The organism is Rhodobacter capsulatus, assembly GCF_005144475.1.
GTDB lineage: Bacteria > Pseudomonadota > Alphaproteobacteria > Rhodobacterales > Rhodobacteraceae > Rhodobacter > Rhodobacter capsulatus_C.
Genome location: NZ_SWJZ01000010.1, coordinates 1 through 55,743 on the forward strand (window position 1 = coordinate 1; position 55,743 = coordinate 55,743).

At 65.0% G+C, this 55,743-nt stretch carries 49 protein-coding genes, 2 pseudogenes and 1 other annotated feature; of the genes and pseudogenes, 28 read left to right on the forward strand and 23 right to left on the reverse strand.

What is annotated here, in order from left to right; genetic code table 11:
- Positions 1–469: 469 nt before the first annotated feature.
- The 7 genes from rpoN to fdxD all read right to left on the reverse strand — a co-directional run bounded on the left by rpoN (position 470) and on the right by fdxD (position 7,634).
- A complete protein-coding gene (gene rpoN, locus FBT96_RS03195; protein ID WP_136904923.1) occupies positions 470–1,756 on the reverse strand; it encodes an RNA polymerase factor sigma-54 in 1,287 nt (428 codons plus the stop codon).
- Between the two features lie 147 nt (positions 1,757–1,903).
- Complete coding sequence (locus FBT96_RS03200; RefSeq protein ID WP_136904924.1) at positions 1,904–2,338, reverse strand: NifU family protein; 435 nt, start codon at positions 2,336–2,338, stop codon at positions 1,904–1,906.
- A gap of 10 nt (positions 2,339–2,348) precedes the next feature.
- Positions 2,349–2,669 carry a HesB/IscA family protein gene (locus tag FBT96_RS03205; RefSeq protein ID WP_136904925.1) on the reverse strand — a complete coding sequence of 107 codons (321 nt, stop codon included), beginning with the start codon at positions 2,667–2,669 and terminating at the stop codon, positions 2,349–2,351.
- A 226-nt stretch (positions 2,670–2,895) separates the two neighbouring features.
- Positions 2,896–4,434 carry a nitrogenase molybdenum-iron protein subunit beta gene (gene nifK, locus FBT96_RS03210; protein ID WP_136904926.1) on the reverse strand — a complete coding sequence of 513 codons (1,539 nt, stop codon included), beginning with the start codon at positions 4,432–4,434 and terminating at the stop codon, positions 2,896–2,898.
- A gap of 90 nt (positions 4,435–4,524) precedes the next feature.
- Positions 4,525–6,030, reverse strand: coding sequence for a nitrogenase molybdenum-iron protein alpha chain (nifD, locus tag FBT96_RS03215; RefSeq protein ID WP_055209653.1), 1,506 nt, complete (start codon positions 6,028–6,030; stop codon positions 4,525–4,527).
- 65 nt (positions 6,031–6,095) lie between these two features.
- Positions 6,096–6,983, reverse strand: a complete 888-nt coding sequence (gene nifH, locus FBT96_RS03220) for a nitrogenase iron protein (protein ID WP_055209654.1) — start codon at positions 6,981–6,983, stop codon at positions 6,096–6,098.
- Positions 6,984–7,262: 279 nt separating this feature from the next.
- Positions 7,263–7,634, reverse strand: a complete 372-nt coding sequence (gene fdxD / locus FBT96_RS03225) for a ferredoxin FdxD (protein WP_136904927.1) — start codon at positions 7,632–7,634, stop codon at positions 7,263–7,265.
- A gap of 140 nt (positions 7,635–7,774) precedes the next feature.
- On the opposite strand from fdxD, the gene FBT96_RS03230 reads away from it, so the two are divergent.
- Both FBT96_RS03230 and cowN read left to right on the forward strand, forming a co-directional pair.
- On the forward strand, positions 7,775–8,398 hold the full coding sequence (locus FBT96_RS03230) for a Crp/Fnr family transcriptional regulator (RefSeq protein ID WP_136904928.1): 624 nt from the start codon (positions 7,775–7,777) through the stop codon (positions 8,396–8,398).
- 58 nt (positions 8,399–8,456) lie between these two features.
- Positions 8,457–8,735, forward strand: coding sequence for a N(2)-fixation sustaining protein CowN (cowN, locus tag FBT96_RS03235; protein WP_136904929.1), 279 nt, complete (start codon positions 8,457–8,459; stop codon positions 8,733–8,735).
- A 52-nt stretch (positions 8,736–8,787) separates the two neighbouring features.
- Here cowN and FBT96_RS03240 read toward each other — a convergent pair whose 3' ends face one another.
- The 4 genes from FBT96_RS03240 to FBT96_RS03255 form a co-directional block, all read right to left on the reverse strand.
- Positions 8,788–11,040, reverse strand: coding sequence for a nitric oxide reductase activation protein NorD (locus FBT96_RS03240; RefSeq protein ID WP_136904930.1), 2,253 nt, complete (start codon positions 11,038–11,040; stop codon positions 8,788–8,790).
- An 8-nt stretch (positions 11,041–11,048) separates the two neighbouring features.
- Positions 11,049–11,852, reverse strand: coding sequence for a CbbQ/NirQ/NorQ/GpvN family protein (locus tag FBT96_RS03245; protein WP_136904931.1), 804 nt, complete (start codon positions 11,850–11,852; stop codon positions 11,049–11,051).
- A 106-nt stretch (positions 11,853–11,958) separates the two neighbouring features.
- Positions 11,959–12,315 (reverse strand): ribulose bisphosphate carboxylase small subunit, encoded by a 357-nt coding sequence (locus FBT96_RS03250; RefSeq protein ID WP_136904932.1) that lies wholly within the window; start codon positions 12,313–12,315, stop codon positions 11,959–11,961.
- A 23-nt stretch (positions 12,316–12,338) separates the two neighbouring features.
- Entirely contained in the window at positions 12,339–13,760 is a 1,422-nt protein-coding gene (locus FBT96_RS03255) for a form I ribulose bisphosphate carboxylase large subunit (RefSeq protein ID WP_055209661.1), read from the reverse strand.
- 111 nt (positions 13,761–13,871) lie between these two features.
- On the opposite strand from FBT96_RS03255, the gene FBT96_RS03260 reads away from it, so the two are divergent.
- Together FBT96_RS03260 and FBT96_RS03265 are read left to right on the forward strand one after the other, a co-directional pair.
- On the forward strand, positions 13,872–14,768 hold the full coding sequence (locus tag FBT96_RS03260) for a LysR family transcriptional regulator (RefSeq protein WP_136904933.1): 897 nt from the start codon (positions 13,872–13,874) through the stop codon (positions 14,766–14,768).
- 192 nt (positions 14,769–14,960) lie between these two features.
- A complete protein-coding gene (locus FBT96_RS03265; RefSeq protein ID WP_136904934.1) occupies positions 14,961–15,515 on the forward strand; it encodes a DUF2087 domain-containing protein in 555 nt (184 codons plus the stop codon).
- Here FBT96_RS03265 and FBT96_RS03270 read toward each other — a convergent pair.
- Both FBT96_RS03270 and FBT96_RS03275 read right to left on the reverse strand, forming a co-directional pair.
- Positions 15,512–15,832, reverse strand: a complete 321-nt coding sequence (locus tag FBT96_RS03270) for a DnaJ family domain-containing protein (protein WP_136904935.1) — start codon at positions 15,830–15,832, stop codon at positions 15,512–15,514. The genes FBT96_RS03265 and FBT96_RS03270 overlap by 4 nt on opposite strands.
- On the reverse strand, positions 15,829–16,446 hold the full coding sequence (locus FBT96_RS03275; RefSeq protein WP_136904936.1) for a TetR/AcrR family transcriptional regulator: 618 nt from the start codon (positions 16,444–16,446) through the stop codon (positions 15,829–15,831). The genes FBT96_RS03270 and FBT96_RS03275 overlap by 4 nt, the downstream gene beginning before the upstream one ends.
- Positions 16,447–16,656: 210 nt before the next feature.
- On the opposite strand from FBT96_RS03275, the gene FBT96_RS03280 reads away from it, so the two are divergent.
- The 15 genes and pseudogenes from FBT96_RS03280 (at position 16,657) to FBT96_RS03355 (ending at position 32,624) form a co-directional block, all read left to right on the forward strand.
- Positions 16,657–18,273: a sigma 54-interacting transcriptional regulator gene (locus FBT96_RS03280; protein WP_136904937.1), complete on the forward strand. Its 1,617-nt coding sequence runs from the start codon at positions 16,657–16,659 to the stop codon at positions 18,271–18,273.
- A gap of 276 nt (positions 18,274–18,549) precedes the next feature.
- Entirely contained in the window at positions 18,550–19,377 is an 828-nt protein-coding gene (gene nifH, locus FBT96_RS03285) for a nitrogenase iron protein (protein WP_136904938.1), read from the forward strand.
- A 64-nt stretch (positions 19,378–19,441) separates the two neighbouring features.
- Positions 19,442–21,025: a nitrogenase iron-iron protein, alpha chain gene (anfD, locus tag FBT96_RS03290; protein ID WP_136904939.1), complete on the forward strand. Its 1,584-nt coding sequence runs from the start codon at positions 19,442–19,444 to the stop codon at positions 21,023–21,025.
- Positions 21,026–21,032: 7 nt separating this feature from the next.
- A complete protein-coding gene (anfG, locus tag FBT96_RS03295) occupies positions 21,033–21,380 on the forward strand; it encodes a Fe-only nitrogenase subunit delta (protein ID WP_136904940.1) in 348 nt (115 codons plus the stop codon).
- A gap of 13 nt (positions 21,381–21,393) precedes the next feature.
- Complete coding sequence (anfK, locus tag FBT96_RS03300; protein ID WP_136904941.1) at positions 21,394–22,776, forward strand: Fe-only nitrogenase subunit beta; 1,383 nt, start codon at positions 21,394–21,396, stop codon at positions 22,774–22,776.
- Between the two features lie 69 nt (positions 22,777–22,845).
- The gene (gene anfO, locus FBT96_RS03305) at positions 22,846–23,526 is read left to right on the forward strand and encodes a Fe-only nitrogenase accessory protein AnfO (protein ID WP_136904942.1); all 681 of its coding nucleotides are present in this window, start codon (positions 22,846–22,848) and stop codon (positions 23,524–23,526) included.
- Entirely contained in the window at positions 23,523–24,044 is a 522-nt protein-coding gene (locus tag FBT96_RS03310) for a gamma-glutamylcyclotransferase family protein (RefSeq protein WP_136904943.1), read from the forward strand. Before anfO ends, FBT96_RS03310 begins: the two co-directional genes overlap by 4 nt.
- Positions 24,045–24,055: 11 nt before the next feature.
- Entirely contained in the window at positions 24,056–24,718 is a 663-nt protein-coding gene (locus FBT96_RS03315) for a pyridoxamine 5'-phosphate oxidase family protein (protein ID WP_136904944.1), read from the forward strand.
- Positions 24,719–25,142: 424 nt separating this feature from the next.
- Positions 25,143–25,339: pseudogene (locus FBT96_RS21570) on the forward strand (IS3 family transposase); the annotation flags it as partial.
- A 404-nt stretch (positions 25,340–25,743) separates the two neighbouring features.
- Complete coding sequence (gene fabI / locus FBT96_RS03330) at positions 25,744–26,508, forward strand: enoyl-ACP reductase FabI (RefSeq protein ID WP_136904945.1); 765 nt, start codon at positions 25,744–25,746, stop codon at positions 26,506–26,508.
- Positions 26,509–26,518: 10 nt separating this feature from the next.
- The gene (locus tag FBT96_RS03335) at positions 26,519–29,230 is read left to right on the forward strand and encodes a DUF3141 domain-containing protein (RefSeq protein ID WP_249306250.1); all 2,712 of its coding nucleotides are present in this window, start codon (positions 26,519–26,521) and stop codon (positions 29,228–29,230) included.
- The gene (locus FBT96_RS03340; protein WP_136904946.1) at positions 29,227–30,411 is read left to right on the forward strand and encodes an acetate/propionate family kinase; all 1,185 of its coding nucleotides are present in this window, start codon (positions 29,227–29,229) and stop codon (positions 30,409–30,411) included. The genes FBT96_RS03335 and FBT96_RS03340 overlap by 4 nt, the downstream gene beginning before the upstream one ends.
- Positions 30,408–31,061 carry a CoA transferase subunit A gene (locus tag FBT96_RS03345; protein WP_136904947.1) on the forward strand — a complete coding sequence of 218 codons (654 nt, stop codon included), beginning with the start codon at positions 30,408–30,410 and terminating at the stop codon, positions 31,059–31,061. Before FBT96_RS03340 ends, FBT96_RS03345 begins: the two co-directional genes overlap by 4 nt.
- A gap of 11 nt (positions 31,062–31,072) precedes the next feature.
- Positions 31,073–31,726 carry a 3-oxoacid CoA-transferase subunit B gene (locus tag FBT96_RS03350; RefSeq protein ID WP_136904948.1) on the forward strand — a complete coding sequence of 218 codons (654 nt, stop codon included), beginning with the start codon at positions 31,073–31,075 and terminating at the stop codon, positions 31,724–31,726.
- Positions 31,727–31,790: 64 nt separating this feature from the next.
- Entirely contained in the window at positions 31,791–32,624 is an 834-nt protein-coding gene (locus FBT96_RS03355; protein WP_249306253.1) for an alpha/beta fold hydrolase, read from the forward strand.
- Here FBT96_RS03355 and FBT96_RS03360 read toward each other — a convergent pair whose 3' ends face one another.
- Both FBT96_RS03360 and phnX read right to left on the reverse strand, forming a co-directional pair.
- Complete coding sequence (locus FBT96_RS03360) at positions 32,625–33,785, reverse strand: 2-aminoethylphosphonate--pyruvate transaminase (protein ID WP_136904950.1); 1,161 nt, start codon at positions 33,783–33,785, stop codon at positions 32,625–32,627.
- Positions 33,782–34,573 carry a phosphonoacetaldehyde hydrolase gene (gene phnX / locus FBT96_RS03365; protein ID WP_136904951.1) on the reverse strand — a complete coding sequence of 264 codons (792 nt, stop codon included), beginning with the start codon at positions 34,571–34,573 and terminating at the stop codon, positions 33,782–33,784. Before phnX ends, FBT96_RS03360 begins: the two co-directional genes overlap by 4 nt.
- A 194-nt stretch (positions 34,574–34,767) precedes the next feature.
- Here phnX and FBT96_RS03370 point away from each other — a divergent pair, with 194 nt between their 5' ends.
- From FBT96_RS03370 to FBT96_RS03405, 6 genes are all read left to right on the forward strand, one after another.
- Positions 34,768–35,160, forward strand: a complete 393-nt coding sequence (locus FBT96_RS03370) for a hypothetical protein (protein WP_136904952.1) — start codon at positions 34,768–34,770, stop codon at positions 35,158–35,160.
- A 269-nt stretch (positions 35,161–35,429) separates the two neighbouring features.
- Positions 35,430–35,609, forward strand: coding sequence for a hypothetical protein (locus tag FBT96_RS03375; RefSeq protein ID WP_136904953.1), 180 nt, complete (start codon positions 35,430–35,432; stop codon positions 35,607–35,609).
- Between the two features lie 155 nt (positions 35,610–35,764).
- On the forward strand, positions 35,765–36,862 hold the full coding sequence (locus FBT96_RS03380; RefSeq protein ID WP_249306255.1) for an extracellular solute-binding protein: 1,098 nt from the start codon (positions 35,765–35,767) through the stop codon (positions 36,860–36,862).
- A 66-nt stretch (positions 36,863–36,928) separates the two neighbouring features.
- Positions 36,929–39,094, forward strand: a complete 2,166-nt coding sequence (locus FBT96_RS03395; RefSeq protein WP_394347652.1) for an ATP-binding cassette domain-containing protein — start codon at positions 36,929–36,931, stop codon at positions 39,092–39,094.
- Between the two features lie 2 nt (positions 39,095–39,096).
- Positions 39,097–40,017 carry a CehA/McbA family metallohydrolase gene (locus tag FBT96_RS03400; RefSeq protein WP_394347653.1) on the forward strand — a complete coding sequence of 307 codons (921 nt, stop codon included), beginning with the start codon at positions 39,097–39,099 and terminating at the stop codon, positions 40,015–40,017.
- 75 nt (positions 40,018–40,092) lie between these two features.
- Positions 40,093–41,907 (forward strand): GGDEF domain-containing protein, encoded by a 1,815-nt coding sequence (locus FBT96_RS03405; protein WP_136904956.1) that lies wholly within the window; start codon positions 40,093–40,095, stop codon positions 41,905–41,907.
- Between the two features lie 110 nt (positions 41,908–42,017).
- Here FBT96_RS03405 and FBT96_RS03410 read toward each other — a convergent pair.
- Positions 42,018–43,303, reverse strand: a pseudogene (locus FBT96_RS03410) (IS3 family transposase).
- Positions 42,851–42,967: a sequence feature (AL1L pseudoknot), on the reverse strand. It overlaps the preceding pseudogene by 117 nt.
- On the opposite strand from FBT96_RS03410, the gene FBT96_RS21175 reads away from it, so the two are divergent.
- Together FBT96_RS21175 and FBT96_RS03415 are read left to right on the forward strand one after the other, a co-directional pair.
- Positions 43,278–43,586 carry a TniQ family protein gene (locus FBT96_RS21175; protein ID WP_249306257.1) on the forward strand — a complete coding sequence of 103 codons (309 nt, stop codon included), beginning with the start codon at positions 43,278–43,280 and terminating at the stop codon, positions 43,584–43,586. The pseudogene FBT96_RS03410 and the gene FBT96_RS21175 sit on opposite strands and share 26 nt — an antisense overlap.
- A 15-nt stretch (positions 43,587–43,601) precedes the next feature.
- Positions 43,602–45,017, forward strand: a complete 1,416-nt coding sequence (locus FBT96_RS03415) for a hypothetical protein (RefSeq protein ID WP_249306260.1) — start codon at positions 43,602–43,604, stop codon at positions 45,015–45,017.
- 399 nt (positions 45,018–45,416) lie between these two features.
- On the opposite strand, the gene FBT96_RS03420 is transcribed toward FBT96_RS03415, so the two are convergent.
- The 7 genes from FBT96_RS03420 to FBT96_RS03440 form a co-directional block, all read right to left on the reverse strand.
- A complete protein-coding gene (locus tag FBT96_RS03420) occupies positions 45,417–47,267 on the reverse strand; it encodes a TniQ family protein (RefSeq protein WP_169583154.1) in 1,851 nt (616 codons plus the stop codon).
- Positions 47,264–48,226, reverse strand: coding sequence for an ATP-binding protein (locus FBT96_RS03425; RefSeq protein WP_169583156.1), 963 nt, complete (start codon positions 48,224–48,226; stop codon positions 47,264–47,266). The genes FBT96_RS03420 and FBT96_RS03425 overlap by 4 nt, the downstream gene beginning before the upstream one ends.
- 87 nt (positions 48,227–48,313) lie before the next feature.
- Entirely contained in the window at positions 48,314–50,491 is a 2,178-nt protein-coding gene (locus FBT96_RS03430) for a Mu transposase C-terminal domain-containing protein (RefSeq protein ID WP_169583158.1), read from the reverse strand.
- A complete protein-coding gene (locus FBT96_RS20550; protein ID WP_169583159.1) occupies positions 50,488–51,165 on the reverse strand; it encodes a hypothetical protein in 678 nt (225 codons plus the stop codon). Before FBT96_RS20550 ends, FBT96_RS03430 begins: the two co-directional genes overlap by 4 nt.
- Before the next feature lie 329 nt (positions 51,166–51,494).
- On the reverse strand, positions 51,495–51,632 hold the full coding sequence (locus FBT96_RS20555; RefSeq protein ID WP_169583161.1) for a hypothetical protein: 138 nt from the start codon (positions 51,630–51,632) through the stop codon (positions 51,495–51,497).
- A gap of 739 nt (positions 51,633–52,371) precedes the next feature.
- A complete protein-coding gene (locus FBT96_RS03435) occupies positions 52,372–52,881 on the reverse strand; it encodes a DUF6634 family protein (protein WP_136904960.1) in 510 nt (169 codons plus the stop codon).
- Between the two features lie 45 nt (positions 52,882–52,926).
- On the reverse strand, positions 52,927–53,943 hold the full coding sequence (locus tag FBT96_RS03440) for an AAA family ATPase (protein WP_136904961.1): 1,017 nt from the start codon (positions 53,941–53,943) through the stop codon (positions 52,927–52,929).
- A gap of 637 nt (positions 53,944–54,580) precedes the next feature.
- Here FBT96_RS03440 and FBT96_RS03445 point away from each other — a divergent pair.
- Positions 54,581–55,195 (forward strand): plasmid pRiA4b ORF-3 family protein, encoded by a 615-nt coding sequence (locus FBT96_RS03445; RefSeq protein ID WP_249306263.1) that lies wholly within the window; start codon positions 54,581–54,583, stop codon positions 55,193–55,195.
- Positions 55,196–55,743 lie beyond the last annotated feature (548 nt).

Genomic DNA, 55,743 nt, shown 5'->3' on the forward strand with positions numbered 1-55,743 from the left:
AAGGAGGACAGCACGTTGAAGATCTGCGGCACCTCCGCCACCGGATCGGGCGCCGCCGCAAAGGTCTTCGCGATCTCGTAAAGCGCGTCCAGCGCCAGGCGGTCGGCCGTGGCCCGCGCCGAGCGATGTCTTGCCTGCGGTTGGGGGACGAGCCGGTCCCGGATGTCGATCATCACTGTTCTCCCTCGCTGGCCCGGCGCCGGGATGGATCAAACGACGATCACCCCCTCCCATGGGGTGCCGCAGTCTGCGCTGCGTGGATCGTTCGATCGCGGTTGGGGGCCGTGGCGGACATGTCGAGACTTGGTCAAGCTTGCGCCCGGATGCACGGCGCAAACAGTCCCAAGTGCCAATATGTCGCGACCTGAGGGTGATTGACGGATCGTTAAGCGCAACTTTGAAGCGATTCCGGCGTGAGCGCCGAAAAAAGTGGCGCTTCCGGTTTGGCCGTTCCCGGGGTTTCGCAGACTCAGCGCGCGGCGGCGGCGCGGCGGCGTTCGTAGGACGAGGCAAGCCCCAGCGTCGAGCGGTATTTCGCCACCGTGCGCCGCGCGATCCGCAGCCCGGCGCGTTCGGCCAGCGTCACGATCGCGTCGTCCGACAACGGGTTCTGCGGATCTTCGCCGCCCACCGTGCGCTGCACGAAATCAAGCGCGGAATCGCGCGACACCGCCTCGCCGCCGCCCTGGGTCGAGACCGCGCGGGAAAAGAACGCCCGCAGCGGCAGCGCCCGGGTCTGGGTCTGGATCATCCGCCCCGAGACCGCGCGCGAGATCGTCGAGGCATGCAGGCCCAGTTCCGAGGCCACATCCTCCAGCGTCAGCGGCACCAGATGCGCGGGCCCCTTGTCGAGGAAAGCCGATTGCCGGGCGACCAGCACGGCGGCGGTGCGCAACAGCGTATCGCCGCGCCGTTCCAGCGCCTGCGCCAGCGCCCGGGCCTCGGCCAGCGCCTTGCGCCGTTCCGCGCGGGCCTTCACATCGGCACTGCCATCGGCGAAACGATCCTCGCGCACGGTGATCGTGGGGGAGGTGGCGCGGTTGAGTTCCACAGTCCAGCCCTCGGCGCCCCGCAGGGCGATCAGGTCGGGCGGAAAGACCGGCGTCGGCTGATGGTCGAAAGCAAGCCCCGGCTTCGGGTTCAAGTGCCGGATCTGCTTGATGATTTCCGGAATGTCGCCGATGTCGCAATCGCACAGCTCGGCCAGATCGGACAGCCGGTTTTCCGCGATCAGCGGAATGTTGCGGATCAGCGTTTCGACTTCCCAGGTCAGGATGTCAGCCTCGCGCGCCTGCAGGATCAGACAATCCGAGAGGTCGCGGGCGAACAGGCCGGTGGGCTCGAAGCCCTGCAGCACGGAAAGCACCGCCTCGGCGCGGGCGGGGGTGACGCCCGCGGCCAGCGCGATGCTGTCGACGCTCTGGCCCAGCCAGCCGCTCGGTTCCAGGGCCTCGGCAAAGCGCAGCGCCAGCAGCCGGTCGGTGTTTTCGCCGAAGGCCATCTCGATCTGATCGACGACATGGGCCATCAGGCTCGGCTTGTGCGCGGCCACCGCGGCGACGGCATCGAAATCCTCGCCGCCGCGGGCGATGAAGGCGGGCGGGGCACGGTAGGTCAGGAACGGGTTCGACGTGGCCTGTTCGGTCAGATGCTCGGACAAATCCTGCGACGACATGCCAAGGATGGCGAGGGAATGGAGCATCTGCCCCGCCATCTGCATCGTCTGTCTTTGGGAAAGCGTCTGCGCGAGTTCCATGGGGACAACCTATCTCAAACTCGGGTCATTGCGTGGGGCGGCAGGGCGCCGCAGGGGTGAAAAAGGGTCGGTGCCGAAATCCGCGCCGCACCACCCCGGGTTGTGCCGGGTTTTTCGGCGCAGCGAAGGGGGCGGGCGCGGGGCATCTCAGGTCCGGATCTCGGGGACGACCCGGACCGGGCGGCCAAGCGTTTCGATCAGATGGGTCTGCACCGTCGAGAGCGTGCGCGCCGACATCATGCAGCCCGCGCAGCTGCCGGAAAGCCGCACCCGCACGGCAGCGCCCGCGATGCCGACAAGCTCGATGTCGCCGCCGTCGCGCTGGAACATCGGGCGCATCTCGGCGATCAGCTCGGCGACCACCTCGGCCTCTTCCTCGGGCGAGAACAGCGGCCGGGCCGGGGCTTTCGGGGCGGCGATCTCGCCGATCTTCACGAAATTGGCCAGAAAGGCCGCGGTGTCGGGGGCCTTGCCGCCCGCGGCCTGCCGCGCGGCAAGGGCGGCGGCGGCGGGGGGGGCGGCGGGGCGTTGCGGTGCCGTGGCGGTTGCGAGGGCGCGGGTTTCGTCGAGCAGGTCTTTCATCGCATCCCCCTCAGCAGAACGACGGGCCGCAGCCGCCGGGGCGGTTGGTGGCCGTGGTTTCGAAGACGAAGCTTGCGCCGGTGCCCGAGGTGACGAAATCGACCTTCGTGCCCGCGATATGGGGGCGGGTCTCGGGGTCGATCAGCACGGTCACGTCGTCGATGATCAGGGTTTCGTCGTCGGGCGCGGCCCGGCGTTCCACCAGCATGCCGTATCGCAGTCCGTCGCGGCCTCCGGCCTGCGCCAGCAACCGCAGACCGGCCACCGGCTGCCCTGCATTGGCAATGGCGGACCGGATCGCTGCCTTGGCGGGGGGGGTGATCTCGATCATGACGCTCTCCTGACAGGTTGAAGCTTCATGAATGACCCAGCAAGAAGCGTGCCAGGTGTTTCGGCCTTGCCGTGCAAGCTTCGGGCCGACATTGGGGGATTTGCGACAGACATTGTTGTAAATGCGGAAAATCGGGCCGGGCGGCTGTGTCCCTTGCCGGACGCCGGGCCGAAACGAAAAAAGCCGGCAGTCGAAACTGCCGGCCCAGGTCGAGAGAAAGCGTTGCTCAGCGGGTCAGATCGAAGCTGATGTCGGTCTTGCCCCAGTCCCCGGCGCGGGCGTCGGCCTTGACGAAGATCGCGTCGAGGATCTTCACCAGAACCGTCAGGCCGCCCTGATAGCCCCAGGTCGGGAAGCGGTGGTGGTGGTGCCGGTCGAAGATCGGGAAGGTCAGACGGATCAGCGGGATGCCGGTGTCACGTTCCAGATACTTGCCATAGGACGAGCCGATCAGGAAATCGGTCGGTTCGGTCATCAGGAAGCTGCGCATGTGCCACAGATCCTTGCCGGCCCAGACCTGACCCTGCTTGCCGAAGGGCGAAGCGGCCAGAACGGCTTTCATCTGCTCGGCCCATTTCTTCGAACCGTTGGTGGCCAGGCAATGCACCGGCTCGCCGCCCATCTCCATGATGAACTTCGCCATGCCCAGCACGAAGTCCGGATCGCCGAAGATCGAGAAGGTCTTGCCGTGCAGATAGGCCTGGCTGTCGGCGATGGCATCGACCAGACGGCCGCGTTCCAGCTTGATGCTGTCGGGGATCGCCTTGCCGGTCAGCTCCGACACTTTCATCAGGAAGCTGTCGGTGGCCGAAACGCCCATCGGATAGTTGAAGACGGCGGTGTCCTGCCCGGTGGTGGCGACATATTCCATCGTCTTCGGCGAGCACCATTCCTGCATCGACAGCGTGGCTTTCGCATTCACCGCGGCTTTCGCGTCTTCCAGCTTGGTGCCGCCCGCATACATCCGGTAATGCCCGTCCGAGGGGGTGTCATAGACTTCCGACACATCGCTCAGGAAGGTGAAATCGACGCCCATCGTGTCGAGCAGGCGCTTGATTTCACGGTTGTTCGCCACGGCGTAACCGTCGAAGCCCGGGATGATGTTCAGGCTGTCGTTCGCCACGCGGGTCGCATCGGCCCAGAACATCGACAGGATGCCTTTCTGGGTGTTGTCGTAGCCGTCCACATGGCTGCCGACGAAGGCCGGGGTATGGGCGAAGGGCACCGGGAAATCCATGGGCACGCTTTCGGCCTCTTTCGCCTTCAGGATGAAGGAGTTGAGGTCGTCGCCGATGACTTCGGCCATGCAGGTGGTCGAGACGGCGATCATCTTCGGCTTGTAAAGCGCATAGGCGTTGGCCAGGCCCTCGACCATGTTGGTCAGACCGCCGAACACCGCCGCATCTTCGGTCATCGAGGACGAAACCGCCGCCGAGGGTTCCTTGAAGTGGCGCGACAGATGCGAGCGGTAGTAAGCCACGCAGCCTTGCGAGCCGTGCACGAAGGGCAGGGTGCCTTCATAGCCCTGCGCGGCAAAGACGGCGCCGACCGGCTGGCAGGCTTTCGCCGGGTTGATGGTCAGGGCTTCGCGGGCGAGGTTCTTTTCGCGGTATTCCCAGGACGCCGTCCAGTCGCCGATCTGGGCGAGGGTTTCGGCGGAATGGCCGCATTCGAAGGTCGCCTTCTTGTTGGCGAGCATCTCTTTGTATTCAGGCTCGAAGAACAGTTTCGAGTGGTCGAGCACCTTGTCAGCCGACTGGGGCATGGGTCAATTCCTTGTCAAAGGCCGTCCGCATTCCGGGACGCACCGACGGGGGGAAGGGAGGGTGGGGGCGGCGCACCGCCCCCCTTTGGCTCACTCGGCGGCGATCGGGGCTTTGTCCCAGGGCGCGTCGAACAGGCCCCAGACGGGGTTGTTGATCGCCATGTCCATATCGCGCGCGAAGATCGCGAAGCCGTCGTAGCCGTGATAGGGGCCCGAATAGTCCCACGAGTGCATCTGACGGAACGGAATGCCCATCTTCTGCACCGGATACTTCTCCTTGATGCCCGAGCCGACGAGGTCGGGGCGGATCTTCTCGATGAACTTCTCCAGCTCGTAGCCGGTGACGTCATCATAGATCAGCGTGCCTTCCTTGACGTAATGGCCGGTGCGCTTGTAGTCGTCGTTATGGGCGAATTCATAGCCCGTCCCGGCAATCACCATGCCCAGATCGTCATAGGCGGTGACGACGTGGCGCGGACGCAGGCCGCCCACATAGAGCATCACCGACTTGCCTTCGAGCCGCGGCTTGTATTTCGCGAGGATCCCGTCGACCAGCGGCCGATATTTGGCGATGACCTTTTCGACATTGGCCTGAATGGTCTCGTCGAACTTGGCGCCAATGGCGCGCAGGCTGGCTTCGATCTGCGTCGGGCCGAAGAAGTTGTATTCCATCCAGCCGATCGAATACTTCTCTTCCATGTAGCGGCAGATGTAGTTCATCGAGCGGTAGCAGTGGATCAGGTTCAGCTTCGCCTTCGGCGCCCGTTCCATCTCGGCCAGCGTCGCGTCGCCCGACCAGCAGCCGATCACGTTCAGACCGATTTCTTCCAGCAGGATGCGCGAGGCCCAGGCGTCGCCGCCGATGTTGTAGTCGCCGATGATGTTGACATCATAGGGGCCGGGCTCGAAAGCCTTGGTGTTTTCGCTTTCCGGCTGCTCGAAGATCCAGTCGCGCACGGCGTCGTTGGCGATGTGGTGGCCAAGCGACTGCGACACGCCGCGGAAACCCTCGCAACGCACCGGAACGATGGTCTTGTTGATTTCCTTGTTCTTCTTCTTCGACACCGCCTCGATGTCGTCGCCGATGAGGCCGATCGGGCATTCCGACTGGATGGTGATGCCATTGGCCAGCGGGAACAGCGTGTTGATCTCGTCGATCGTCTTTTCCAGCTTCTTGTCGCCGCCGAAGACGATGTCCTTTTCCTGGAAATCGGTGGTGAACTGCATCGTCACGAAGCTGTCCACGCCGGTCTTCCCGGTGTAGTAGTTGCGGCGCTGGCTCCACGAGTAATGCCCGCAGCCGACCGGACCATGGCTGATGTGGACCATGTCCTTGATCGGACCCCAGACCACGCCTTTCGACCCGGCATAGGCGCAGCCGCGGATCGTCATCACGCCCGGGACCGATTTGATGTTCGATTTGACGGTGTCGCATTTCGACGCGATGCCGGTGACGGCGTCGGCGTCTTCGCTGGTCGCACCGGCCACCGACAGGTGTTTGGCGCGTTTCTTCTGAGCTTTCGCCGGATAGGCTTCGAGAACTTCCGCAATCAGGTTCTCAAGGTCTTCCGGGCCGCCCGCGTGATCTTTGGCCATTCTTTTGGCTCCCTCACTTCAGGTTTCGAAAAGGTGGGCAGGGCGCCCACCTGAACTGTCAGGCCTCAGGCCTTGATCGCGGCTTCCATCTCGGCGATCTGCTTTTCGCGATCTTCTTCCGATTGCATGATGCCGAAATCCATCAGCATCTCTTCCAGCTCTTCCATCGTGATCGGGGTCGGGATCACGCCCTTGCCCGAGTTGTTGTGGATTTTTTCCGCCAGTTGGCGGTATTCTTGCGCCTGCGAGCTTTCCGGCGCGTATTGGATCACCGTTTCACGACGCAGTTCGGCGTGTTGCACGATGTTGTTGCGCGGCACGAAGTGGATCATCTTGCAGCCCAGCTTCGCGGCCAGCGCTTCGGCCAGTTCCAGCTCGCGGTCGGTCTGACGTTCGTTGCAGATCAGCCCGCCCAGACGCACACCGCCCGAGTTCGCGTATTTCAGGATGCCCTTGGCGATGTTGTTGGCGGCGTAAAGCGCCATCATCTCGCCCGACATGACGATGTAGATTTCCTGCGCCTTGTTTTCGCGGATCGGCATGGCGAAGCCGCCGCAGACCACGTCGCCCAGAACGTCGTAGGACACATAGTCCACATCGTCATAGGCGCCGTTTTCCTCAAGGAAGTTGATCGCGGTGATGACGCCACGGCCGGCGCAGCCAACCCCCGGCTCCGGACCGCCGGCTTCGGTGCATTTGATGCCCTTGTAGCCGATCTTCACGACGTCTTCGACTTCCAGATCCTCGACCGAACCGGCTTCGGCGGCCAGATGCAGCACGGTGTCCTGCAGCTTGGTGTTCAGGATCAGACGGGTGCTGTCAGCCTTGGGGTCGCAGCCGACGATGAGGATCTTCTGACCCATCTCGACCAGCGCGGCGAGGGTGTTCTGCGAGGTGGTCGACTTGCCGATACCACCTTTGCCGTAGAAGGCGATCTGACGGAGTTTGCCCATGTGTGGCTCCCTTGGGGGTTGGTGCTTCACGAATATCGAGACGGTTCGTAACCGGGCTCACAGCTTCTACAGCAGCCTTCGTGCCAACCGGGATTTTCCGAAATAATCATTCAAAGTCATTGTCTTGTCGGTTTTGTTCGAAAGGGAACACGGCCTACAAATTGTAGGGCCTCCGGCGCGGGCGGCGGTTTTGTCGGTGCCGCTTGTCGGGCCGCCCGTCGGGACGCCATGAAAAAACCCCGCCAGAGCGGCGGGGTTTTCCGGTCGTTCGCGGCGATTTCAGACCGAGCCGCCGGGCGTGCCGGTGAAATGCACCATCACGTCTTCATCGCGCGGGATGAACTGGCAGGCCAGACGGAAGCGCGGCGGCAGGTCGCTGACTTCGGCCGCCTCGATCTCCTCGGCGGTGATCATCTGCAGCTCTTTCAGCCGCGCCTTCTCCTTTTCGGTCAGGGTCATCGCCATCGCGGGCTTGTTGTCGAGATGGGTGACCTCGATCAGGCACGAGGCGCAATCGCCGTCACCGCATTCGAACGGGATCGGGATCGCATGTTCCTTGGCCAGCGACAGGATCGTCGCGGTGTTGCCCGCCACCGCATAGATGGTCTTGTCTTTCTTCATGATGGGCGAAGTGAAGGTGATGTTCGGCATCGCAGTCCTCTTGGTTGTTGTTGAGGGAACGTCCCGAAGGCCGCGCAGCAAGGGCCATGCCAGCGCCCCGAAACCGGGGCTTGCCGGGGGCCGGGGCCGGACCTAGGCTTGGCCCGGTTCCTCCCTTGCGCCAAAGCCCGATGCCCCCGCCCGCCCCCTCCTCCGACTGGATCTCCCGCCTTGAGGGCGGTCTGCGCCGCCGCTACGCCGCGGGTGAGACGATCGCGCGGCCCGATGCGCCCTCGGACCGGCTGATCCTGATCGAAACCGGCGCGGTGCGGCTCTGCCTGACCGGCGCCGGGCGCGAGGTGACGCTGGCGCAGCTGCGCGCGGGCGGGCTGTTCGTCACCCATACGCGGGTCTGGGTGGTGGCGACCGAGCCCGCGCAGGTGCGCAGCTGGCCGGTGGCCGAGATGCTCGATCTGGTGACGCGGCACCCGGATCTTGGCGTGGCGGCCTTTCGCGAAGTGGGCCAGATCCTGCGCGGTGCGCTGGATCTGATCGAGGATCTGGCCTTCCGCCCGGTCGAGGCGCGGCTGGCCCGCCATCTTCTGGCCGAGCGGCAGGCGCAGGGCGCCGACACGATCCGGCTGATCGGCCCGACCGAGGCTTTGGCCACCGCGCTGGGCACGACGCGGCAGACGCTCTCGACGCTGATCAACCGGCTGATCCGCGCGGGCGTGCTGTCGCGGCCGGGACGGCAGCAGCTTTGCCTGCACGATCCGGGCCAGCTGGCGCGTCTGGCCGAAGTGTCATCCGGCTGACAGAAATTCCGGGCCGCCGCGCCTAAGAAACAAGCCGGACCAGCCGAGGAACCCCGCCATGAACGACCAGACCCCCGACCGTTACGTGACCTTCACGGGCATCGCCTGCGATACCAATGCCGACCGTCTGTGCGAGATGCTGGCGACGCGGATGGCGGGCAACGACTCGCGCTGGGTGGCCTATTTCGAGAAGAAACTGGCCGAAAACGCGCGGATGGGCCATGACCGGCTGCGGTTCATCGGCGCGCAGGTCAATGCGCTGATGAGCTTCTTCGAAGAGGAAGACGACGCCGAGGCCTTGGCGCTGCTCTGGCACATCGAGCATCACTGCCTCTGACCGGACCGGGGATCTTCTTCTTTTCAGGATGGCCCGCCGGACCGCGGCGGCCTCAGCGGGCCAGCCCGGCGTAAAGCCGGGGCAGACGCTCGGGCAGGCGCTCGACGCGGTCAAGGATCTGATAGCCGCGCGGCCCGAAGATCTGCGCCACATAGGCATCCGCCGCGGGATCGAGGCTGAGACAGAAGGGCTGCACGCCTTGCCGCGCCAGCGCGGCCACCGCGGCGCGGGCGTCGTGGCGCAGATGCGCGGGCGCGCGTTCGTCGATATCGGCAGGCGCCCCGTCGGTCAGCACCAAAAGCAGCTTGCGCGCCGCGCGTTGCTGGCCCAGATGCCAGCCCGCATGCCGGATCGCCGCGCCCATCCGGGTGGAAAGCTGCCCCTCCATTCCCGCCAGCCGGGCCTTGGGGCCAGGCCCCCAGTCTTCGGAGAAGTCCTTGAAACGCTGGTAAAACACATTGTGCCGCCCGTCCGAGCAAAAGCCGTGCAGCGCGAAAGGATCGCCGACGCGGTGCACCGCCTCGGCCAGCAGCACGGTGGCGGCGCGGGTGAGATCCAAAAGCCGCGTGCCCCCGGGCCCCGCCGGATCATTGGTCGAGGCGGACAGATCGAGCAACAGCAGCACCGCCACATCGCGCTGGTTGCGGCGCTGGCGCATCATCACCCGCGGGTCGGGCTGGCGGCCCAGCCGCAGATCGACCGCCGCACTGATCGCGGCGTTCAGATCCAGCTCGTCGCCGTCTTCGAGCCGCCGCAACCGTTGCACGCCCTGCGGCTGCAGCGCCTCCAGCACCCGGCGCATCCGCGCCAGAACCGGGCGGTGGTCCTGCAAGATCGCCTCGGCCAGGGTCGGATCGCCGGGGCGGGGGCGCTTGTCATGCACCGTCGTCCAGTCGGGCCGGTCAAGCCCGGTGCGGTGGTCGAATTCCGGATAACGGCGCGGCGGCGCCACGGGCGGGCGGCCCTCGCGGGCGTTGACGCTGTGCCCGGCATCATCGAACAGCTCTGTCGCGCAAACCAGGATTTCCTGCGCGTCGTCGCCCGCGGTTTCGACCTCGACCTCGTTCACCAGCTCGGAGACCGAGACATACCGGCGGATCTGCGCGGGGGGCGCGGCGGCCATCGACCAGTCGCTTTCGTCGCCTTCCCAAAGCGCGCGGTTGTCATCGCGATAGGGCAGGGCGGGCGCGGGCAGGCGCGGATCGAGCCGCCCGGCCAGCGCAAGACCGATGCGCAGCGCGGCCATCTCGTCTGCAAGATCGGCACCGGCCAGCGCGGCCCGGGCCCAAAGCGCGTTCGGGTCGGTTTCCGGCGCCTCGGGCGAAAGCAGCGCCCGGGCGATCCGATCCAGCGGCCCGGTGCCGGTGTGAAACCGCGCCCAAAGCGGGCCGAGTCCGGGAAAGCGGGCGATCGTCAGCGCCTCGGCCCGTGCATCCTCGATCAGCCCGATACAGGCGCGCTGATGCAGGGACAGCCCCTCCATCGGCAGCGGTCCCCGCCGCGCCGCCAGATGGGCTGCGGCATGGGCGGCGGCGGCGCGGTAAAGGTCAAGCCCCGTCGCGCCGTCCATATCGTCCCAGGCGTCGGGCAGATGGATCACCCCGGCCTCCAGACAGGGCCGCAGGCCGTCGCGCGATTCAAAATCGCCCGAGGTCGGACGCATCGGGAAATCCCGCCCCCAAAGCGCGCGCAGATAGGCGCCGATGCGGCGGTGGATGTCGACAAAGAGCACGCCCTTGCGTTCGCGCTGCAGCACCGCCTGCGCCTCGGCGCTTTCGAGCGCGAAATAGCGCGCCTGTTCGGGGTAATTCGTGCGGTGCATCTCGGCGCCCCACAGCGCCCAGCGGCGCAGACCGCCCAGCGTCAGCACGCCCAGAAGCCTGTCAAGCTGATCGAGCATCGGCCGCAGACCCCGCGGCGCCTGCGCCAGCAGCAGGTCGAGAAACCCCAGATAGGCGCGGAAAAGATCGGCGTCGCCCAGTCGCCGCGCGGCCAGCGGCGCCGTCGCCAGCACCCGCGCGATCACCGCGCCCGAGGTGCGCGCCGCCATCGCCAGACAGGCGCGCATAAGGTCTGGCAGCACATCCTCGCCCAGATCGCGCGCGACGGGCAGGGCGGCCTCGGCCCAGGCCTGCACCGCCTCGTCGCCCTTGCCGCTGCGCGAAAGCGCCGCCGCCCCCGCGTGCCAGACCGCGCGACCCTGCGCCGAAAGCTGCCGCGCGGCCTCGGGGGCAAGGCGCGTCAGGGTCTCCTGCGCCGCGTCTGGCAGGGTCTCCGGGGCGGGCAGGGTCTCGGGGGCGGACATGGCGGGCCTCAGAAATAGGTGGTGACGGCGGCGTCGAGCGCGTCGCGCATGTCGGGATCGTCGGTGATCGGGCGCACCAGCGCCATCCGGCAGGCGGCCAGCGGCGCCACGCCCTCGGCGATCAGCCCGCCCGCATGCACCAGCATCCGCGTTGAAATCCCCTCGTCGAGCCCATGCCCCTTGAGGTTGCGCGCCCGTTCCGCGATCGCCACCAGCTTTTGCGCCAGCGCCGGGTCGATGCCGGTTTCATGCGCGACGATCTCGACCTCGACGCCATGGTCGGGCCAGGTGAAATCGAGCGCGCCGAAGCGTTGCTTCGTCGATTGCTTGAGATCCTTCATCAGCGCCTGATAGCCGGGGTTGTAGCTGATCACGAGCTGGAAATCGGGATGGGCACGCAGCAATTCGCCTTTCTTTTCAAGCGGAAGAACGCGGCGATTGTCGGTCAGCGGGTGGATGGCGACGGTGGTGTCCTGCCGCGCCTCGACCACCTCGTCCAGGTAGCAGATGGCGCCGTGCCGCGCGGCAAAGGTCAAAGGCCCGTCCTGCCAGCGCGTGCCCGTGGCATCGAGCAGGAACCGCCCCACCAGATCCGAGGCGGTCATGTCCTCGTTGCAGGCGACGGTGACCAAGGGCTTGCCCAGCCGCCAGGCCATGTGCTCGACGAAGCGGGTCTTGCCGCAGCCGGTCGGGCCCTTGAGCATGACCGGCATCCGCGCCGCATGGGCGGCCTCGAACAGCGCGATTTCATCGGCGACCGGGCGATACCAGGGTTCGGCCGGAATGCGGAAAGGCTGGGTAGGATCGGTCATGGCAGCCTCGTGGATTGGGAAAGGGGCCCGCCGCAAAGAAGGTCGCGGCGGGCCATGCGCCCGCCGCCGGGAGGGGAGGGGCGGCGGGCAGGGTCTCAAGGGTCCGTCAGACGGCGGTGCCGCGATAGACGATCATGTTGGCGCCCTGGCTTTGGGTGAAATTGTCGTAGCCGATCAGCCGGACGTGATGGCCGGGGTTCGCCTCGTGACAGGCTTTCAGCTCGGCCAGGATCGCATCGACATCGGTTTCGCCGAACATCGGCAGTTTCCACATGTACCAATAGATCTGCGTGGCGAAGTCGGGTTCGGTGTGCTCGATCCCCGGGTTCCAGCCGTTCTTCACGATCCAGTCGACCTGACGGCGGATTTCGGCCTCGCCCATCGGCGGCAGATAGGAAAAGGTGCCCATCTTGCGGCTTTCCGGGCGCGAGAGGCGGGAGGGGTAGTCCTGAACGGTGCTCATCTGGTGTCCTTTCGGGCCGGGTCTCAGCGGTGCTGCACGTCGAGCTTGTCGACGGTGTCGAATTCGAACTTGATCTCTTTCCAGGTTTCCATCGCCATGCGCAGCTCGGGGCTCGACTGCGCGGCCTTGGTCAGGATCTCCTTGCCTTCCTTTTCGAGATGGCGGCCCTCGTTGCGGGCCTGCACGCAGGCCTCCAGCGCGACGCGGTTCGCACAGGCGCCCGCCGCATTGCCCCAGGGGTGGCCGAGCGTGCCGCCGCCGAATTGCAGCACCGAGTCATTGCCGAAGATCGAGACCAGCGCCGGCATGTGCCAGACATGGATGCCGCCCGAGGCGACCGGGAACACCCCCGGCTGCGGCCCCCAATCCTGATCGAAAAAGATCCCGCGCGACCGGTCGGCCTTGATGAAGCGATCCCGCAGCAGGTTGATCCAGCCGATCGTCGCCTCGCGGTCGCCTTCCAGCTTGCCGACGACAGTGCCCGAATGCAGATGATCGCCCCCCATCAGCCGCAGGATCTTGGCCAGCACCCGGAAGTTGATGCCGTGATTGGGGTTGCGGTCCATCACCGCATGCATGGCGCGGTGAACATGCAGCAGCATCCCGTTCTTGCGGCACCAGCGCGACAGGCTCGTATGCGCGGCCCAGCCGACCGTCAGATAATCCGACATGATGATCGGCGTGCCGATTTCCTTGGCGAATTCGGCGCGTTCGTAGATCTCCTCCATCGTCCCGGCGGTGACGTTCATGTAATGGCCCTTGCGCTCGCCGGTTTCGGCCTCGGCCTTGCGGATCGCTTCCTGACAGAACAGGAAGCGGTCGCGCCAGCGCAGGAAGGGCTGGCTGTTGACGTTCTCGTCGTCCTTGGTGAAATCGAGCCCGCCGCGCAGGCATTCATAGACCGCCCGGCCGTAGTTCTTGGCGGCAAGGCCGAGCTTCGGCTTGATCGTGCAGCCCAGAAGCGGGCGGCCGTATTTGTCGAGCAGGTCGCGCTCGACCTTCATCCCGTGCGGTGCGCCGGGACAGGTCATCACGAACCAGAGCGGAAACCGCACGTCTTCCAGCCGCAGCGCCCGCACCGCCTTGAAACCGAAGACGTTTCCAACGAGCGAGGTGAAGACGTTGACGACCGAACCTTCCTCGAACAGGTCCATCGGATAGGCGATGAAGGCATAAAACGCCTCGTCGCTGCCGGGGACATCCTCGATCGCATAGGCGCGGCCCTTGTAGTAATCGAGATCGGTCAGAAGGTCGGTCCAGACCGTGGTCCAGGTCGCGGTCGAGCTTTCGGCGGCGACCGCGGCGGCGGCTTCCTCGCGGCTCACGCCCGGCTGCGGCACGACCTTGAACACGGCCAGGATGTCGCTGTCCTTCACCTGATATTGCGGTTCCCAATAGATCGAGCGGTAGTCTTTGACACCGGCGTCATAGGTCTTGGCTGCCATGGTTCCCTCGTGTGGCTGGCCCGTTGCTGCGGGGCTTGCCGGGACTATGCGGCCTTGCGTGACTTTACAAAACTGAATAGTTTTTAGTTACAGAATAGGGAAAAGCTTATCATGCGTTGCACCTTGCGCCAGTTGCAGGTCTTTGCCGCGGTGGCGCGGCACGTCAGCTACACCCGTGCCGCCGAGGAATTGCACCTGACCCAGCCCGCGGTCTTCACCCAGGTCAAGCAGCTCGAAGAGGCGCTCGGCGCGGTGCTGCTCGACCGGATCGGCAAGCGGCTGTTCCTGACCGAGGCGGGGCAGGCGGTGCTGGCCACCGCGCGCGAGACGCTGGAGGGGATCGAGCGGCTGGAGATGCAGCTGGCCGATCTGCAGGGGTTGCGGCGGGGGCGGCTGCGGCTGGCCATCGTGTCGACGGCGCAATATTTCCTGCCGCGGCTTCTGGGGGCGTTCTGCACCGAAAACCCCGGCATCGAGGTGGCGCTGACCGTCACCAACCGGCAGACGGTGATCGCGCGTCTGGCCGCGAACGAGGACGATCTGTGCATCCTTGGTCAGCCGCCCGAGGGGCTTGATGTCGTCGCCCGTCCGATCGCGCGCAACCCGATACTGGTGCTGGCGCCGCCGGGTCATCCGCTGGCGGGCGTGGCCGCGGTGCCCTTTGCCGCGCTGGCCGAGGCGCCCTTCATTTTGCGCGAGCCCGGGTCCGGCACCCGGGCCGCGGCGGAAAAGTTCTTTGCCGACAACGGCATCCGGCCGCAGGTGCGGATGGAGCTTGGCTCGAACGAGGCGATCAAGGCGGCGGTGGCGGCGGGGCTGGGTCTCGCGATCCTGTCGCAGGACACGATCACGCTGGAGGCCGAGACCGGGCGGCTGGTGGTGCTGGATGTGCAGGGCTTTCCGCTGCTGCGGGTCTGGAATGTCGCCCATCCGCGCGGCAAGCATCTGTCGGTGGCGGCCACGGCCTTTCTGGCGCATCTGGCGGGCGGCGGCGCAGGCACCAGCTGACGTGCCCGCCCGCCCCGCTTGCGAAAACGCCGGTTTCATGCTAGCCCCAATCCACGGTCGGCAGTTCACCGAGGCGTCGCTGTCCCGCAAGGGAAGCTAAACCTGCCTGATTTCCCGTGACAGACCCGGCTTCCCGGGGCCTCGTCGCAAGTCAGCGACCAGCGATGGATCGACGGCCCCCGAGGAACGATCATGCCGAGACAATCCATTCCGCTTGCCATCGCGGATCTTTCGCAATTTTCCCGTGCCCTGGGCGCAGAACTGGCCGCCCGCCCGGACAAGGCCCCCTCGCATCTGAGCCTGCTGAACATGCTGGCGCGGGCGGCGGGGTTTCGCAACTTCCAGCACCTGCGCGCGGGCGCCGCGCCCGCTGCCGACCCCGCGCCGCCGCCGCCCGAGGCCCCGTCCGAGCCGGTCGATCCGCGCCGCATCGCCAAGGTGGCGGGCTCTTTCGATGCCGAGGGGCGGCTGACGCGCTGGCCCTCGAAACGGGCGCAACAGATCCTGTGCCTTTGGGCGCTTTGGGCGCGGCTGCCCGCGGCGACGCCGATGTCCGAACGCGAGATCGGCGAGCGGCTCAAGGCGCTGCATCTTTTTGGCGATCCTGCGATCTTGCGCCGCGATCTGGTCGGACTGGGTCTGTTTCGCCGCGATCCGGACGGGTCGAATTACCTGCGGCGGGAACAGGCCCCGCCCGCCGAGGCGCGGCTTTTGATCCGCGCGCTGGCGCCGCGCAGCCGCCCTTAACGGCCGTAAAACCGCCGCCGCGCCTCGGCTTCGATGTCGAGGCGCAGCTGCAGATCGGCCAGAACCCTGGCCTCGCGGCGGCGGTCCTCTTCGGTCGGGGCCGCGCGCAGCTTTTCGGTCTGCGCCTCGACCGCCTTGCGCAGCTCGATTTCCCGCGGCAGGGCGCCCGCCTCGGCCATGATGCGAAAGCCCACGGCATCAGAGCTGCCCGCATTGTCGGACATGTTCAAGGGCTTGCCCGCGCCGCGCAGGTTTTCGAACTGCCCCTCGGCCTGCGCCTTCAGGATCTGCCGTTCCGCCATGTCGGAAAACTTCATCTCTCGCCTCCTTGCGGGCGGGCCAGCATCCCGCGTTCGATTTCGGTGAAAACCGGCCAGAACAGCGCCAGCCCCGCGGGGCCGCGCGGGCCGAAGGCGGTCAGCGCCCCCGTGATCATCAGCGCCGCCGGAAGCGGGTCCAGATCGGCGCGAAAGACGCCCTGCGCCCGGCCAAAGCCGAGAATCCCGGTGTAGCGGGCGCACCAGCCGCGGGTGAAGTCCGCGATCAACGCGCCGATCTCGGGCTCTGACGGGGCGATCTGCGCCAGCTGCGCGAAACAGGCGGCCAGTTCGGGACGGTCGCGCAGGCTGTCGTGATAGGCCTGCACCTCGGCGCGCAGCTGATCCTGCGCGGGCCGGGCGGGGTCGGGCGCGGGCGGCAGCAGGGCCTCGAAGGCCGCGCGCGTCGTTTCGGCCACCAGAAGCAACAGCCCGGATTTGGTGGCGACATGGAAATGCAACGTCGAGATGTTGATGCCGACGCGGGCCGCCACATCGCGGGTGCGCAGCGCCGCCGCGCCTTTTTCGAGGATCAGAGTTTGCGCCGCCGCCGCGATCATCTCGCGTCGCGTCTCCTGGCGCAGATAGGGCTGGGGGGAGGTCTGTCCGGTCATGACTCAATCATATGATTGATTTCTGTAAAGGGCAACCCCGCGTCGGCACCTTCCCAAAGCGCCTTCGGGCGGGGCAGGCTTGCCCGAATAACGGGCAGGTCCGGGGTTCTTGCCGGCCTTCCCGCACAGAGGCGGGCGCGGCCCTTGGATTGGTGTGCTTGTGCGGCGCAGCCTGTCGTTATATGGAATCACTATATAACGGAGTCGGTCATGTGCGGCGATGATCAGGTCGAGGCACTCGAACTTGGGCAGGCCAGTCCCGAGGACGAATTCGGCCAATGTTTCACCGGCGAATGCCGGGTGAACCTGTTGCCGACGCTTTACCGGCTGAACGCGGTGATTTCGCAATCCCCCGATCCGGGCGAGAGCCTGGGCATGATCCTGAAGACGATGCGCAGTGAAATGCGGATGGAGCGGGGCACGGTGGCGCTGATGGACCGCCGCCGCGGCCAGGTCTTCATCCATCAAAGCTTCGGGCTGACCGCGGAAGAGGAAAGCCGCGGCGTCTATGCGATGGGCGAGGGCATCACCGGCAAGGTCGCCGAGACGGGGCGGGTGATCATCGCGCCGCGGCTGCACGACAGCCCCGATTTTCTGGATCGCACCGGGGCGCATGCGGGGGAATCCCGGCGCAAACTCGCCTTCGTCTGCGTGCCGATCATGCTGGGCAAGCGTGTTCTGGGCACGATCGGCGGCGAGCGCAGTTACCTCAACCAGCGGCTTTTGAAGCAGGATGCCGAGTTTCTGGCCGCCATCGCGCTGATGATCGCGCCGACGGTCGAGCTTTACCTGATCGCCAATGTCGAGAAGCTGGAACTGGAACGCGAGAACCGCGAGCTGCGCGATGCCCTGCGCGAACGCTTCAAGCCCGGCAACATCATCGGCAATTCCAAGGCGATGATGGCCGATGTCTATGATCTGATCGGCAAGGTCTCGAAGACGCGGGCGACGGTGCTGATCCTGGGCGAAAGCGGGGTCGGCAAGGAACTGGTCGCCTCGGCGATCCATTATTCCTCGGACCGCGCCGCGAAACCCTTCGTGCGCTTCAACTGCGCCGCGATCCCCGAGACGCTGGCGGAAAGCCTGCTCTTCGGCCATGAGAAGGGCGCCTTCACCGGGGCCCTGGCCAGCCGCAAGGGGCTGTTCGAACAGGCCGATGGCGGCACGCTGTTTCTGGACGAGCTGGGCGAACTCAGCCCCTCGGTGCAGGCCAAGCTGTTGCGCGTGCTGCAAGATCGCACGCTGGAACGGGTGGGCGGCAGCACCCCGGTTCAGGTCGATGTGCGGGTGATTGCGGCGACGAACCGGGAACTGGTGCGGATGGTGGCCGAGGGGCGCTTTCGCGAGGATCTGTTTTACCGTCTCAACGTCGTGCCGATCACCGTGCCGCCCTTGCGCGACCGGGGGTCGGACATCATCCTGCTGGCCGATCATTTCGTCGCCAAGGCCTGCAAGGCGATGGAAAAATCGGTCAAGCGGATCTCGACGCCCGCGCTGAACATGCTGATGGCCTATCACTGGCCGGGCAATGTGCGGGAACTTGAAAACGTCATCGAGCGGGCGGTGATCCTGTCCGATGATGCGGTGATCCATGCCTGGAACCTGCCGCCCTCGCTGCAGACGGCGCGCGAGACCGGGACGACGCTGGGGCTGGGGCTGGAGGAAAAGGTCCGGCTGGTCGAGACCGAGATGATCGTCGAGGCGTTGAAGACGACGCAGGGCAATATCGGCCAGGCGGCGGAGCTGTTGCAGGTGTCGCGCCGGGTGCTGGGGCTGCGGATGGGGCGGCTGGGCATCGATCCGCACCGCTACCGCGCCTCGGCCTGACACCTTAAATCCGACACGACACTGGCCCCGCTTCGGCGGGGCTTTTTCTTTGCTGCAGCCCGTTCGGAAGTCCGTTTACCGAACGGTAATCGGTTACATAACGGTAAGGAAATCCTGTCTGGTGGCGGGGCAGAGGGGATCCTGAAATATCCTTTTGCGTCAGATGGTTGGATGAAGATTTTCGCCCCGAAACCGGCTTGGCACGGGGGCTGCTCTATAGGGTTCAGACGGCTGCGAAACGCCGTCGCAAGACATCCCTTCCCAAGGAGCGACCCCATGACCCGCAAGATCGCCATTTACGGCAAAGGTGGTATCGGCAAATCGACGACCACCCAGAACACCGCCGCAGCCCTTGCCTATTTCCACGACAAGAACGTCTTCATCCACGGCTGCGACCCCAAGGCCGACAGCACCCGGCTGATCCTCGGCGGGCTGCCGCAGGCGACGGTGATGGACACGTTGCGCATCGAGGGCGCCGAGCGCGTCACCGTGGACAAGGTCGTGAAGACCGGCTTCAAGGACATCCGCTGCGTGGAATCGGGCGGGCCGGAGCCGGGCGTGGGCTGCGCCGGGCGTGGCGTCATCACCGCCATCGACCTGATGGAAGAGAACGAAGCCTACAGCGAAGACCTTGATTTCCTGTTCTTCGACGTGCTGGGCGACGTGGTCTGCGGCGGCTTCGCCATGCCGATCCGCGACGGCAAGGCGCAGGAGGTCTACATCGTCGCCTCGGGCGAGATGATGGCGATCTATGCCGCCAACAACATCTGCAAGGGTCTGGCGAAATACGCCCGGCAATCGGGCGTGCGTCTGGGCGGCATCATCTGCAACAGCCGCAATGTCGACGGCGAGAAAGAGTTCCTTGCCGAATTCACCAAGGCCATCGGCACCAAGATGATCCACTTCGTGCCGCGCGACAACATCGTGCAGAAGGCCGAGTTCAACAAGCAGACCGTGACCGAATTCCAGCCCGACGCCAATCAGGCGCAGGAATACCGCGAACTGGGCCGCAAGATCATCGAGAACGAGGATTTCGTGATCCCGAAGCCCCTCGCCATGGATGAGCTGGAAGCCATGGTCGTCAAATACGGCCTGATGGACTGATCCAAGGACCGCCAGGGGCGCCGCGCCCGGCGCCCTTTCCCCGAATTTCCATGGAGTTAGGCCCATGCCCTACCATGAGTTTGAAGTCTCGAAATGCATCCCCGAGCGCAAGGAGCACGCGGTGATGAAGGCGGCGGGCGAGGATCTGACCTCGTGCCTGCCGAAAGGCTACCTGAACACGATCCCCGGCACGATCTCGGAACGCGGCTGCGCCTATTGCGGCGCGAAACACGTGATCGGCACGCCGATGAAGGACGTGATCCACATTTCCCACGGCCCGAACGGCTGCACCTACGACACCTGGCAGACCAAGCGCTACATCTCGGACAACGACAACTTCCAGCTGAAATACACCTTCGCGACCGATGTGAAGGAAAAGCACGTCGTCTTCGGCGCCGAGGGGCTGCTGAAGAAGTCGATGCACGAGGCCTTTGACGCCTTCCCGAACATCAAGCGCATGACGGTCTATCAGACCTGCACCACGGCGCTGATCGGCGATGACGTCGATGCCATCGCCAAGGAAGTGATGGCGGAACGCGGCGATGTGGACGTGTTCGTCTGCAACTCGCCGGGCTTTGCCGGGCCCAGCCAATCGGGCGGCCACCACAAGATCAACATCGCCTGGCTGAACCAGAAGGTCGGCACGGTCGAGCCGGACTACCTGGGCGAGCACGTGATCAACTACGTCGGCGAATACAACATCCAGGGCGACCAGGAGGTGATGATCGACTATTTCAACCGCATCGGCATCCATGTCCTGTCGACCTTCACCGGCAACGGCAGTTACGACAGCCTGCGGATGATGCACCGCGCGCAACTGAACGTGCTCGAATGCGCGCGCTCGGCCGAATACATCTGCGATGAACTCCGCGCCCGTTACGGCATTCCCCGGCTGGATATCGACGGCTTCGGCTTCGAGCCGCTCGCCAATTCGCTGCGCAAGGTGGCGCTGTTCTTCGGCATCGAGGACAAGGCCGAGGCGCTGATCGCCGAGGAATATGCGAAATGGAAACCGCAGCTGGACTGGTACAAGGAACGGTTGCAGGGCAAGAAAGTCTGCCTCTGGCCGGGCGGGTCCAAGCTTTGGCACTGGGCGCATGCGATCGAGGAGGAAATGGGCCTCAAGGTCGTGTCCGTCTACACCAAGTTCGGCCATCAGGGCGACATGGAAAAGGGCGTGTCGCGCTGCGGCGAAGGTGCGCTGGCGATCGACGATCCGAACGAGCTGGAATCGGTCGAAGCCATCGAGATGCTGAAGCCCGACATCATCTTCACCGGCAAGCGCCCGGGCGAATTCGTCAAGAAACACGGCGTGCCCTATCTGAACGCCCACGCCTATCACAACGGCCCCTACAAGGGCTTCGAGGGCTGGGTCCGCTTCGCCCGCGACATCTACAACGCGATCTATTCGCCGATGCGGCAGCTCGCGGCGCTTGATATTTCCGCCCCGGATGCGGCCATCACCTCGGGCTTCCGCACCGCGAAGATGAACGCCGATCTGACCGTCTCGGACGCGGTGAAGTTCAGCGAGGTGCTGCACGAATATACCGGCAAATACGATTCCATCGCCGAAGTGCGCGCCCGCAACCTGGCCTATGCCGCCGCCGAAAAGGCCGCGCGCGAGGCTGTCCAACCTGCCGCCGAGTGAGGGACAGATGACCGACACCATCGAAAAGATCGATCCGCTGGTCGATTACATCATGAAGAACTGCCTGTGGCAGTTCAACTCGCGCGGCTGGGACCGGCTGAAGCAGAATGCCGGGATCCTCAGCCAGACCTGCGAGATCCTCTGCGGCGAGGAGCCGGTGCATGAAACCGCGATGGACCGCTGCTACTGGGTCGATGCGGTGATCCTGTCGCGCGCCTTCAAGGCCCGCTTCCCCTGGCTCCTGGCCATGACCAAGCCCGAGATCAAGAGCCTGTTCAAGGCGCTGCACGAGAAGATCGACCATCTCACCGTTCACGGCTCGCTCAATACCGAGCTGACCGTCCCGCATTATTGAAAGGATCAGACCCATGACTTGCCAGGTCACCCAGAAGGCGCGGGAAGGCACGATCAACCCGATCTTCACCTGCCAGCCCGCAGGCGCACAATTCGCCTCGATCGGGATCAAGGACTGTATCGGCATCGTTCACGGCGGCCAGGGCTGCGTGATGTTCGTGCGGCTTCTGATCTCGCAGCACATGAAGGAAAGCTTCGAGATCGCCTCGTCGTCGGTCCATGAGGACGGCGCGGTCTTCGGCGCGCTCGACCGTGTCGAAACCGCGGTCGAGGTGCTGCTGACCCGCTACCCGGACGTGAAGGTGGTGCCGATCATCACCACCTGCTCGACCGAGATCATCGGCGATGACGTCGACGGGCTGCTCTCGAAACTTGAAGACGAACTTCTGCCGACCAAGTTTCCGGGCCGGGAAGTGCATCTGCTGACGGTGCATTGCCCGAGCTTCGTCGGCTCGATGATCACCGGCTATGACAAGGCGGTGCATGATTTCGTGAAGAAATTCGCGACGAAGGACGAACCCTCCGACAAGATCAACCTGATCACCGGCTGGGTGAACCCGGGCGATGTGAAGGAGCTGAAGCACCTTCTTGAGGTGATGGAGGTGAAGGCCAATGTGCTGTTTGAAGTCGAAAGCTTCGACAGCCCGCTGATGCCCGATCTGGAACATCATTCGCACGGCTCGACCACCATCGAGGATCTGCGCGACACGGCCAATGCGAAAGGCACCATCGCGCTCAATCGCTACGAGGGGATGAAGGCGGCCGATTACCTGAAGAAGAAGTTCAAGGTGCCTGCGGTGATCGGGCCGACCCCGGTTGGCATCCGCAACACCGATGCCTTCCTGAAATCTGTGTCCGAGATGACCGGCCAGCCGATCCCGGCGCAGCTGGTCAGGGAACGCGGTCTGGCGCTCGATGCCATCGCCGACATCGGCCACATGTTTCTGGCCGACAAGCGGGTGGCGATCTATGCCAACCCCGATCTGGCCATCGGCCTGACCGAGTTCTGCCTTGACCTCGAGATGAAGCCGAAACTGCTGCTGCTGGGCGATGACAACTCCGCTTACGTGAAAGACCCCCGCGTGCTGGCGCTGCAGGAAAACGCCCCCGATCTGGAAATCGTGACGAACGCCGATTTCTGGGATCTGGAAAGCCGGATCCAGCAGGGGCTCGAACTCGATCTGATCCTTGGCCATTCCAAGGGCCGGTTCATCTCGATCGACTACAAGGTGCCGATGGTGCGCGTGGGCTTCCCGACCTACGACCGCGCCGGGATGTATCGCCATCCGGTGCTGGGCTACGGCGGCGCCATGTTCCTGGCCGAAACGATGGCCAACACGCTCTTCGCCGACATGGAGGCGAAGAAGAACAAGGAATGGATCCTCAACGTGTGGTGACGGCATCGCCGCGCAACCTGCCGGGCTGCCCTTGTGGCCCGGCCTTTTCCCTGGTCCGAGGAGCTTCCCATGCAGATCGCGGTTTTTCTGGACGAGACCGGCCAGCCCGCCCCCCTCAACGCCCCCGGTCGTCTGTTCCTTTACGAAGGCAGTGGCACCGATTGGGCGCTCATCGAGGATTGGCCGCTTGCCGTGCCGCGCGCGGGCGGCATTCCGGCGGTGCGCGACGCCATCGAACGCATGGTCTTCGCGATTTCTCCCTGCACCGTGTTGATTTCGGCCGAGGTGCGGGGCTATGTCTATTCGCTCTTGCAGGAACAATACGGCTTTTCCGTCTGGCGCTCGACCGGAACGGTCGTGGCGATGCTGGCCTCGGTCTGCGCGGGCGAGGAGGAGCGGGCCAAGCAGGCCGCCTGCTGCGACACGAAACCGGAAGCGGGCTGCGGCAGCTGCGGCACCAAGGTGACGGCGCTCAGCCCGCCGCCCGAAGTGCGCCCCGAAGACCGCCCCGACGGCAGCCGCTTCGTCGATCTGGCCGCAGTGCTGGCCGCCGATGCGCGGCACAATTCGCGTTCGGTTCTGGGCCCGATCCTTGCCGCGGAACCGTTCCGCCCGCTGGAGATCCGCATGGACCATCAACCGCGCTGGTTCGCCCGCACGCTTTCGGCGATGGGCCTGCGCTTCACCGAAGACCGCCGCGAGGGCGCGCTTTTCATCACCGTCGCACGGCAAAAGGAACACGCGCAATGAAACAGGTTCTTGTCTTTGCCTATGGGCTTGATCTGCATCCCGCGGAAATCGGCAAGCTTTGCCCCTCGGCGAAACCCTTGACGCGGGCCAGCGCCAAGGGCTGGCGGATCGGCTTCTTCGGCCATTCGCGGGTCTGGGATGGCGCCGAGGAAAGCCTGATCCCCGATCCCGATGCCCATGTGCCGGGCGTGCTTTACGCCCTTGCGCCGTCCGAGGCCGAAATGCTGGAGGCCGCCCGCGGCGTGAAGCTGAACGGCACCGGGCGCTATTTCCACACCCCGCTCGACGTGACGACCGAGGATGGCCTATCCTTGGGGGCGGTGGCGTTGATCAAGACCGAACGGCGGGCCGAAAAACCGCCCAGCCGCCCCTATCGCGACCGCATCGTCGAGGGGGCGCGGCTGCACGGCCTGCCCGCTGACTATATCGCGGCGCTTGGCGCGCTGCCCGCCACCGAGCCCGCCTATCCGGTGCCGATGGCGATCCAACTGCCGATCTTTGCCGGCTCCTGCTGTTGAAAGGAAAGACCATGACCGAGACCCAGGCCCCCTCCGCCCCGCCTTCGGAACGCACCCGTGTGAAGCGCTATCACTGGCTGGCCGCCTATGACCGCGCCACGATCGATGCGATCATCGATGCCGCGCTGGTGTGCCAGATCGGCTATGTCGTCGATGGCGCGCCGATCGTGACGCCGACTTGCCACTGGCGGATCGGCGATCACGTCTATTGGCACGGGTCTTCCGCCAGCCGGATGCTGCGCAATCAGGAAAACGGCGTGCCGGTCTGTTTCTCGGTCACGCATCTGGATGGCGTGGCGTTTTCGCGGGCGGCGTTTGATCACAACATCCTTTATCGGTCCGTCATGGCGTTCGGCAAAACCGAACTGGTCGAGGGCGCGGAGAAGAAAGCCGCGCTGGAAGCCTTTGTCACCCGTCTGGCGCCGGGGCTGTGGGACTATGCCCGGCCGCCGACCGAACAGGAATGGAAGGCCTCGAAGGTGATCCGGATGAAGCTGGACGAGGTCTCGGCCAAGGTGGCCTCCGGCCTGCCCGAGGAAGACGCGGCCGATCTGGCACTGGATCTCTGGGCCGGGCATGTGCCGGTTCGGATGGTGACGGACGCCCCGGTGCCCGATCCGAAGCTGCGCCCGGGGATCGCGATGCCCGATTTCGTCCGCGCCTTCGGGTTTTGACGCGCCCCGTCCCGATCCGATGCGGCGGCCGGGCCCCGTCTTCCCGCGGGCCCCGTCTTCCCGCAGATCCCGTCTTCCCGCAGATCCGGTCTTCCCGGTCTGCCGATGAGGCGTCACGCCGCTCCGGTCCCGAGGCCTGCGGCGCGTTTTCCGCCCCGCGGACGGGGGGGTATCTCTCCCGCCGCGGGACTTTGGCAAAGCCCCTGTCTGGTCGGCCGTTGGCAATAAGAAAGCCGCGCGGAAAGGCGGCTTCGGGAACGGTATTGGTCGGCGGACGCGGCATGACACATGGATCCCGGGGGCGATCGCGACGGCAAGAAAGCGCAAACCCGAGATCCGTCTGATCGACGATGGGCAAACATGCCCGCTCTGGGCTTGCCCGGAAAATGTGAAGAGCACCAACTGAGGCACCAGGAGGTGTTCCATGGGAAACGGGCACAGACCGATGCCCGAGTTTCGGCGTGAAGCCGTGCGACGGGCCCCGACCCGTGGCAGGACGCGGCGAGAGATCGCAGAGGATCCGGGCATTGGGCTGTCGACGCTGACGCGGTGACGGAGCCAAGTGAGGCACCGGTCGATCTGCATGCCGAGCTGAAGAGGCTGCGGCGGGAGAAATCGGTCTGTTGATTTGCACGCAGAACTGACCCAGGTGAGCCGCCCTTCCAGTCGCCCTCGTTCGCGGTGATGAAGTGATCCGTGTCGATCCATTTCACCCCGTCGGGTTCGCCCGCCACCGCCGCAAGCCCGGTCAAGTCGATCTTCTGCAGCCCGGCGCAGTCAACCGCCCCCTTCGAAAGCGGCAGCTTGACCAGATACCCGGCGGGATGACACGCGGATTGCGGTTCGATGACCTGTGTCCCGGCGCGCTTGGGGGCCTTGCCCGTCGGTCCGTCCGTTCGATCCGCCCCGTGGGGCGCGCCGCGGAAATTGCCGCACCGCAGACTCATTTCTGTCACCGCTTCGATATTTTCCCGTCACGACCCGGGCGCACCGTGAGGCCGAACTCTGAACGGAAAGGTTCGCCGATGTTTTCCTTGGAAGGACAAAAGGCGCTCGTCGTCGGAATTGCGAACGAACATTCGATCGCCTTCGGAATTGCCCGGGCCTTGCGCGCACAGGGCGCCGATCTTGCTGTCACCTGGCTCAATGACAAGGCCGAGCCGCATGTGCGCCCGCTCGCCGAAGAGCTGGGGGCCGAGATCATGATGCCGCTCGATGTCGCCGAGCCCGATCAGCTTGCGGCGGTGTTCGAGCGGATCGAGGATCATTGGGGGCGGCTCGATACGCTCGTGCATTCCATCGCCTTTGCGCCGCGGGCCGACCTGCACGGGCGGGTGGTCGATTGTTCGGCGGGCGGTTTCGCGCTGGCGATGGACACATCGGTGCATTCCTTCCTGCGGATGATCCATCTGGCGGAGCCGTTGATGACCGAGGGCGGCACCTGCCTGTCCGTGTCCTTCTTCGGCTCGACCCGGGTGGTGCGGCATTACAACCTGATGGGGCCGGTGAAGGCCGCGCTCGAAAGCGCCGTGCGCTATGCTGCGGCGGAACTGGGCGAAAAGGGCATCCGCGTGCATGCGCTCTCGCCCGGGCCGCTGGCCACCCGTGCCGCAAGCGGCATCGACCATTTCGACGAGATGATGGCCGAGGCGGCCGAACGCGCCCCCACCCATCATCTGGCGACGATCGAGGATATCGGGGCGATGGCCGCCTTTCTGGCCGCGCCCGAAGCGAAGAACCTGACCGGCGGGATCCACGAGATCGACGGCGGCTATTCCATCACCGCGTAAGGGGGCCGCCATGGTCAGCGTCTTTGATTACACCGATCCCTCCCGCGCCGCCGATCTGCCCGGTCCGGCAGAGGATCTGCTCGGCCTTGGGCGCCAGAAGATCGATGCGATGAGCGCCGAACTCGAGGGGACGGTGGAAACCGCGGGCCTCCTTGCCTCGGCGCTGCAGCAGCATGGCAGCCGCATCGTCGCCAGCCATTCGGCGCGGCTGAACACGGCGATGAAACAGGCCGAAGAGCTGATCGCCGCCTTTCACAACGACCGCGAGAACCGCTCCAGCTTCGAAGCCTGGGTGGAATATCAGCGCGACGCCGCCGAGCGGCTGGTGCTGAGCCTCGATGCGCTGCGCCGTCGCGGCGACATCTTCCTTGAGCATGAGGCCGAGGGCTGCCCGCCGGTTCTGGCCTATGCGACCGAGCGGGTGCTGGACGGGCGCGATCTGCCCCTGCCCTCGAATTACATGCTGCTGCGGATCCTGCCGCCCGAGGGCGTGCAGATCGACCCGCGCCGCCGCCCCTATGTGATCATCGATCCGCGCGCCGGGCACGGCCCCGGCATCGGCGGCTTCAAGACCGACAGTCAGGTGGGCGTCGCGCTGCGGGCGGGCCATCCGGTCTATTTCGTCGCCTTCCGCCGCGCCCCCGAGCCGGGGCAGTTCCTGTCTTACGTCACCCGGGCCGAGGCCGCCTTCGTGCGCGAGGTGATGCGCCTGCATCCGGAAAGCGCCCGTCCGGTGGTGATCGGCAATTGTCAGGGCGGCTGGGCCAGCCTGCTTCTGGCCGCGATGAACCCCGATCTGACCGGCCCCGTCGTCATCAACGGCGCCCCGGTCGCCCCCTGGTCGGGCCGCGTCGGCGAAAACCCGATGCGCTACACGGCCGGGCTGGCGGGCGGCACCTGGATTCCGCTCATGCTCTCGGATCTGGGGGGCGGGCTGTTCGACGGCGCGCATCTGGTGGCGAATTTCGAACTGCTCAACCCGTCGCGCACGCTCTTTCGCAAATACACCGACCTTTTCCGTGACATCGACCATGCCGAGGCCACTTTCCTCGATTTCGAACGCTGGTGGGGGGGCTTCTTCCTGCTCGCCGAGCCGGAAATCCGCTGGATTGTCGAGCAGCTTTTCGTCGGCAACCGTCTGGTCAAGAACGAGGCCCGGATCGAGCCGGGCCGCCCGGTCGATCTCAAGGCGATCCGCGCGCCGATCATCGTCTTTGCCAGCCACGGCGACACCATCACCCCGCCGCAGCAGGCGCTGAACTGGATCGCCGCGACCTATGCCGATGTTGCCGAGATCCGCATCCGCGGCCAGCGCATCGTTTACATGGTGCATGAGGAAGTCGGCCATCTGGGCATCTTCGTCTCCTCGAAGATCGCCAATCGCGAACATTCCGAGGTCGCCTCGACGCTGAAGACGATCGAGGCCTTGGCGCCCGGGCTTTATGAAATGACCATCGAGGATGTGACCGAGACCGACGGGCGCAGGCATTTCACTGTCGGCTTTTGTGACCGCACGCTTGATGACATCCGCGCGCTCGATGACGGGCAGGCCGACGAGCGGCCCTTTGCGGCGGTGGCGCGGGTCTCCGAGGTGCAGGCGCAGCTTTACGAAACGCTGCTGCGCCCGGTCTTGCGCAGCCTTGTCACCGAAACCTCGGCCGAGATGAGCCGGGCTTTGCATCCCGAACGGCTGTCGCGGGCGCTGATCTCCTCGCGCAATCCGGCCATGGCGCCGCTGCAGCAGGCGGCAGAACAGGTGCGCAAGGTCCGCACCCGGGCGCATCCCGGCAATCCGTTTCTGGCGGCCGAGGCGCTTTGGGTGCAAGGCACCGAGCAGATGATCGATTTCTGGCGCGACAGTCGCGACATGATGACGGAACTCGCCTTTCACAGCCTCTGGGGCAATCCCTGGGCGCGGGCCTTCGGCGCCAAGCATGAATCGCGCCGCACGCTGAAAAGCCTCGACGAGCTGCGGGCCCTGCCCGAGGTGACGGCGGCGCTTTTTGCGATCGACCAGGGCGGCTTCGTCGAGGCGGTGATCCGGATGCTGGTGCTTCTGGCGGAAAACCGCGGTCAGGTGCGGCGGGACCGGCTGGAACGCTCGGCCCGGGTGCTGAGCTGGGACGCGCCGTTCCGCGCGCTTGGGGCTGAACGGCGAGCGATGATCATCCATCAGCAGACGCTGATCGCGACCTTCGAGCCCGAGCGCGCGATCGAGACCCTGCCGCAGCTTCTGCGCGATCCGCAGGAGCGGGCCTCGGCGCTGGCCGTCGTGCGCTACATCCCCGGGGCGATGGCGGAAATGTCGCCTGAAACGCAGGCGATGCTGGCGCGGTTCGAAACCGTGCTTGGCGTCGCACCCGCCACCGCGGATGTGACCGAAGACCCGCTTGCCCCCGCGCCGCTTGCCCCCGTGCCGCATGTCTTGGGCGGGCCGCAAGCCTTGGGCGGAGCGGTGCCGGACTGGCAGCCTGCGCCCGATTTCGCGCCCAATTTTGCGACCGAGCCGCTGCCCGGCCTGGCCGAACAGCCGCCCGCGCCGGAAGCCCCGGTCGAGCTTGTGCCGCTGCCGCAGCCCGAAGCCGAGCCGCAACCCGGGCTGACGGAGGCCGCCCCCCCCGCCCCGGCGCCGGATCTGCCCCGGCTGGCGCCGATCCCGCGTCCGGGTCGCACGCCGCGGCGCGGTCCGAACGGGGCCGCCCCGCGGGAGGGCGAGCAATGACGCAGGCGATCCTGACGCTGAATGCCGGATCGTCCTCGCTCAAGCTCGCGCTTTATCCGCTGCGTGGCGAGAGGCCGATGGCCACGGGGCTTGTCGATGCGATCGGCCCCGCAGGGGTCTTTCACCTCAAGGGGCCGTTCGGGCAGGAGCTGCCCACGGTCGCGGGCGATCTGTCGCGCCATGAAAGCGCGCTGCAGACCGTCGTTGCCAGCCTGCGCGGCACGCATCCCGATCTGACGCTCGCCTGCATCGGGCATCGCGTCCTGCATGGCGGCGATCATTTCTCGGGCCCGGTCACGGTGACCCCCGAGATTCTGGCGCTGCTCGATCCGCTCGCCCCTTTCGCGCCGCTGCATCAGCCGCACAATCTGGCGGGCATCCGCGCCGCGATGGCGGCCTTTCCGGGCGTGCCGCAGGTGGCCTGTTTCGACACCGGCTTTCACCGCCATCACCCCTGGGTGAATGACGCCTTCGCGCTGCCGCGGGCGTTCTACGATCAGGGCGTGCGGCGTTACGGCTTTCACGGGCTGAGCTATGATTACGTCGCCACGCGCCTGCGCGAGCTTGCGCCGCATCTGGCCGCCGGGCGGGTCGTGGTGGCGCATCTGGGCAATGGCGCCTCGATGTGCGCGCTGCAAGATGGCCGCTCGGTCGCCTCGACGATGGGGTTCACCGCGCTCGACGGGCTGCCGATGGGCACGCGCTCGGGCCAGATCGACCCGGGGGTTCTGCTTTATCTGATGCAGCATCGCGGCATGAGCGCCGACGAGATCGCCGACATGCTCTATCGCCGCTCGGGGCTGCTGGGGCTCTCGGGGCTTTCCAGCGACATGCGCGTTCTGGAAGCCGCGGACACGCCCGAGGCGCGCGGCGCCATCGATTATTTCGTCTTCCGCGCCCAGCGCGAGGTGGGGGCGATGGCGGCGGCGCTGGGCGGCATCGATGCGTTGGTCTTCTGCGGCGGCATCGGGGAAAACTCGCGGCGGGTGCGCGAGCGGATCTGCGAACGGCTGGGCTGGATGGGGATCGAGATCGACCATGCCCGCAACGGCGAAAACGCGACGGTGATTTCCTCGGAGCTGGCCCGCACCACCGTGATGGTCGTGCCGACCAACGAAGAGCTGGTGATCGCCCGCGCGGCGCGGGCGGCCCTGGGCATCGGCGAAAGGAACGTGGCATGAAAGGCGCCCTGACCCCCGAGGCGGCGGCCGCCCGCATTCCCGATGGCGCGCGCGTGATGATCGGCGGCTTCGTCGCGGTGGGCTCGCCGCTGCGGCTGATCGATGCGCTGGTGGCGCGCGGGGCCCGCGATCTGACGGTGATCGCCAATGACACGGCGCGGCCGGGGCTTGGCATCGGCAAGCTGATCTCGGCGGGTTGCGTGGCACGGGTGATCGCCTCGCATATCGGGCTGAACCCGGAAACGCAGGCCGGGATGAATGCGGGGCGGATCGCGGTCGACCTCGTGCCGCAGGGCACGCTGGTCGAGCGGATCCGTGCGGGCGGCATGGGGCTTGGGGGCGTGCTGACGCCGACCGGGCTTGGCACCGAAGTTGCCGAGGGCAAGCAGATCCTCGAGATCGAGGGGCGCAGCTATCTGCTGGAACTGCCGCTGCGCGCCGATTTCGCGCTGATCGGCGCCTGGCAGGCCGATCATGTCGCCAATCTGACCTATGAATTCACCGCGCAGAACTTCAACCCGGTGATGGCGCTGGCCGCCGATACGGTGATCGCCGAGCCCGAAAGCATCGTGCCGGTGGGGGTGATCCCGCCCGATGCGGTGCGCACGCCGGGGGTTCTGGTCGATCATCTGCTGGTGCGCGCGGGGTAGGGGAGGCGGGAATGGACGCGAAAGAGCTGATCGCACGCCGCGTGGCGCAGGAAATCCGGCCCGGGATGCTGGTCAATCTGGGCATCGGCCTGCCCTCGCGGGTGGCGGGTTTCGTGCCCGCCGGGCTTGGCGTGTTCTTTCAGGCCGAAAACGGCGTCATCGGGCTTGGCGCGCCTCCGCCCGAGGGCATGGAGGATGTGCATCTGACCGATGCCGGGGGGGGCTTCGTCTCGGCGGTGCCCGGCGCGGCTTCGATCGACAGCGCGATGAGCTTCGGGCTGATCCGGGGCGGGCATCTTGACATGACGGTTCTGGGCGGGCTGCAGGTGGACGCGGCCGGGCAGCTGGCGAACTGGAAGGTGCCGGGCGCGATGGTGCCGGGCATGGGCGGGGCGATGGATCTTGTCACCGGCGCGGCGCGGGTCGTGGTGGCGATGCAGCATGCGGCGCGGGGGCAATCGAAGATCGTGCCGCGCTGCACCCTGCCGCTGACGTCGCTGCGCCGGGTCGATCTGGTGGTGACCGATCTGGCGGTGATCGCGCCGACCGCGGCGGGACTTGTGCTGCGCGAACGCGCCCCGGGCGTTGAAGTTGCCGAGATTCTGGCGGCGACCGGGGCCAGTCTGATCGTTGCCGACGAGATTCCCGAGATGCGGCTGGGCTGAGCGGCGTCATTGACAGATCGGCCCGGCGCTTCGATGCTGTCCCGGGGATGCGACGCCGGGAGGGGTGATGCGGGAGTTTCGGGCCGAGGACGGCGCAAGACTGGCCTATCGGGATGAGGGCGACGGGATCGCGATTCTGGCCTTGGCCGGGCTGACCCGCGACGGGCATGACTTCGACTATCTTTCGCATCATCTGCCGGGCGACGTGCGGCTGATCCGGCTCGACAGCCGCGGCCGGGGGGGCTCGGACTGGACCGGGGCGGCAAGCTACACCGTGGCGCAGGAGGTCCGCGACGTGCTGGCGCTGCTCGACCATCTGGATCTGCCGCAGGTGGCGGTGATCGGCTCCTCGCGCGGGGGGCTTCTGGGGATGGTGCTGGCGGCGAGCGCGCCGGGGCGGCTTTCGGGGCTCTGTCTGAACGATGTCGGCCCGGTGCTCGAACGCGCGGGGCTGGAGCGGATCGGCCAGTATATCGGCCTGCGCCCGACGGTGCCGACACTGGAGGAGGTCGCCGACCGGATGGCGGCGGCGATGCCCGGCTTTGCCCATGTGCCGCCCTCGCGTTGGGCCGAGGAAGCCGTCCGGCATTATCTGCAGGAGGCCGATCGCGTCGGGCTGACCTATGATCCGGCGCTGCGTCAGGCCTTCGAGGTGGCGATGGCCGCGCCCGCGGTCGATCTCTGGCCGCTCTTTGACGCCTGCGCGGGCCTGCCGCTTGCCCTGATCCGCGGCGCCAATTCCGACGTGCTGGCGGCCGAGACGGCGGCCGAGATGCGCCGCCGCCGCCCCGACATGCTCTTTGCCGAGGTGCCCGACCGCGGCCATATCCCGTTTCTGGACGAACCGGTGGCACTGGCCTGCCTCACCGCCTGGCTCGACCGGCTGCGGGGGCGCTGATCAGCCCGGCATCCGCTGCGCCAGCGCCTCGGGCCACGGGGCGGCCGAGCGCACGCCCAGCTCCTGCAGCGATTCCTCGACCGCCACCACCACGCGGGTCATCCCCTCGGGGTCGATCTGCCCGATGCAGCCGATGCGGAAACTTTCGACCACGGTCAGCTTGCCCGGATAGATCAGGAAGCCGCGCGCCTTCATCGCCGCATAGAAGCGCGCGAAGTCAAAGGCGGGGTCGGCGGGCGACAGGAAGGTGACGATGATCGGCGACATCCACGCCTCGGGCAGCAGCGTCTCGAAGCCAAGGTCGCGCATCCCCGCCACCAGCCGGTCGCGATTGGCCGCATAGCGTGCCCCGCGCCCGGCCACGCCGCCCTCGGCCGCGTGTTCGGCCAGCGCCTCCAGACAGGCCGCGACGACATGGGTGGGCGGCGTGAACCGCCATTGCCCGGTCTGCTCGAACGTCGCCCATTGCGCCTGCACATCCAGCGCCAGCGACGGGCTGTTGCCCGCACAGGCGGCCAGCGCCACCCGCCGCGCCAGCACGAAACCGAAGCCCGGCACCCCCTCCAGGCATTTGTTGGCCGAGGACACCAGCGCCTCGAACGGCAGCCTTGCGGGGTCGATCGGGATCGCGCCAAAGGCCGACATGCTGTCGATCAGGAGCTTGCGCCCCGCCGCCGCCGTCGCCGCCGCGATCTCGGGGAGCGGGTTCAGGATCCCCGAGGAGGTTTCGCAATGGATCGCCAGAACATGGGTGATCTCTGGGTCATCGGCCAGCGCCGCGGCGACATCCTCGCCCCGGGGCGGCAGGAAGTCGCCCTTGTCGATCACCGTGAAGGCAAGGCCCATCACATCGAGCGCCTGCGCCGCGCGCTGTCCATAGGCGCCATTGGCCAGCACCAGAACCTTGCCATGCCACGGCACGAAACTGCCCAGCATCGCCTCGACCAGATAGCTGCCCGAGCCCTGCATCGGCACGCAGTCATACGCCTCGCGGCCATCGCCCAGCAGCGCCACCAGATCGGCGCGCAACTGCCGCGTCATGGCGCGGAAATCATCGTCCCAGCTGCCCCAATCGCGCAGCATCGCCGCCCGGACGGCGCGCGAGGTCGTCAGGGGGCCCGGGGTCAGCAGGATCGGCTCGGCGGGGGGAATGTCTTTCATGCGCTCTCTCGGGTTTCGAAGGTCTGGATCAGCGACGGCAGGTCGGCCACGGTGTCGATGACATGCATGGCGCCCGCGGCCTTCAGCGCCGCCCGGGCGCGGCGCCGGATCTCGTTGCGCCGGGCTTCGGGCAGGGCCGCCATCTCGGCCAGCGTCATCCCCGCATGATTGCCCGACAGCGTCACGCCAACGGTGATGCAGCCTGCCGCCACCCCCTCGGCAATGCCGGGTTCGGTGTCGTCGACCTTGATCACCGCGCGCGGCGGATGCACGGCGAGATCGGTGAAGCATCTGTACATCATCAGCGGACCGGGCCGCCCCTCGGGCAGGTCGTCGGCGCAGACAAGCGTGTCGGGCACATAGCCCTGCGCCGCCGCCGCGGGGCTGACCTCGGCCATGATCGCGCGGGTGTAACCGGTGGTCGAGCCGATCTTGATGCCGCGGGCGCGCAGCCACGCCACCGTTTCCAGCGCACCGGGCACCAGCGTCGCATGTTCGGCCGCCACCGCGGCGTTCATCGGCACGAAGACATCATGCAGCCTTTGCACCGCATCCGCATCGGGGGCGCTGCCCTGCGCGTCGTGCCAGCGTGCGGCGATATGCGGCTCGGCCAGCATCGCGGCGACGTGGTCCCATTTGCGCAGCCCCATCGGTTTGCGCGCATCGGTGACGCTCACCGTGACGCCGAATTCGGCGAAAGCCCGCACGAAGGCGCCCATCGGCGCCAGAGAGCCGAAGTCGACCATCGTGCCCGCCCAGTCGAAGACAACTGCCTTGATCTTGATCATCCTGTCCCCGTTCGGTCCTTGGCGTTCTGGCCAAGGGGGACACCGCTTTATTGCACGCAGATGACAGCAAGGCGCGGCGCAACCGCGCATGCCGGGGCGCAACTGTCATCGTAGCGTCATGAAAACGTTACACTAATGCCGTTGCGCCCATTCTTTGCGTCATTACATTGTCGTTACATTTGCAGGAGGCCGCGATGGGCAAAAACAAGGAAAAGAAGAAGGAAAGCCAATTGGTGATCCGGGTCGAGAAGGCGGAAAAGACCGCTTTCCTTGCGCTGTGCGAGGCGCTTGACACCAGTGCCGGGCGCGAACTGCGCCGCTTCATGCGCGCCTTCGTCGCGGCGAAAGCTGCCATGGCAGAGGCCACAGAGGACGCGGCCCCCGCGCCGAAGAAGGTCAAGGCGAAAAAGGCCCCGACGGTCGCCGCCGCGACGGCGGATGCCGCGTCGCCCGAGCCGCATTCGGCCCCGGCGCCCGAGACTTCCCCCGCCGTCGATCCCGCGCCCGCAAAGGGCAACGGCGCCGCGGCGCCTGCCGGATCGACGTCGCGCAAGCGCAACGCGAAGACCGCCGCGGACGCCGTCTGAGCGTTCGATGAACGCGTGCCGATGTTGCAAACGGGGGGTTGCCGCGGAAAATTTCCGCACCTCTGCGACCGACGCCGGTCATTTCAAGGAGAGACCATCTGTCGCGGAAACCGTGAAATCCTCATTCTGGACAGTATGTTGGCTATCGTCATAGGGTCAGCCCATCGGGGGCGAAACAGTTTAGTTCAGTATTTGGGGTCGAGATGACGAAGCCAAGACCTGCGGTTGCCGACCTTGTGGCACGATTTGCGCGCATCAGGAAAATCGACATGAACAGGGCGATCGGCGAGGATGCCGTCGGGATGCTCGTGCGGCTCAAGGAGCAGACCGGGATGCTTGACGAGACCGAATGCGTGATCGTCGAACTCAAGCGCGACGGGCTGATCTCGGCGCGCAGGATGGTTGACCTGCTCCGCCGTCACCAGAAGGACTGTCTGCGCCGCCGCTAGCGCCGCTGCGCTCCACAAGACGGTCACGTCACGGCGCTATGCCGGTCATGCCCCTTCGCGCATCCGGCCATGGCCTGTCGATCGGTCCCCCGCGCGAGGTTCGGTTCCGAGCCCTTCCGCGCAGGAGATGCGACAGGACCAAGACCGTTGTCCCGATGACCCGCCGCATGGTGCTGGCGACCGGCGCCGCCGCGCTGGCCACGCCGCTGATTGCGCGCCATTCGCGTGCCTCTTCGGGCGAAGTGAACGTCTTCGCCTGGGGCGATTACTTCCAGGACGGCAAGATCCCCGAAGCCTTCAAGAAGGCGACCGGCATCAAGGTCAATGTCTCGACCTATGGTGCCAACGAGGAAGCGGCCTCGAAGCTGCGCACCGCGGGCGGCAAGGGCTTCGACATCCTGTTTCCCTCGGTCGATACCCGCCCGACCTACGACGAGGGCGCCCTGCTGGCCGAGATCGACGAGACGAAGCTGAAGGTGGAGCGGATCGAACCGGCGCTGTGGCGGTCCTCGCTGGAACTTGGCGCGGCGCATCGCGGCAAGCGCTATCTGGTGCCGTTCGACTGGGGCACCGAGGGCATCACCTGGGACGCCTCGGGGCTTGAGGTGAAGCCGGGCGATTTGTCCTATGCCCATCTCTGGGGCGAGGGTTTGACCGGCAAGGTGGCGCTGCGGCAGAAATCGGTGCTGACGAGCCTTGCGATCCATCTTGACGCGATTGGCGAGGTGCCGTCGAACTGCGGCATGGACGTTTACAAGTCCGAGGCTGACAACCGCCGCATCTTCGATGCCTGCGTGGCCTTCGTGCAAAAGCGCAAGGGCAACATCGGCGCGTTCTGGAACAATGCGACCGAGGCGACCGCGGCCTTCACCGATGGCGGTTGTGTCATCGGTCAGACTTGGGACACCACCGGCATCAAGCTTCACACCGACGTGGCCCCGAACTGGCGTTACGGCGCGCCAAAGGAAGGCGCGCTCGCCTGGATGGATACCGCGGCGATCCCCTCGGGGGCGGAGAATGTCGATCAGGCCTATGAATTCCTGAACTTCCTGATGACGCCCGAAATCGGCGGCCTGTTCGCCAATGCCACCGGCTACAATTCCGCGGCGGTCGGCTCGGCCGAGCATCTGAGCGCGGCGAACAAGACGCCTTCGCCTTTGCCTATCCGGGCGAGGCGATCGAGAAACTCTGGTGGTGGCCGATGTTCACGCCGTGGTTCTCGGCGGTGCGCGAGGAATATGTCGAGAAACTGACCAACGCCTGAGCAGGGCGAACCCGGCGCGGGGACCTTCTCCACGCCGTTTTTCCGGAGCTTTCCGATGCCCCTTTCCTTGCGTGGAATGGAGATCGAGCTGCGCGGCGCCGCCGTGCGGTTTGGCAATTTTCAGGCGCTCCACCCCACTGATCTGACGATCCGGGCGGGCGAGTTCTTTTCGATCCTCGGTCCCTCGGGCTGCGGCAAGACCACGGTGCTGCGGCTTCTGTCGGGTTTTCTGTCCCCCTCCGCAGGGGCGGTGACGATCGGGGGGGCGCCGATGGCGGGCATTGCGCCTGCCGAGCGTCCAACCGCGCTGATTTTTCAGAACCTTGCGCTGTTTCCGCTGATGACGGCCTGGGAAAACGTCGCCTTCGGGCTCGAGATGCGCGGCTGGCCGAAGGCGCGCCGCCGCGCGCGGGCGTTCGAGCTGCTGGATCTGGTGGCGCTGGCCGGTCAGGCGGAAAAGCTGCCTTTGGAGTTGTCGGGCGGGCAACGGCAGCGCGTGGCGATTGCGCGGGCCTTGGCCGTGGAACCGGCGGTGCTGCTTCTGGACGAGCCGCTGTCCGCGCTGGATCGGGTCGCGGCCAGGACCCTGAAAACGTCGTCCAGTCTGGCGTTGCAGCTTACCCATATCGACGCTGAAAAGGCCCGGATCGAGGCCGAGATCGCCCGGCTGGAGGCCGCGGAAAGCACCCCGGTCAAGACCTGGACGCTGTCGAACTATGCGCAGATGGGCAAGGCGCATCTGTGGATCTTTGTCCGTACCATCCTGGCCGCGCTGGCGGTGACGGTCCTGGCTTTCGTGACCTGCTATCCGATCGCCTTCGCCATCGCCAAGCTTGAACCGCCCAAACGCGCCGGGCTGATCCTGCTGGCGCTGGTCGTGCCCTATGCGATCAACGAGCTGCTGCGGGTCTTCGCCTGGCAGATGATCCTGAACACCGGCGGGCCGCTCAATGCGCTGCGTGGGCTTTCGGGCATTGCGCCGGTGCCGTTTCTGGAAAGCGGCGCGGGGGTCTTTGTGGCGATGGTCTATGCCTATGTGCTGTTCATGGTGTTTCCGCTGGTAAACGTGATCGAGACGCTGGACACCAACCAGATCGAGGCGGCCCGCGATCTGGGGGCGAAGCCCTGGCAGATCCATTGGCGCATCGTGCTGCCCCATGCCCGGCCCGGCATCGCGGTGGGGGGCGATCATGACCTTCATGCTCTCGGCCGGGTCTTACGCCGTGCCCTATGTCATGACCCGCGGCACCGCCGAGCCATGGTTCACCCAGCTTGTCTACAACCGCTTCTTTCAGGCGACGAACTGGAACGTCGGCGCGGCCTATGCGTTCAGCCTGCTCGCGGTCTGCACCGGCGTCGTCTTTCTGATGATGAAGCTTCTGCGGGTGCGGCTGAAGGATATCGCCCGATGAGCGCGACACCCGACACGACAGGCAGCGGGCTGGTGCCGCGGCTCTACATGGGGCTCTTTTTCGCCTACATGTTCCTGCCGCTGATCCTGATGGTGGCGGCCGGGGTCAACGCCTGTTCGCCGCCTTCGGTCACGGTTTGGCAAGGCTTCACCCTGCACTGGCTTGCCGAGCTGGGGTCCGACACGCGGATGTGGTCGGGGCTGCGCAACTCGATCCTGATCGCGGCGGCGGTGATCGCGCTGTCGCTGCCGATGGGGCTTGCGGGGGCGCTGCTGCTGAGGCGGCTGTCCGAGCGCCGCGCAGGGCTGCTTTACGCTGCGATGGTTTCGCCGCTCTTGACACCCGGCATTGTGCTGGGGGTTTCGACGGTGATCTTCTGGCGCAATTTCGACGTTGCGGGCGGGCTTTTCACCGCCATTCTGGCGCAGACGACCTTCATTGCCTCCTATGCGATGCTGATGATCACGGCGCGGCTGCAACGGCAGGACGCCAGCCTTGAGGAAGCCGCCCGCGATCTGGGGGCGACGCCGTTTCAGGCCGTTCGCCGCATCACCTTGCCCTTCCTGCGCCCGACGCTGGTGTCTGCGGCGGTGATCGCCTTCCTGCAAAGCTTCGAGAACTACAACACCACCATGTTCGCCATCGGTGGCCAGCACACGCTGGTGACCGAAATCGGCTCGCGGATGCGGTTCGGACTCTCGCCGGTGGTCAATGTCATCGGTATCCTTGTCATTCTGGTCACGGTCGTCTGCGCCGTGATCTGGGCCGTCCTGAAACAAAACGAGGGCCGCAAGGCCAAGGGAGCATGACCATGATCGACACGTTCACCGCCCCGGGCCGGTTCTGGCGCGGCAACCTGCACTGCCATTCCGACCGCTCCGACGGGGCGCTTTCGCCAAAGGAGGTCTGCCGCCGCTATGCCGCCGAAGGCTATGATTTTCTGGCGCTGACCGATCATTTCGTCGGGCGCTACGGCTATCCGATCACCGACACGGCGCAGTTTCGCACCGAGCATTTCACCACGCTGCCTGGCGCAGAGCTGCATTCCGGCGCACTGGAAAACGGCGAGTTGTGGCACATCCTTGCGGTCGGCCTGCCTGCCGATTTCGCGCCCTCGCACAGCCCCGATTTCAAGCCGGTCGCGGGTCAGGAAACCGGGCCAGACCTGGCCGCGCGGGCGGTGGCGGCGGGGGCTTTCGTCGCGATCGCGCATCCGCATTGGTCGGGGCTGAGCCTTGCCGATGCGCGCAGCCTTGCCGCCGCCCACGCGGTCGAGATCTACAACCACGGCTGCGCCATTGGCGCCGACCGGGGCGATGGCGCGGTGCTTGCCGATCTGCTGCTGACCGAGGGCCGCAGGCTGGGTCTGATCGCCACCGACGACGCGCATTTCACCGAACCCGACCATTTCGGTGGCTGGGTGATGGTGAAAGCGGCCGAGAACACGCCCGAGGCGCTTTTGCCGGCGCTGAAGGCGGGGCATTTCTATGCCTCGCAAGGGCCGGATTTCCGCGCCATCCGCTTTGACGGCACCGCCGTCGAGGTGGACAGCAGCGCCGTCGTCAGCGTGATCGTGCAAGGGCAGGCCTCGGCCACGGTGGCGCGCCACGGTGCCTCGATGACCCGGACGCGGGTTTCTTTGGACGCCCGGCTGACGGCCTCGCCCTGGTTGCGGGTGACGGTGATCGATGCCGCGGGGCGTCGAGCCTGGTCGAACCCGCTCTGGCGATGAGCCGCGGCGGAGCCGAGTTCATCGCCTGTTAAGCCGGATAGGGTAGCCGTCAGGAAATCTTGCGAGAGAGACGGGATGGGTGGCGAACTGCCGATATGGCTTCACAACTTCGACTCCGAGCAATTCCTGAGGGCTCTGGAACAACAACTGGCTGTTGCTCTGCAACCGATAGTGGATGCCAGCACAGGGAGCGTTGTCGCGCACGAGGCATTGATGCGCGGCTTCGACGACCTTGGCTTTCCCAACCCGGGCGCACTGCTGGACAGCGCCGCCGAGCGCAAACGGCTGTTCGAAGCCGATTGCTGCGTCATCTCGAAAGCCATGATCGGGAGGGCACATCTGTGTCCGGCAGAAGCCGGGCATCTGTTCCTCAATCTCGATGGACGCAATCTGGGGCAGTGGCGGTCCCTGCGCACCTTTCTGGAGTTGCGCTGCGAACAGCTCGGCCTTGGACCGCATGACCTTTGCATCGAGCTGTCCGAAGCGCATCAGCCGCTTGAGCCGGAAGCCTTCGAAGAAGCCGTCCGTGGTCTGCGCGCCGCAGGGTTCCAGATCGCCATCGACGATTTCGGCACCGGCGTTTCGGGCATGCAGATGCTCTATCAGGCCGCGCCCGACTTCATCAAGATCGACAAGTTCTTCATCAAGTCGATGCCGAGCGATGCGAAGAAACGGCTGCTTGTCGGCTCGATCGTGGATCTGGCCCATACGCTGGGTAGCCGGGTGATCGCCGAAGGTGTCGAGACAATCGAGCAACTGATCTGTTGCCGGGACGCCAATTGTGATCTCGTTCAAGGCTATCTGATCGCGCGTCCCGCGGTCGATCCGAGCGAGCTGGAATCCGGCTATGCGGACCGCATCAATGCCGGTGCCGCGCCCGTCGAAACCAGCGACGGCCTGATGGTCGACAAGTTCATCGAGGATGTGCCAACCCTGCAGGAAGACACACTGCTTGCGGTCTTCTTCGACCAGCTGACGCGTTATCCGGGTCGCAATGTCTATCCGGTGCTTGGTCATGACGGGCTGCCGCGCGGGGCGGTCCGCGAAAGCGACGTGAAGCAGCTGTTGCATTCCCCCTTCGGGCGGGATCTGGCGCGCAACCGATCGATAGGGATGACGATCCGCGACTTCATTCGGCCGATCCCGACGCTCGAAAGCACCTCGCCGATCGCGCAACGACTTGATCTGATTGCTGATCGCGCCGAGGATGGCGTCGTCGTCACGAACGCGCTGCGGTATCGGGGCTACATGTCTTCGGGCGCCCTGCTGAAGCTTGCAAACGAAGTGCGGTTGCAGCAGGCGACGGCGCAAAATCCTCTTACGCGCCTGCCCGGAAACAGCGCCATTGCCGGATTTCTGGAGCGATGTATGACGCATGTCGCCGCACCGCGACTGGTCGCCTATATCGACATCGATCATTTCAAACCCTTCAACGACCGCTACGGGTTCGAAATGGGGGATCGGGCGATCCTGATCTTGGCGTCGATCCTGAAGTCGCTCGAGCGCGATCACGCGGCGTTTGCAGGGCATATCGGCGGCGATGATTTCTTTCTGGGAGCCGACGGCCCGGCCTGCCGCCCTCTGGCCAGGATCCTCGAAACGATCGGGGAGCGGTTTGGCCATGTCGCCGAAAGTCTCTACAGCCCCGAGGACCGTGCGGCCGGGTTCATCGAAGGCCGCGCACGCGACGGAACCTTGACCCGGTTTCCGCTCTTGTCCTGCACCGTTGCTGCGCTGCGGTTGGAGCCAGGATACCGGCCCCAGGCGACGCTTGAACTCACGACACGGCTGACCAAATTGAAATCGCTAGCCAGAGAGCGCCAGGCGAGCCTGCAGATGGAAACGCGCGGTCCGGCACCCGACCCGGCCCTTGCGGGCGCGCTCAGCTAGTCACGGGAAGGACCCCAAGCACCGTCGTTTCGATGCGGTCCTGATCGGAAAGCGGTCGCCCTGCGGCGTTGAACCGCCCCGGGTTTACCGGAGGGTGATTTGTTCAACGACTATGCGACCATATCGAGGACGTTCAGGTTTGCATAGAAGGCTTCCTCTGCTTCTGCGGGGGTGATGTATCCGATTGGGCCGAGCAGGCGGCGGTTGTTATACCAATCGACCCATTTCAGCGTTTCCCACTCGACGTCACGGACCGATTTCTAGGGGCCGAGCTGGTTGATGACCTCCGTTTTGAAAAGCCCGATGACGCATTCGGCGAGCGCATTATCGTAGGAAACGCCGACCGTCCCGACCGAGGGATCGATGTCGGCCTCCACCAGCCGCTCAGTGTATTTGATCGACAGATATTGCGACCCGCGGTCTGAATGATGGATCAGGTCTTTGTTATCAGGCGTTTTTCTTTGCCAGATCGCTTGTTCCAAAGCATCGAGAACGAACTGTGTCGTCATCGACGTCGAGGCCCACCACCCTACGATACGGCGCGCAAAGACGTCGATGACGAACGCGACATAGACCGTCCCGGACCACGTCGGCACGTAGGTGAAATCCGACACCCAAAGCTGATTGGGGCGCTGCGCCGTGAACTGCCGGTTCACCTTGTCGTCCGGGCAGGGCTGCGCGGTGTCAGGGTTCGTGGTGATGATCTTCTTGCCGCGAACCACGCCCTGGATCCCCAAGACGCGCATCAATCGCTCGACCGTGCATCGGGCGACATCCTCACCGTCGCGGCGCAGAACATGGCCCGGATCTTTCGCGCGCCGTAGAGCTTGCGGTTTTCTTCCCAAGCTGCGTCGATCTTGAGGCAGAGGGCGGCATCCGACTTGGCCCGGGCAGACGCCCGGGACGGGTCGCGGGCGATGGCGCGCCGCTCATAGTAGGTCGACGGGGCAATCTGCAGCAGTCTGCACATCGACTCGACCCCGTAAGATCCTCGGTGTTCGTCAATGAAAGCAGTCACTTGCGAAACGGGCGGTCGAGCTCCGCCATCGCAAAATATGCGGACGCCTTCTTCAGGATCTCGTTGGCCTACCGGAGCTCGCGAACCTCGCGCTCAAGCTCCTTGATCCGGTTCGGCGGGAAAACGATTCACTGGATCGTTTTCTTATCCGCCTCACTTCTCAGCAGTGGTCGCGCCCGGCCGTTCGCCGCCATCGCGCTGGACCTGGCGGGCCCAAACACGAAGGCTGTCTGGCGCACAGCCCAATTTGCCTGCGATCGCCGTCAGCGCCGCAGCTTCGCTCCGATATTCGGCGCGGTGTTCCAAGAGAAGCCGAACCGCGCGTTCACGGAATTCCGGGGAATAAGGCTTCGTGGTCTTCTTCTGTTTCTGTTCCATAACGGGCAAGTCTCCGAGAGTTTTGCCCTCCGGTAAACCCGGGGCGGTTCAGCTCGCCTGGACCCCCGAGAACACCGGTGATCGAGAGCATCAGTTCCGCGGGCAGACCTTCCACGCCAAGGCCGTGAAAGAAACCACGGTGCGCGGGTGTCCGATTTGCCTGCGCCAGGACTCGGAGAGCGCCGACGGTCCCCCCGCTGAGTCCATGGCCCTCCGCGGCCACTGGATGCTTCGCCCGGCGACCATCTGCCTCCACCACCGCCATCCGCTCGTTCCGCTCTGACAGGAAGCGGAACCGGTGCGCCGATATGACACTGCCGCGCGTTTCGCCGAAATTGCCGAGGCCGTGCTATCGGGCTCGTTGGACAGACCTTTGCGGGATGCGTCCCCGTTCGAGCATTGGTTCGAGACGCGCCTGGCAATCGAGCACGATTCTCAGGGCAACTGGCTGGATCAGTTTTCGCTCTACCCGGCCGCGCATTTCTGTGAGCTGCTGGGACGCGCAGCCTTTGCGACCAAAATCCCGAAATGGAAAAAGATGCCACCGGAGCGGCTCTGGTGCTGTTTTGATCTCGGATACACCTTCGCCAGCAAGGGCGAGGAACATATCCGCGATGCCCTCTCGCAGCTGCAGCAGCTGATCGGAACACCGACAGACGGTCCAAAGAAGAAGTTCGGTGACCTCTATGACAGGCTCGCGCACGATCTTACGGGAGAGGATTACCGTCCCTTTCGCGATCTGTTGCGCGACCACATCGCGACGACATGGCCACTTGGGCCGGGCGACGCCTTGATGGGCGAACCTGTCCTTGAGCGCCGAGTGCATTCCGTTCTGACGGCTGCGCGCGAAACCGGAATCGATGCGCGGCGGCTGCGCAAGCTTTTGTCCGAGGCGGGCTGGGTCAAGCCTGCCGGCGAAGGTCGCGAAGACGCCTGGGAGCTGTTCGATGCCGTCGCGGCCGCACCGTTTCTGCAGTCACTCGGATCCGGGGTGAATGCCCCGGAATTGCGTGAGAAGCTCTCGATCTCACGGTCACAGTTCGACCTGCTGCGACAGGACGGATATTTTGCGCCGACCCTGGGCGGGGACGGGCACAAGCCGCTTTGGGATATTCAGGCCGGGCGATCTTTCATCGATGGCTTGCTGACTGGCGCCACACCGATTTACGTACCCATGCATGACTGGAGCGATATTGCGTCGGCTGCGCAGCGCCTGAAGATCCGCCCCGGGCAGATCGTCAGCATGATCGAGGGCCGGAAGCTGACACGGGTTGGAAAGCACCTCGGGCGTGACGGGTATGCGGCGATTCTGGTGGATGTCGCCGAGGTCGAACGCAGGCTGGAACGACCGGAGGCCAAGGGGCTGAGCATCGAGTTGTTCGCAAAGACCGCCGGGTTGCGCCATCGCACGGCGATGAGGCTGGTCCGGGACGGTCACGTTCCGACGACCGAAGGCATGAACCCGAAGACGAAGGCGAAGCAACGTTTCCTCTCGCCCGCCGACATCGATGCCTTCCATCGTCGCTTCGTGACGCTCCGCCACCTCGCCGCACTTCTCGGGCTTTCTTGGCAATCCCTGCGCACAATTCTGAAAGACGCCAGCGTCGCCCCATTTGCTCCGGATGGCGAAGATATCGGCGCGATCTTCGAGTGGGAGGTGATCGAGAAGCTGTTCTGTTGCAGGTGGCCCACACCAATAAGGCGAGTTCCCTGAACGGGCCTGAGGAGACAGGAGGCGGAAGTTCTCGATGAACTTCTGCGCCACCTATCCCCTTGTAATAAAATCTTATATTGAGGCGAGCACATAGCAAGAGACTGCGAGAATGCCGCTTCTGGCTACCTGCCCACCTCGAATTTGCCGAGTTTGCGCACGCTTCTAGATTTTATTTGCGCACGCTATTCCCTTATCTGGCTGCTGTCTCGACCGACTAAATTTTTCCTTTTGCCAAAACCTAACCCATTGAAATATATAAATACACCCCTGCCCCCGACCAACGATCTGGCCTTTTTGTAGGCTAAATTTTTCCTTTGGCAAATTCCCTGCCCGGTCGGCCGTTGGCAACAAAAAAGCCGCCCGGAAGGGCGGCTTCAGGAAGAGTTTGCTCGGCAGGCGCTACATCAGGCCGTAAATCCCGGGAGGCAGATCACGACGGCGATAAAGCTCCACGCCAAGTTCCATCGGATCGACGATCGGCTGGCATCCCTGATCGGACAGCTTTTTTACCAGGGTATTCCTGCTGATCTGGGTCTCACGCGACAACCGCCGCAGGGACACATAGGTCTTTGCGAACAGCTCGACGTCGACCGGTGACAATCGGGGCTGCCCGGTCGAGGAAACCTCATGGACCCGAAGCCGCGTCACACCGACCGCGCCGTCGATCAAACGCAAGATCACGGGGCTGGGGATGTCGAGACTCATGCTGACCGCCGAAAGAGAGAGCGTCTTGACAGGGACATCGGGGGTCGTGGCGGTGACGATCTCGGCGGGATCGAGGTGAAGCGCATAGCAGCCAAAGACGTCCCGCAGGCGCACCACCCGCTTCAGTTTCCCTTCGAGGATCATGCGATAAATGCCGTCGGTGCTGACGCGAGTCTTTTGCGCGGCAACATCGATGCTGACCCACCCTTCGGGGACATCGTCGACGTCACGGGCACGATCCCGAAGCTTGGCGAGGAACGCGTCGGCGTCGGGCGCCAGGACCTGGGCGCCATATTTGTGCTGGGCACTGAGTTTCAGGTCGATTTGCGGCAAGATCCCTGCGGAAATCAGCTGCCGCACCTGCCCGCGCGAGGCGTTGATGTAGCCGGGAAGACGAACGATCGGGATCGCTTGGAGGACCGGTTGGACAATCCTGTTGGCCTCCACCGCATCGAAGGTTCCACCGGTGCGGGCTGCCGTGTCGTCGACGAGGCCGTGGGACACCAGCAGGCTGCGCAGCGTACTCGCATGCAGCTTGGTCTCGGCCGCGAGCGACGCGATGCTGTGCCGCCGCCGGGTCACGACGACCTCGCCGCAAACAGGCTTGCCCGGGGCGACTTCGCTCGTATCGAGAATGTATTCCCGCACCGCATGGCGAATGGGCCCGGGATCCTTGCGGTTCTTCGAGAACTGAAGCCATTGGTAGAGACGCCCGAACCGCTGCTGCGGGCCTGCCTTGCGGCTCAGCTTGCCAGGGGAGCGGCTGCGTTCCTCGACAAGGCCAAGGGCCTCGCGAATGCCCATCTCGCCGCGGGCGACGAACGGAAAGCCCGCTTCGGCCGCCTCGTCCCAATCCTTCGGGCTGAGGAGATCCAGATTGGGCTTCGTCCCGAAGGCGAGGATCACCCCCAACATTTCGGTCGCCCGCGCCGCCTGATCGATGCGCTGCCCGTCGAGCCAGTCGGGGCCTGTGCGCCCCTCGAGCCGGTCGATGACATAGCGTTGCAACATCGCCGGTTTGCGCGCTTGCAGGCTGTCGCGCAGGGCTTCGAGTTGGGCGCCGGTCTCGGGCACGATCAGCGCCATCTGGCGCGCGCGATCCAGCCAATCGGTTTTCGGACGATCGATCAGCGGCAACTCGTGATCCGGGCACACGCGGATGGGCCGCAAGAGCCAAAGCAGACGACCGCGACGGTGCAGCCGGCTGTTTCCGCGGGCATCGTCCTCCAGCAGGCAGGCCGGGCAAAAGCCGGTGTCCGACCCGCGCAAGAATTCCGCCATGAAGATCTCGCCGCGCAACATGTAGCGCCGCCATTCCAGGGTGCGCATGGCATTGCGCACCAACTGTGCCGGGTCGTGGCCGGTACGCTCCGCGAGAAGGTCGATCGCCGCATCCGTCGCCTTGTCGAGATCATCAAGCGGCAATCCGATATCGTTCAGGAACGGCACCAGGCTCTCGCCCGTGTGCAGGGCCGCAAGCCGCGTGGCCCAGGACATCAGGGTTTCATCTGCGGCAATCGGCAGGAAAGGCACGAGATGGCTCATTTTTTCAGCTTCCATTGCCGGGGGTCGGTGCCTTCGGTCAAATCGATGCTGGCCCATTTGATGGCCAGGAACGGGTTGCAGTCGGGGCCCTTGCTCTCGACCGCCGCCCACGCCTCGGCGAAGTGCGCCAACGTCAGGCGATCGTCGCCATGGCGCAACGCTTCCTCGATCGTATTGAGGGTGTTTTCGATGCACATCCCGAACCGATACCGGCTGGCGTAGATCAACCGGGGCACGACATCGACCTCGGGCGGGGCGATATCCGCACAGCGGCAGAAATCGACGATCAACTGCTGCAGCTTGTCGCCCTCCGTCGGCGCCGTCACCGGGGACAATTCAAGCTTGGCGAAACGACGGTTTTTCTGGCCCTCGAAGGCCACGATCTCATGCAGGATCGGGATGCCGGACAAGAGCAAGATCACCGGCGGATCCGCCTCGAGAAGCGACTTGAAGGCGCACAGGATATCCATGATCTCTTCGACCGACCCGTTCGAGCGCAGATCGTGCGCCTCATCGATCAGCAGCACCACGACACCAAGGGCGGCAAGGCGGTGGCGCACGAGCCGCCAGATGCTCCAGCGTTCGCGCCGCTCGGAAACATCGGGGTAACCGCTCACGCGCAGGATTTCGCAGCCAAGGGCCTTGAGGGTGGCGGGGCTCGGAACGGTGACGGCGAGGTAGCGCGGGCCACCCGGGGCGCCGAGCCCGAGCGCGGGGTGGGTCTTCAGGACGTGATCGATGATGGTGGACTTGCCGTCGCCGGGATGGCCGGTGACGACGATCCCACGGGCCTCCCGACCGCCACTGAACCGCACGGGAACGGCAATGGGGGCGCCGTCCGCATTGCGGCGCAACAGGCGGTCGATTTCGTGGCGCACCTCCGCGTCCCGATGGGTGGTCACGAACTTGTGGCGCAAGATTTCAAGGATGTTGTCGATCTCGAATTCGGACTTGAGCATTTTCGGCCTCATTTCTGCAGGGGGACTTCGGACCGCGTGACGCGGCCCCGATGACAAGCGGCCGCCCTGGGGTGGCCGCGAAAAGGGTCAATCCTCGACGCCCCAGGCATCGTTTTTCTTGCTGCGCGAACGCCCTTTCTTGACCGTGGGGGCGGCAACCTCGGGTTCGGCCGCCTCGGCAGACGCGTCCGGCACGATCCTGAGCCCAACCCCATCTTCGGCCTGTGCCGTGGCGGGGGCCTCGGACGTCTCGGACACCGAGAACCCCACGAACAGGCTCTCCTCAAGACGCGCCAGCGCCGCCTCTTCCCAGACCTCGGTCACCAGCCTTGCGCGCTGGCGGGCAGTCGCATTCAGCTGCTTGATGTCCGCGATCGCCTTGCGAACGACCGTCTGGGAAACCTCCTGGCGCTTGTGCTGCGCCAGACGCAGTCGGCTGGAGCTTTCGAGCCATTCGGCCGCGCTGACCCCGGCAAATCCGTCGAACACGGCCGGAACCTTGATCCACTGGTCCGCCTTGACCCAGATCGCGCCGAGATCACGCGGATGCCAGCGGACCTCCACCTGCCGGTCGGAAGTCTTGCGGTTGAGGGCGCGGCTGTGCAGGGCGAATTTGGCAAGCGCCTTGCTGTGATACCGCACGCCGAGGACCGTGATCCCGTCCCCCTCGAGCTTGCGCGTCAGCGGGCGCGCGAAGATCTGTGCCTGCTTTTCCGGCCCCGGCGCAGCGCGCACGCCGTATTCCTCCATCGCCTTGTTCCAGGCCTCGATCGGCGTATCCCCCCCAAGCCCTTCGTGCGGCTGGTTGTGGTAGATGTCGACCGCCCAGCGAACGAGCGCATAAGCGAATTCGTCGGCGCTGAGCACGCCCTCCTTCACAGAGTCATTCTCGCCGCGCAGGATCACGTTGGAGAAGGTGCGACCCGTCAGACGCGGCAACAAGCTGAGGTTCATGGAGCGGAAGACCCGCTCGATCGCACCCCGCAGATGCGGAACGCCGTTCACCGCGATCTCGAACGGAACATCGAGTGCCGCGCAGGTTTTCCGGAACTCATCCGCCTTGAACGCGGAGCCGCCGTCGGTCACCAGGCGCTCCGGCAGACCGAAAAAGTCCCAACCGGTCAGGGCCCCGACCGCATCGGCGTAGCCGCCCTTGTCGTTCACGCACATCTCGAGACATTCGATCGCCGAGAAGCGGCTCGGGCTTTTCGAAAGACGCATGCCGACGATGACCCGCGTCGCTGCGCAGATGGCGACGGTGATCCACCAGCGGCCCTTCTTTCCTTCGAGCCCAAGGCGCTTGCGCTCCTCTTCGCTGAAGCGGTCGAGCAAGCCGTTGTCCCGGAACAAGGTGATCAGATCGACCTTGTTCTCGTCCATTTCGACCACTTGCAGCGGGCGAACCAAATCACGCGTCTGCCCACGGCCCGTCTGGCGCAACTTGCGCAGCGCCGCGTCACGTCCTTCCCGCGCAACCATGACCAGGAACGGATCGAGGCGGTCGATCGCTGCGGAAACGGTGTTGCGACAAGGCACGCGGAACGGCTTGAGCCCCTCGGCCACCCGCTGTTCGTTCATCGTTGCGACGGTGGCTTTCAAATCCTCATGGATCGCCTTTTTCGTAAGGCGATCCGTCGTGAGGTATCCCATCACCGCGTCGTTGAGGGCGCGGCGCACTTCCAGGTTCAGTTGATCGAAGCGCGAGCCGGATTTGTAGCTCCGGTCGGAAAGCCCGACGCGACCGAATTGCTTGTACGCCGCGATCCAGCGACGCAAGCTGCGCGGCGAGAATTTTTCAGGGCTTTCCTTGGTCTTGCTGTCCTGCGGCTGTGCGACCTTGCAGTAAAAGGCCTTCGCCTCCTCCTTGATTTCGAGCCGGTGCGCCTCGATCCCGTCGTCCGTCAGAGTCAAACGGATCTTGCCGAATTCCTTTTTCTGGCGACGGCGCAGGAGATCGACCGCAAGAACGATGCTCTCGCGAAAGCGGATCCGGTCGTCGTGAGCACCGGAATCCCACACCAGCGGCGCGCTCTTTTCCTCCTCCTGAGGGCGTCCCTGCTGATTCACGAAGTAGTTGAGCTTCACCTCGAACCGATTGTGGCGGTTCAGGTTGAGAAGCTCGTCATGCGTATAGGTTTGCGCCAATCCCCCTTCGAGCGGCGCCAAAACGAGCCCCTCGGAATTGCGGAAAACCATTTTGTGCGGCTTATTGTCGATCAGACACAGGTCTTCCTCGAAGCAGCGGATGCGGAACGGGGCGGTCATTGTGACACCCCCGTCTTGCGCACGAAGGATTTCCCGCAGATGCGCTGATGCTCGCAAAGCGTGATCTCGCGCTTGCCGATCTTGCGCACCAGCGCCCGCATGCCGCGCGAACCAAGACCGATGCAGCGGGTCATGTCCGCAAGCGTGCTGGCGCCGATCAATTGCCCGATCACCGCCTCGGCGGCCAGATCCGCTTCCGCGTCCGCGCCGCGCATGGCGTAGATCGTCTCGGCATTGAACCGGCTGATGGCATCGAGGCCTTCGTCCGTCAGGAGCCGCACCTCGTCGAAGGTGCCCCCGATCTGCGCCGCGATCTGCGAAAGCTCGTTCACCACCCGCCCGCTTTCGAGACGGATCACCGGCTTGACCTCGCAAGCGATACGCCGGCCATCCGTGGTCACGATGACGAAATCGAAATACTTTTCGACGCGTTCGCTCGCATCGTTCACCCACATGAAGAGCACCTGCTCCTCGAGGGTCTGCACCCAGGGCAGCGTGAGAAGATAGATCGCCCAGACGAACTCGAGGTGGCTCTCGGTCACGATGATGCGGCCATTTTCGCCATCGGGCACCACGGTCTGACCGCAGAAATGCTGGGTCGAGGCCACGGAGACTTTGCGTTTGGCAACCGACCGCTTGGGCGGGTTGTATTCGGGTCCGGTATAGACAGACATCTTTCAGGTTCCTGTTCTGAAGCTTGGGGGACACGCCCTGGTCGGACGCGTCGGTCTCGGCTGGCCGCTGCGGCGGCACGTGACAGGCGACCCATGCGACAGGCATGCGGGGAGACACCTCCGGCCGCGAATTTCGCGCGCCGAGAGCGGGTCTCGAGCTTGTCGGGGTCAGGTTTGAGAGGGACCGATGCCGGGCAGTTCCTTGCAGCGAACCGCAGGATCTGCTATGAACCAGATATCAGGTCTGGTGGGCTTCGGCCTTCCACATCACGTCCACGTCGGGATGCGCCAACATCCCGGCGTTTTCGTTTTCAGGGGTCGGGATCAGGTCATTTGCGTCTCCATTGGGGCTGCGAGGAACGGTCAGAGTCATAGCGCGGAAGCTCAAAAAAACGAAAGAAGTCGTTATTTTTCATGAGCTTGGAGAGTTTTTGATCTTTCTCTCTGTTTTTCGCATCGCGCGTCATTTTCCGCTCCTCAGGTTTTGTGTCCGACCGTCTGCGCTGCACTACCGGCGGCATCCCGAAGCGGGATGCGCGGCTCCTGAACCGGGTCGGAGGGGGGTACCGAGGGTTTGCGAATTCCGGATCCCGTAACGGGCGGTCATCACAAAGTTCCGGTGGTCAGGCGGCAAGGGCGCTTTCCGTGACGGTTCTTTCGAGCCCTGAACGCCCGATTTTGAGGGCGTGATTCGGCTGCGAAACGTCGGTCAGGAAAGCATCGATGCGAGACAAAACCCCACGTCCGATCCGGAAAGGATCAGCGTATGAGCCGGGAGGCGGCGAGGGGGTTATGCGTGTTCTGGTTCATCATGGGAGATGAGATAGGGGACAAATTACGGGTAGATCAAGGGGGGTGTTGCGGGTCGGACCGATGTGGGGTCACCGCAACGGTCGGATTTTCTTGCCATTTCCCGCCGTTCAGGGGGCTTGACAGGGAAGCTCCGGCTCTTCATTACCATTTCAGATCCGGAACCGATGCCGCCGAAAAGCGCATGTGCTGTCGGATTTGGTTCTGAGCCCCCCGAAAAATTTTTTTCGTCAAAGTGCGTGATCGCGCTTTTGGACGCCATTTTTCTGGTCCCGGAGAGGGTTTTTCCAATTTCCACCGCTGCACGACTGATCTTGACGCCGGTCTCCGGCCGCGCGCGCAGAGGACGTCCGGTGTTGCCGCAGGCAAGGGATACCCCAAAGCCGCACAGGGACGTCAAGCCCAGCCCCCGAGGTCTGGAATGTCGAAACGCCGAGCGCCCGACCGCAAGCGGCCCTCTGCGAGCAGTGCGGTAAAAACGGATTGATCGGGGCGGCCGAGCCGGTAATAGCGCGAAAATGTGCGTGCCCACCCCTGATCGGAGGCGATGCGAACAAGGGGCGAGGTGACTGTGCGTGCGCCCTGCCGCAACCGGGGATGGCCCGTGACGAGGCCGACAAGCACTGGCAGATCTTCAACGACCACGCCACACCAGCGTTCGATGCAGGGCGCGGTCTCAAGCGCGGACAGATCCGGCACCGCTCCGGCAAGACTGTCGATGTGATCGCAAAGATCGAAGATATCTTGCCGCAGAATCGCGGCGAACGGACAGGTGCCGTTCAGCAGCCGATGTGTCCGCACCAACGGCGTGATGCCTGGATCAGACTCTGTCAGCGCGCCGCCCCGCAGGCCGTCGGTGACATATTGGAGCGGGCGCAGCGGGTCGGCGATGTCGTCCGGCGTCATACGGGGCCTCCTTGCTTTTGCAAATGTGCGAAAAACTGCGCCAGTTCAGTGATGCCGGGGCCGATGAGCGTAGCCGCTGACCACCGCGACCCAGGCCAGCAAGTTGCGAAGGCTCAGGCCCTGGCCAGCGAGGACAGCCAGATGGGCACGACCGTCAGCAACGGTATCCACATCGTCGATGTCGGCAGTCATGCGGTCGTAAAGCCGCAACAGATCCGGCAGTCCCGGCTCCGGCACATGGATCACACGACACCGATCTTGCAGCGGCGCAGGGACGCCGCGAAGGTCATTCGCGGTCAAGATCCAGCTGATGTTGGAGACATCGATCCGCACCCGGTGGACCGGGCACTCATAATGCGTCGCAGTCCCGGGATCGAGCACTTCGAGCAGGCTCGTTGCGATGGACGTACTCATGCCGCGATCGCTGTAGACAACGCCCGACTTGTCGATTTCATCCACGAGCATCAGCGGGTTGGCCACACGCGTCGCTAACAGGGTCTCGACGGGTACGCTGGGCGTGGCGCTGCCCCAGCCCCGTTCCACGCCGCCGACACGGAAGCCCGAAGACCCCGACCCGACGTCGATCCGCCTGAGCGGTACGCCAGCAAACTCTGCGAGCCGGCGAGCATAATGACTCTTGCCGCAGCCCGGGCTGCCAACGAGCAGCATCGGGGGCAGGCGCAGCCCTTTGCGGCCATTGGAGAGAGCGGCCAACAACTGCTGCTGGATCGCCGCAGAAACTGCCGCTATCCATGGCGCTTCGGCATGCAACGCCGCAACCAGCTCATCGACTTCATGCGCGGTCTGCGGGCCCAGAATGCGCGCGCCCTCGCGCGCAAGACGACGGAGCGGCTCGCGTTGCTCGGGCCTCAGCGTAAGAAAGCCGGGCACGCCGGCGAGCTTGCGTTTAACGCAGGCTTCGATGCGAGTCTGGACACGGTTTCCCGCAAAATACGCCATGTTGCCGTGACGCGCGCGCCAGCGTTTGCGCAGCGCATCTATCACTTCGGCGGCGTCTGCGACGCCAAGCAAAGGCGAGACGATATCGATCCTTTCGGTCATCGGGCTCCCTCCGACACCTCGGCGCAATGGCGCGAAGGACGGCGAATGCCCCGGCTGCCAGGGGGGCACGACGAGGGCGGCGGATATGCGCGGTCAAGCCCGCGAGCGGGGGACTTCAGGCAGGACATGATATGCTCCAGTCATGCGACCACGACCGACGAAGATCGGTCGGAGCGCTGGTTGAGGCGGTGCGAAAACTGCCAGCGCAGCTTCGCGGGGTCAGAGATATGCGTGCGGGCGGCCAGACCACGACCAACCGTTCAAGGTCAGTGCGGCAAGGCCTCATGGATGGATTCGGAGAGCTTTGATGAGGTGATGGTGGCCCAAGAGACGGCTCGAGTCAATACTAAGGTATTGACTTAAAAAGGAAATGCGAAAAAATGAACCGCGTGGCGTTTATCTCGCTGTGGGGTGGCAGCGTCCAATGCCGGGCACCGCCTTCCCCGCTCCGATCCCGGCAATGCGAAAATGTGGCGGCGCGATTCATGCCCGGGACATCCGCGATGCGAAAAGAGCCGTCGCGCGTGGCTTCTGGCCGGGGACCCGCCCCATGCCGCCCCCGCCCCGCGCCGAAACAGGTGACAACGCCGCCTCTCGCCGCCATGATCAGCACCGGGCATCGGGAAGGAGAGAGAAGGTGTTTTCGCAACGCAAGGTCGCGCAACTCCTCGTCAGGCTGATCGAAATCGACCCGCCGATCTGGCGCCGATTGCTCGTCCCGTCGGACTGGACCCTTGCCAAGCTCCACCGCGTTCTGCAGGCGGCCTTCGGTTGGACCGATGCGCATCTGCACGAATTCCACATCGGCGGGCTGCGCTATGGCGATCCGGATCTGCTGGATGATGGCTTCGACGGCCCTCGGGTTTTTGACTATGCCGATGTGCGCCTTCTCGATTTTCTGGGCCAGCCCGATGCGGTCTTCGTCTACGTCTATGATTTCGGCGACAACTGGCAGCATGAAATTCGGATCGAAGCCTGGCCCGAGGTCGAGACCGCCCCGAAACAGGCGCAGTGCCTTGACGGTGCCCGGGCGCGCCCGCCCGAAGATGTCGGCGGACCTTGGTCCTATGGCGACTTTCTGGAAGTGATCCGCGATCCCGAACACGACGATCACGCGTCGAACCTCCGCTGGGCGGGCGGGCATTTCGACCCGGAGTGGTTCGATCTCGAGGTGATCAACAAGGACCTGCGCAACGCGATGCGCTCCAACGCTGCGCGGCGCCTGCATCAGCCGAAGCCGAAGAAGGGGTAAGGATATTTGCCGCGGCAGGCGCCCGGCTTCAAAGAAATTGTGGGCTCAATGGGCAAGTTCAACGAGCGAAGGCGACCCGTGCGGTTGCGCCATTGAGACCGCAGAACCCGCCCTCTGCGAAGGCGACGGCTTGATCCTCACGCTCGGCCGAGGCTGTCGGTCGGCTTCGAGTTACGCTACGTGGCCGCATAACCCAAAGCCGCCCTTTGCCCGCAGTTGCAGCAAAACTCGGTCAAGTCTAGTAGTAATGCGGCACAAAGCAGACGCTCACCTTCGGAGGAACGAAGAATCCGCTACCTATGGGCACCGTAGGGACAGCATCCGGCCGAACACTTGGCCTCATTCTTGTGCTTGAGCGCGAGATAGTCTTCGATAGTCTAATCTGAGTCAGCGACAGGTCGCTAGGTTGGCGGGAAATAATTTTGGCGCTACAAAATATCAGAATAGGCGATCTCGTCGGACTTACCAGGCTGCTGAAGAAGTCGTCGTCTCGGAACAGTTTTCTTTCGGCGCAACCTGCTGCGTTTGGTTTTGGCTCCATCGACGCA

Excerpts from the sequence above, each read along its gene's own strand:
- FBT96_RS03230 (WP_136904928.1), top strand. The coding sequence starts at position 7,775 with ATGCCCCCGCCCGCCCCCTCCTCCGACTGGATCTCCCGCCTTGAGGGC.
- FBT96_RS03370 (WP_136904952.1), top strand. The coding sequence starts at position 34,768 with ATGGGCAAAAACAAGGAAAAGAAGAAGGAAAGCCAATTGGTGATCCGG.
- FBT96_RS03270 (WP_136904935.1), bottom strand. The coding sequence starts at position 15,832 with ATGAAGTTTTCCGACATGGCGGAACGGCAGATCCTGAAGGCGCAGGCC.
- FBT96_RS03250 (WP_136904932.1), bottom strand. The coding sequence starts at position 12,315 with ATGAGCACCGTTCAGGACTACCCCTCCCGCCTCTCGCGCCCGGAAAGC.
- FBT96_RS03280 (WP_136904937.1), top strand. The coding sequence starts at position 16,657 with ATGTGCGGCGATGATCAGGTCGAGGCACTCGAACTTGGGCAGGCCAGT.
- anfO (WP_136904942.1), top strand. The coding sequence starts at position 22,846 with ATGCAGATCGCGGTTTTTCTGGACGAGACCGGCCAGCCCGCCCCCCTC.
- FBT96_RS03315 (WP_136904944.1), top strand. The coding sequence starts at position 24,056 with ATGACCGAGACCCAGGCCCCCTCCGCCCCGCCTTCGGAACGCACCCGT.
- FBT96_RS03205 (WP_136904925.1), bottom strand. The coding sequence starts at position 2,669 with ATGATCGAGATCACCCCCCCCGCCAAGGCAGCGATCCGGTCCGCCATT.
- FBT96_RS03395 (WP_394347652.1), top strand. The coding sequence starts at position 36,929 with ATGCCCCTTTCCTTGCGTGGAATGGAGATCGAGCTGCGCGGCGCCGCC.
- nifK (WP_136904926.1), bottom strand. The coding sequence starts at position 4,434 with ATGCCCCAGTCGGCTGACAAGGTGCTCGACCACTCGAAACTGTTCTTC.
- FBT96_RS03420 (WP_169583154.1), bottom strand. The coding sequence starts at position 47,267 with ATGAGCCATCTCGTGCCTTTCCTGCCGATTGCCGCAGATGAAACCCTG.
- FBT96_RS03430 (WP_169583158.1), bottom strand. The coding sequence starts at position 50,491 with ATGACCGCCCCGTTCCGCATCCGCTGCTTCGAGGAAGACCTGTGTCTG.
- FBT96_RS20555 (WP_169583161.1), bottom strand. The coding sequence starts at position 51,632 with ATGACGCGCGATGCGAAAAACAGAGAGAAAGATCAAAAACTCTCCAAG.
- rpoN (WP_136904923.1), bottom strand. The coding sequence starts at position 1,756 with ATGGAACTCGCGCAGACGCTTTCCCAAAGACAGACGATGCAGATGGCG.
- nifH (WP_055209654.1), bottom strand. The coding sequence starts at position 6,983 with ATGGGCAAACTCCGTCAGATCGCCTTCTACGGCAAAGGTGGTATCGGC.
- FBT96_RS03360 (WP_136904950.1), bottom strand. The coding sequence starts at position 33,785 with ATGAAAGACATTCCCCCCGCCGAGCCGATCCTGCTGACCCCGGGCCCC.
- FBT96_RS03240 (WP_136904930.1), bottom strand. The coding sequence starts at position 11,040 with ATGTCCGCCCCCGAGACCCTGCCCGCCCCGGAGACCCTGCCAGACGCG.
- FBT96_RS03375 (WP_136904953.1), top strand. The coding sequence starts at position 35,430 with ATGAACAGGGCGATCGGCGAGGATGCCGTCGGGATGCTCGTGCGGCTC.
- FBT96_RS03245 (WP_136904931.1), bottom strand. The coding sequence starts at position 11,852 with ATGACCGATCCTACCCAGCCTTTCCGCATTCCGGCCGAACCCTGGTAT.
- fabI (WP_136904945.1), top strand. The coding sequence starts at position 25,744 with ATGTTTTCCTTGGAAGGACAAAAGGCGCTCGTCGTCGGAATTGCGAAC.
- FBT96_RS03380 (WP_249306255.1), top strand. The coding sequence starts at position 35,765 with ATGACCCGCCGCATGGTGCTGGCGACCGGCGCCGCCGCGCTGGCCACG.
- FBT96_RS03400 (WP_394347653.1), top strand. The coding sequence starts at position 39,097 with ATGATCGACACGTTCACCGCCCCGGGCCGGTTCTGGCGCGGCAACCTG.
- FBT96_RS03335 (WP_249306250.1), top strand. The coding sequence starts at position 26,519 with ATGGTCAGCGTCTTTGATTACACCGATCCCTCCCGCGCCGCCGATCTG.
- FBT96_RS03265 (WP_136904934.1), top strand. The coding sequence starts at position 14,961 with ATGCCGAGACAATCCATTCCGCTTGCCATCGCGGATCTTTCGCAATTT.
- anfD (WP_136904939.1), top strand. The coding sequence starts at position 19,442 with ATGCCCTACCATGAGTTTGAAGTCTCGAAATGCATCCCCGAGCGCAAG.
- FBT96_RS20550 (WP_169583159.1), bottom strand. The coding sequence starts at position 51,165 with ATGTCTGTCTATACCGGACCCGAATACAACCCGCCCAAGCGGTCGGTT.
- anfG (WP_136904940.1), top strand. The coding sequence starts at position 21,033 with ATGACCGACACCATCGAAAAGATCGATCCGCTGGTCGATTACATCATG.
- FBT96_RS03425 (WP_169583156.1), bottom strand. The coding sequence starts at position 48,226 with ATGCTCAAGTCCGAATTCGAGATCGACAACATCCTTGAAATCTTGCGC.
- FBT96_RS03310 (WP_136904943.1), top strand. The coding sequence starts at position 23,523 with ATGAAACAGGTTCTTGTCTTTGCCTATGGGCTTGATCTGCATCCCGCG.
- FBT96_RS03255 (WP_055209661.1), bottom strand. The coding sequence starts at position 13,760 with ATGGCAGCCAAGACCTATGACGCCGGTGTCAAAGACTACCGCTCGATC.
- cowN (WP_136904929.1), top strand. The coding sequence starts at position 8,457 with ATGAACGACCAGACCCCCGACCGTTACGTGACCTTCACGGGCATCGCC.
- FBT96_RS03405 (WP_136904956.1), top strand. The coding sequence starts at position 40,093 with ATGGGTGGCGAACTGCCGATATGGCTTCACAACTTCGACTCCGAGCAA.
- phnX (WP_136904951.1), bottom strand. The coding sequence starts at position 34,573 with ATGATCAAGATCAAGGCAGTTGTCTTCGACTGGGCGGGCACGATGGTC.
- FBT96_RS03345 (WP_136904947.1), top strand. The coding sequence starts at position 30,408 with ATGAAAGGCGCCCTGACCCCCGAGGCGGCGGCCGCCCGCATTCCCGAT.
- FBT96_RS03350 (WP_136904948.1), top strand. The coding sequence starts at position 31,073 with ATGGACGCGAAAGAGCTGATCGCACGCCGCGTGGCGCAGGAAATCCGG.
- FBT96_RS03440 (WP_136904961.1), bottom strand. The coding sequence starts at position 53,943 with ATGACCGAAAGGATCGATATCGTCTCGCCTTTGCTTGGCGTCGCAGAC.
- FBT96_RS03435 (WP_136904960.1), bottom strand. The coding sequence starts at position 52,881 with ATGACGCCGGACGACATCGCCGACCCGCTGCGCCCGCTCCAATATGTC.
- FBT96_RS03340 (WP_136904946.1), top strand. The coding sequence starts at position 29,227 with ATGACGCAGGCGATCCTGACGCTGAATGCCGGATCGTCCTCGCTCAAG.
- nifD (WP_055209653.1), bottom strand. The coding sequence starts at position 6,030 with ATGGCCAAAGATCACGCGGGCGGCCCGGAAGACCTTGAGAACCTGATT.
- FBT96_RS03200 (WP_136904924.1), bottom strand. The coding sequence starts at position 2,338 with ATGAAAGACCTGCTCGACGAAACCCGCGCCCTCGCAACCGCCACGGCA.
- nifH (WP_136904938.1), top strand. The coding sequence starts at position 18,550 with ATGACCCGCAAGATCGCCATTTACGGCAAAGGTGGTATCGGCAAATCG.
- fdxD (WP_136904927.1), bottom strand. The coding sequence starts at position 7,634 with ATGCCGAACATCACCTTCACTTCGCCCATCATGAAGAAAGACAAGACC.
- anfK (WP_136904941.1), top strand. The coding sequence starts at position 21,394 with ATGACTTGCCAGGTCACCCAGAAGGCGCGGGAAGGCACGATCAACCCG.
- FBT96_RS03275 (WP_136904936.1), bottom strand. The coding sequence starts at position 16,446 with ATGACCGGACAGACCTCCCCCCAGCCCTATCTGCGCCAGGAGACGCGA.
- FBT96_RS03260 (WP_136904933.1), top strand. The coding sequence starts at position 13,872 with ATGCGTTGCACCTTGCGCCAGTTGCAGGTCTTTGCCGCGGTGGCGCGG.